This is a genomic window from Oceaniferula flava (genome assembly GCF_016811075.1).
Taxonomy (GTDB): domain Bacteria; phylum Verrucomicrobiota; class Verrucomicrobiia; order Verrucomicrobiales; family Akkermansiaceae; genus Oceaniferula; species Oceaniferula flava.
This window is the reverse complement of the sequence record NZ_JAFBGL010000014.1, coordinates 1-57,671: the sequence shown is the minus strand read 5'-3', so window position 1 is coordinate 57,671 and position 57,671 is coordinate 1. Positions and strand designations below refer to the sequence as shown.

The 57,671-nt window shown below is 54.7% G+C and carries 47 protein-coding genes, 2 tRNA genes and 1 pseudogene (1 of these 50 running past the window's edge); 29 read left to right on the top strand and 21 right to left on the bottom strand.

The annotated features are described in order from the left end of the window. The 3 genes from JO972_RS16125 to JO972_RS16115 all read right to left on the bottom strand — a co-directional run. On the bottom strand, window positions 1–754 hold the 5' portion of the coding sequence (locus JO972_RS16125; protein WP_309491118.1) for a GAF domain-containing SpoIIE family protein phosphatase. The gene continues 695 nt to the left of window position 1, outside the view; only the first 754 of its 1,449 coding nucleotides appear in the window; it begins with the start codon at window positions 752–754; the stop codon falls past the left edge of the window. A 72-nt stretch (window positions 755–826) separates the two neighbouring features. Continuing rightward, window positions 827–1,354: an STAS domain-containing protein gene (locus JO972_RS16120; protein WP_309491117.1), complete on the bottom strand. Its 528-nt coding sequence runs from the start codon at window positions 1,352–1,354 to the stop codon at window positions 827–829. 86 nt (window positions 1,355–1,440) lie between these two features. Next, entirely contained in the window at window positions 1,441–1,926 is a 486-nt protein-coding gene (locus JO972_RS16115; protein ID WP_309491116.1) for a hypothetical protein, read from the bottom strand. A gap of 88 nt (window positions 1,927–2,014) precedes the next feature. On the opposite strand from JO972_RS16115, the gene JO972_RS16110 reads away from it, so the two are divergent. From JO972_RS16110 to JO972_RS16055, 12 genes are all read left to right on the top strand, one after another. After that, window positions 2,015–2,512, top strand: coding sequence for a Fur family transcriptional regulator (locus JO972_RS16110; RefSeq protein ID WP_309491115.1), 498 nt, complete (start codon window positions 2,015–2,017; stop codon window positions 2,510–2,512). 13 nt (window positions 2,513–2,525) lie between these two features. Further along, complete coding sequence (trhA, locus tag JO972_RS16105; protein ID WP_309491114.1) at window positions 2,526–3,194, top strand: PAQR family membrane homeostasis protein TrhA; 669 nt, start codon at window positions 2,526–2,528, stop codon at window positions 3,192–3,194. A gap of 19 nt (window positions 3,195–3,213) precedes the next feature. After that, window positions 3,214–3,990, top strand: coding sequence for an alpha/beta fold hydrolase (locus JO972_RS16100; RefSeq protein WP_309491113.1), 777 nt, complete (start codon window positions 3,214–3,216; stop codon window positions 3,988–3,990). A gap of 39 nt (window positions 3,991–4,029) precedes the next feature. After that, on the top strand, window positions 4,030–4,764 hold the full coding sequence (locus tag JO972_RS16095) for an AraC family transcriptional regulator (protein ID WP_309491112.1): 735 nt from the start codon (window positions 4,030–4,032) through the stop codon (window positions 4,762–4,764). Between the two features lie 106 nt (window positions 4,765–4,870). Then, window positions 4,871–5,731: a phosphoenolpyruvate hydrolase family protein gene (locus JO972_RS16090; protein WP_309491111.1), complete on the top strand. Its 861-nt coding sequence runs from the start codon at window positions 4,871–4,873 to the stop codon at window positions 5,729–5,731. A gap of 28 nt (window positions 5,732–5,759) precedes the next feature. Further along, a complete protein-coding gene (locus tag JO972_RS16085; protein ID WP_309491110.1) occupies window positions 5,760–6,977 on the top strand; it encodes a Tm-1-like ATP-binding domain-containing protein in 1,218 nt (405 codons plus the stop codon). A gap of 63 nt (window positions 6,978–7,040) precedes the next feature. Then, entirely contained in the window at window positions 7,041–7,919 is an 879-nt protein-coding gene (gene lsrF, locus JO972_RS16080; RefSeq protein ID WP_309491109.1) for a 3-hydroxy-5-phosphonooxypentane-2,4-dione thiolase, read from the top strand. Between the two features lie 60 nt (window positions 7,920–7,979). Beyond that, window positions 7,980–8,669 carry a ribulose-phosphate 3-epimerase gene (locus JO972_RS16075; protein ID WP_309491108.1) on the top strand — a complete coding sequence of 230 codons (690 nt, stop codon included), beginning with the start codon at window positions 7,980–7,982 and terminating at the stop codon, window positions 8,667–8,669. Between the two features lie 21 nt (window positions 8,670–8,690). After that, a complete protein-coding gene (locus JO972_RS16070) occupies window positions 8,691–9,518 on the top strand; it encodes an SDR family oxidoreductase (protein WP_309491107.1) in 828 nt (275 codons plus the stop codon). Between the two features lie 56 nt (window positions 9,519–9,574). Beyond that, on the top strand, window positions 9,575–13,687 hold the full coding sequence (locus JO972_RS16065) for a PVC-type heme-binding CxxCH protein (protein ID WP_309491106.1): 4,113 nt from the start codon (window positions 9,575–9,577) through the stop codon (window positions 13,685–13,687). A 149-nt stretch (window positions 13,688–13,836) separates the two neighbouring features. Next, window positions 13,837–16,755 carry a PSD1 and planctomycete cytochrome C domain-containing protein gene (locus JO972_RS16060; RefSeq protein WP_309491105.1) on the top strand — a complete coding sequence of 973 codons (2,919 nt, stop codon included), beginning with the start codon at window positions 13,837–13,839 and terminating at the stop codon, window positions 16,753–16,755. Window positions 16,756–16,758: 3 nt separating this feature from the next. Beyond that, on the top strand, window positions 16,759–18,246 hold the full coding sequence (locus JO972_RS16055; protein WP_309491104.1) for a DUF1501 domain-containing protein: 1,488 nt from the start codon (window positions 16,759–16,761) through the stop codon (window positions 18,244–18,246). On the opposite strand, the gene JO972_RS16050 is transcribed toward JO972_RS16055, so the two are convergent. Both JO972_RS16050 and JO972_RS16045 read right to left on the bottom strand, forming a co-directional pair. Beyond that, window positions 18,247–18,900, bottom strand: a complete 654-nt coding sequence (locus JO972_RS16050) for a hypothetical protein (RefSeq protein ID WP_309491103.1) — start codon at window positions 18,898–18,900, stop codon at window positions 18,247–18,249. Continuing rightward, window positions 18,897–19,631, bottom strand: coding sequence for a DUF2071 domain-containing protein (locus tag JO972_RS16045; RefSeq protein ID WP_309491102.1), 735 nt, complete (start codon window positions 19,629–19,631; stop codon window positions 18,897–18,899). Before JO972_RS16045 ends, JO972_RS16050 begins: the two co-directional genes overlap by 4 nt. A gap of 77 nt (window positions 19,632–19,708) precedes the next feature. Here JO972_RS16045 and JO972_RS16040 point away from each other — a divergent pair, with 77 nt between their 5' ends. The 4 genes from JO972_RS16040 (at window position 19,709) to clpX (ending at window position 24,630) form a co-directional block, all read left to right on the top strand. Next, window positions 19,709–21,025 carry an alpha/beta fold hydrolase gene (locus JO972_RS16040; RefSeq protein ID WP_309491101.1) on the top strand — a complete coding sequence of 439 codons (1,317 nt, stop codon included), beginning with the start codon at window positions 19,709–19,711 and terminating at the stop codon, window positions 21,023–21,025. Between the two features lie 131 nt (window positions 21,026–21,156). Next, window positions 21,157–22,497 carry a trigger factor gene (gene tig / locus JO972_RS16035; protein WP_309491100.1) on the top strand — a complete coding sequence of 447 codons (1,341 nt, stop codon included), beginning with the start codon at window positions 21,157–21,159 and terminating at the stop codon, window positions 22,495–22,497. Window positions 22,498–22,564: 67 nt separating this feature from the next. Continuing rightward, the gene (locus tag JO972_RS16030; RefSeq protein WP_309491099.1) at window positions 22,565–23,221 is read left to right on the top strand and encodes an ATP-dependent Clp protease proteolytic subunit; all 657 of its coding nucleotides are present in this window, start codon (window positions 22,565–22,567) and stop codon (window positions 23,219–23,221) included. Between the two features lie 137 nt (window positions 23,222–23,358). After that, window positions 23,359–24,630 (top strand): ATP-dependent Clp protease ATP-binding subunit ClpX, encoded by a 1,272-nt coding sequence (gene clpX, locus JO972_RS16025; protein WP_309491098.1) that lies wholly within the window; start codon window positions 23,359–23,361, stop codon window positions 24,628–24,630. Between the two features lie 68 nt (window positions 24,631–24,698). On the opposite strand, the gene JO972_RS16020 is transcribed toward clpX, so the two are convergent. Beyond that, window positions 24,699–25,532: a motility associated factor glycosyltransferase family protein gene (locus JO972_RS16020; protein ID WP_309491097.1), complete on the bottom strand. Its 834-nt coding sequence runs from the start codon at window positions 25,530–25,532 to the stop codon at window positions 24,699–24,701. A 225-nt stretch (window positions 25,533–25,757) separates the two neighbouring features. On the opposite strand from JO972_RS16020, the gene JO972_RS16015 reads away from it, so the two are divergent. The 6 genes from JO972_RS16015 (at window position 25,758) to JO972_RS15990 (ending at window position 31,407) form a co-directional block, all read left to right on the top strand. Continuing rightward, the gene (locus tag JO972_RS16015) at window positions 25,758–26,240 is read left to right on the top strand and encodes a hypothetical protein (protein WP_309491096.1); all 483 of its coding nucleotides are present in this window, start codon (window positions 25,758–25,760) and stop codon (window positions 26,238–26,240) included. Window positions 26,241–26,392: 152 nt separating this feature from the next. After that, the gene (locus JO972_RS16010) at window positions 26,393–27,817 is read left to right on the top strand and encodes an efflux RND transporter periplasmic adaptor subunit (RefSeq protein ID WP_309491095.1); all 1,425 of its coding nucleotides are present in this window, start codon (window positions 26,393–26,395) and stop codon (window positions 27,815–27,817) included. Between the two features lies 1 nt (window position 27,818). Then, entirely contained in the window at window positions 27,819–28,505 is a 687-nt protein-coding gene (locus tag JO972_RS16005; RefSeq protein ID WP_309491094.1) for an ABC transporter ATP-binding protein, read from the top strand. Window position 28,506: 1 nt separating this feature from the next. Next, a complete protein-coding gene (locus JO972_RS16000) occupies window positions 28,507–29,643 on the top strand; it encodes an ABC transporter permease (protein ID WP_309491093.1) in 1,137 nt (378 codons plus the stop codon). 62 nt (window positions 29,644–29,705) lie between these two features. Beyond that, window positions 29,706–30,854, top strand: coding sequence for an ABC transporter permease (locus JO972_RS15995; protein WP_309491092.1), 1,149 nt, complete (start codon window positions 29,706–29,708; stop codon window positions 30,852–30,854). 13 nt (window positions 30,855–30,867) lie between these two features. Beyond that, window positions 30,868–31,407: a hypothetical protein gene (locus tag JO972_RS15990; RefSeq protein ID WP_309491091.1), complete on the top strand. Its 540-nt coding sequence runs from the start codon at window positions 30,868–30,870 to the stop codon at window positions 31,405–31,407. 165 nt (window positions 31,408–31,572) lie between these two features. Here JO972_RS15990 and JO972_RS15985 read toward each other — a convergent pair whose 3' ends face one another. The 9 genes from JO972_RS15985 to JO972_RS15945 form a co-directional block, all read right to left on the bottom strand. Next, window positions 31,573–32,709 carry a transposase gene (locus JO972_RS15985; RefSeq protein ID WP_309491090.1) on the bottom strand — a complete coding sequence of 379 codons (1,137 nt, stop codon included), beginning with the start codon at window positions 32,707–32,709 and terminating at the stop codon, window positions 31,573–31,575. Window positions 32,710–32,814: 105 nt separating this feature from the next. Continuing rightward, window positions 32,815–33,255, bottom strand: coding sequence for a hypothetical protein (locus JO972_RS15980; RefSeq protein WP_309491089.1), 441 nt, complete (start codon window positions 33,253–33,255; stop codon window positions 32,815–32,817). A gap of 229 nt (window positions 33,256–33,484) precedes the next feature. Beyond that, window positions 33,485–33,892: a hypothetical protein gene (locus JO972_RS15975; RefSeq protein ID WP_309491088.1), complete on the bottom strand. Its 408-nt coding sequence runs from the start codon at window positions 33,890–33,892 to the stop codon at window positions 33,485–33,487. Window positions 33,893–34,167: 275 nt separating this feature from the next. Further along, entirely contained in the window at window positions 34,168–34,602 is a 435-nt protein-coding gene (locus JO972_RS15970; RefSeq protein WP_309491087.1) for a hypothetical protein, read from the bottom strand. Beyond that, window positions 34,580–36,559, bottom strand: coding sequence for an RHS repeat domain-containing protein (locus tag JO972_RS15965; protein WP_309491086.1), 1,980 nt, complete (start codon window positions 36,557–36,559; stop codon window positions 34,580–34,582). The genes JO972_RS15970 and JO972_RS15965 overlap by 23 nt, the downstream gene beginning before the upstream one ends. A 158-nt stretch (window positions 36,560–36,717) precedes the next feature. Further along, entirely contained in the window at window positions 36,718–37,185 is a 468-nt protein-coding gene (locus JO972_RS15960; RefSeq protein ID WP_309491085.1) for a hypothetical protein, read from the bottom strand. Between the two features lie 332 nt (window positions 37,186–37,517). Beyond that, the gene (locus JO972_RS15955) at window positions 37,518–37,928 is read right to left on the bottom strand and encodes a hypothetical protein (RefSeq protein ID WP_309491084.1); all 411 of its coding nucleotides are present in this window, start codon (window positions 37,926–37,928) and stop codon (window positions 37,518–37,520) included. A gap of 89 nt (window positions 37,929–38,017) precedes the next feature. Beyond that, window positions 38,018–45,922: a S8 family serine peptidase gene (locus tag JO972_RS15950; RefSeq protein WP_309491083.1), complete on the bottom strand. Its 7,905-nt coding sequence runs from the start codon at window positions 45,920–45,922 to the stop codon at window positions 38,018–38,020. A gap of 112 nt (window positions 45,923–46,034) precedes the next feature. Then, window positions 46,035–46,688 carry a hypothetical protein gene (locus tag JO972_RS15945; protein WP_309491082.1) on the bottom strand — a complete coding sequence of 218 codons (654 nt, stop codon included), beginning with the start codon at window positions 46,686–46,688 and terminating at the stop codon, window positions 46,035–46,037. A 176-nt stretch (window positions 46,689–46,864) separates the two neighbouring features. Here JO972_RS15945 and JO972_RS15940 point away from each other — a divergent pair, with 176 nt between their 5' ends. After that, a complete protein-coding gene (locus tag JO972_RS15940) occupies window positions 46,865–47,566 on the top strand; it encodes a 3-keto-disaccharide hydrolase (RefSeq protein ID WP_309491081.1) in 702 nt (233 codons plus the stop codon). Between the two features lie 164 nt (window positions 47,567–47,730). Here JO972_RS15940 and JO972_RS15935 read toward each other — a convergent pair whose 3' ends face one another. After that, entirely contained in the window at window positions 47,731–48,492 is a 762-nt protein-coding gene (locus JO972_RS15935; protein ID WP_309491080.1) for an SDR family oxidoreductase, read from the bottom strand. Between the two features lie 178 nt (window positions 48,493–48,670). Here JO972_RS15935 and JO972_RS15930 point away from each other — a divergent pair, with 178 nt between their 5' ends. Then, window positions 48,671–49,927, top strand: a complete 1,257-nt coding sequence (locus JO972_RS15930) for a M48 family metallopeptidase (RefSeq protein WP_309491079.1) — start codon at window positions 48,671–48,673, stop codon at window positions 49,925–49,927. A gap of 19 nt (window positions 49,928–49,946) precedes the next feature. Here JO972_RS15930 and JO972_RS15925 read toward each other — a convergent pair whose 3' ends face one another. Beyond that, window positions 49,947–50,711 carry a hypothetical protein gene (locus JO972_RS15925; RefSeq protein WP_309491078.1) on the bottom strand — a complete coding sequence of 255 codons (765 nt, stop codon included), beginning with the start codon at window positions 50,709–50,711 and terminating at the stop codon, window positions 49,947–49,949. 251 nt (window positions 50,712–50,962) lie between these two features. Between JO972_RS15925 and JO972_RS15920 the strand changes: the two genes are divergently transcribed. Continuing rightward, window positions 50,963–51,946, top strand: coding sequence for an AAA family ATPase (locus JO972_RS15920; protein ID WP_309491077.1), 984 nt, complete (start codon window positions 50,963–50,965; stop codon window positions 51,944–51,946). A gap of 35 nt (window positions 51,947–51,981) precedes the next feature. Here JO972_RS15920 and JO972_RS15915 read toward each other — a convergent pair whose 3' ends face one another. The 4 genes and pseudogenes from JO972_RS15915 to JO972_RS15900 form a co-directional block, all read right to left on the bottom strand. Then, window positions 51,982–52,821, bottom strand: coding sequence for a PEP-CTERM sorting domain-containing protein (locus tag JO972_RS15915; RefSeq protein WP_309491076.1), 840 nt, complete (start codon window positions 52,819–52,821; stop codon window positions 51,982–51,984). A 210-nt stretch (window positions 52,822–53,031) separates the two neighbouring features. After that, window positions 53,032–53,886: a fumarylacetoacetate hydrolase family protein gene (locus JO972_RS15910; protein ID WP_309491075.1), complete on the bottom strand. Its 855-nt coding sequence runs from the start codon at window positions 53,884–53,886 to the stop codon at window positions 53,032–53,034. A gap of 44 nt (window positions 53,887–53,930) precedes the next feature. Further along, a pseudogene (locus JO972_RS15905) lies at window positions 53,931–54,107 on the bottom strand (Rdx family protein); the annotation flags it as partial. Window positions 54,108–54,273: 166 nt separating this feature from the next. Then, a tRNA-Pro gene (locus JO972_RS15900) sits at window positions 54,274–54,350 on the bottom strand. A 398-nt stretch (window positions 54,351–54,748) separates the two neighbouring features. Between JO972_RS15900 and JO972_RS15895 the strand changes: the two genes are divergently transcribed. The 4 genes from JO972_RS15895 (at window position 54,749) to JO972_RS15880 (ending at window position 57,551) form a co-directional block, all read left to right on the top strand. Further along, complete coding sequence (locus JO972_RS15895) at window positions 54,749–55,255, top strand: hypothetical protein (RefSeq protein WP_309491074.1); 507 nt, start codon at window positions 54,749–54,751, stop codon at window positions 55,253–55,255. A 181-nt stretch (window positions 55,256–55,436) separates the two neighbouring features. Continuing rightward, window positions 55,437–56,270, top strand: coding sequence for an SMC-Scp complex subunit ScpB (gene scpB / locus JO972_RS15890; protein ID WP_309491073.1), 834 nt, complete (start codon window positions 55,437–55,439; stop codon window positions 56,268–56,270). 37 nt (window positions 56,271–56,307) lie between these two features. Next, on the top strand, window positions 56,308–57,378 hold the full coding sequence (gene pheA, locus JO972_RS15885; RefSeq protein WP_309491072.1) for a prephenate dehydratase: 1,071 nt from the start codon (window positions 56,308–56,310) through the stop codon (window positions 57,376–57,378). Between the two features lie 96 nt (window positions 57,379–57,474). Next, window positions 57,475–57,551, top strand: a tRNA-Met gene (locus tag JO972_RS15880). Window positions 57,552–57,671: the final 120 nt, after the last annotated feature.

Below are 57,671 nucleotides of genomic sequence, written 5' to 3'. Positions count from 1 at the left end.
AAACGTTCTGCACCTCTCTTGCCGTGCGAATTTCATCGTCGAGCTTGCGTTTCTCCACCAACTCACGGTGGATCATGGCATTGCCGAGGGCGAATGCGGATTGCTCGGAGGCTGAACGAAACACTTCAAAATCATTACCGGTGAAGAGGCTTGCGCTCGAACTGTGTCTCCTAACGATCGCTACCACGCCAATATCTCTGCCACTATATTGCAGTGGCGCTAATAAAGCGGTGACGTTCTCATCGTAGCTGACAAATGAGTCTTTAAACGACTCGTGATCTTTGACGTTGGGGATCATTAAACACTCGCCACCAGTTAGAGTAGCTCCCAGCACACCTTCGGCGGCACCTACTTTGGATAGGCGCAGATGGCTGGCCAGTGCCCGCGAGTCCTTCTTGGCTCGCTGTCGGATCTCCACGGGAACACCAACCAGGGGCGGGCAATCTTTGGAAATGTATTTAGGGGTGAGGTATTTCTGGTCTTCGGTCAGAAAATACAGGGCTCCCCCATCGGCACCCAGCACCTTACTGAAGCCCTCGACAATTTCCTTATAAAGCTGCCGCGAGGAAATATCTTTGCCAATCACCTCACCGAGGTGATGCAAGAAATCAAACATGCGCAATTCCTCGCCGAGAATATCATCCTTCTCACGCTGAGTGGCGGCTAGTTGTCTGCCTTTTTGACGCAGAGCGATCAGGCAAATGGCAAATAAAACTGCAATGACAGCAGCGATCGCGTAGGCGGAACTAGTCATGGGCTACTGAAGTTCGGTAGAGCTGCGATCATTGAGGAGAATTGTGTGAGACCTGAAAATCGCCGACTCGCGCTACTTGTTCCCCGTTTTCTTCGCCTTCACTTCGGCTTCTAGAAAATCGAGCACGGTGGCGAATTTTTCGGCATTCGCATCATCGGCCTCGACCAGTTTTTTATGGGCATCGAGGACATGGCTACCTCGGTCGCGGGGAGAACCTTCATCGCCGCATGGAGTAAGATTGGCTCTGATCTCCGGAATGCGGTCTTCCCAGACGGCCTCCTTCGGGTTGATTTGCATCAGCACATCCAGTCCGAGATCTTCGAGCGACTGCTGGTTGCGGTCGCCAGGTTCCGCGATTTGCAAGTGAGCGTCCGGGATCTTCATCAGACGCATCGCGAGCCCTGCCAAGGTGCCCATGAACGTGGAGTCCATACCTGTGCAGGCAGCGAGATCCACGACCACGGTGGTAGCTCCGGAATTAATCTCATTTTCAGCCCACTGCTTGAGTGTGGGACTGTTTAAAAATGATCCTTTTCCTTCGCAGCGGATCCACGAGAATTCGCTTTCGCGACTAGCTGAAATTGGGTTTTCTGCACTCACTCTATTCAGAGAATTTTTTATTAGGGCGACAGTTCCAAACCTACGCTCTGGGCTAGCCGAGGTCAATCATTCAGAGAGGATATTTTTCAACGCCAGAGATACGATCGTTTAACTGCGACCACCTTGCCGCCGCGAATCAAGCGAGCTCTCCAGGCGAGCACTCGGCCACCCTGTTGATACGCCTCGCCGATGATTTTGAACTCAACAGACCCGCTGCTCTGACCATCGGGAATGGTGACACTGCGGGTAATTGTTTTCGAGGCACTTGTCGCCTGTTGGTAATCAAACACCACTTTGGCGTCGCGCACATCGGAGCCAAGGTCATTCCAATACACGGTGTAATAATGGCCAAGCCGGCTCATCCGCTCTTCGGTGGTGACAGCACCTTGCAGGCGGTAAAGCTGCTCGCCCCGGACCATCTCAGCGTTATCGTCAACGACCTTTTCACTATCGAGATGGAGTTGGCGAACAGCGAGTGGCGGTTTCTCACTGCTCCCGCAGGAGACCAATGAGACGGAACATGCGAGGCCCAATAGCGCTGACGTGAGGAAGGCAGGAAATGAATGGTGCACGAGAGCTATCCAAGCCCAGCTGGAGAAAAAATCCAATATCGAAATTTCCAATTCGCCACATGGGACAGCTTTGTCTAGGATATCCTTCATGGACGCCACGATCGAAAATCGCTTGCAAGAATTTATTCAAAGCAAGGGACTGCGAAACACCCCTCAGCGCAACGCGATTGTTGAAGCGATTTTCGCCAACGACGAGCACTTCACCGCGGACGAGTTATGGGACCGTGTGAAGAACACCCAATCGAGTTCTTCACGTGCCACCGTGTATCGCACGATCTCCCTTCTGGTGGAGGCTGGGCTGCTGCATGAGATCGATTTAGGCGACGATCAGAAAACGTATGACCCCAACTTCGTGGAAAGCCCCGCCCACAATCACTTGGTATGCATTGACTGTGGCAAGGTGGTGGAATTCGAAGACGCCCACATTCAGCTGATGAACGACTGCGCGGCTCGACGCCTAGGCTTCCGTCCGGAAAAACAATCATTGAAAATTGAAGCCTGTTGCGAGAAGTTACGTCTGAACGGCCGATGCGAGAACTTGATCTCAGCCCGAGTTCAAGGAAAGCGTCTGCCGAAGAAACGCTAGCTGACCCAGCATCATGACAGACCTAAGTTCGATCCCTGAAAAAATCCGTTCAGAGCTCTGTGAAAGTGGCCCTGAAGAGCTTGCCAGCACCATCACCCATGGTCTTGGTTTTTTATTAAGTGTCGCCGCCTTGGTGATCATGATCGTCGTATCCGGTGACGACCCCTGGAAGATCACCGGGGGTGCCATTTTTGGATCCACGCTGGTGCTGCTCTATCTGTCATCGACGCTCTACCACACGATGGTTTCACCGCGGAGCAAATCGTTTTTCCAGGTCGTGGATCACGCCGCGATCTACCTGCTCATCGCCGGTTCCTATACGCCAATCACCCTGGTGACGCTACGTGGTGCTTGGGGATGGAGCCTGTTTGGCATCGTCTGGTTCATGGCCATCGCCGGTGTTATGGTGAAAGCCTTCATGAAAAACAATCGGGAGCACTGGCTCTCGACGGCGCTTTATCTCATCATGGGCTGGCTCGCAGTCTTCGCCTTCGGCCCCCTGCTGAAAGCACTGCCCACACCTGGCATCGTTTTACTCGTCGCCGGTGGGTTATTTTACTCACTGGGAGTAATCTTCTTCGTCTGGAACAAGCTGCGATTCAACCACGCGATCTGGCACCTCTTTGTGCTCTCAGGGAGTATTTGTCATGCCTTGATGGTCATTCTTTACATCCTTCGCTAATCGATATTGTCTCAGCTTCATGCTTCTTTCCTACCAAACCACAGGTAATCAAAACGACACCCCGCTGATCTTTCTGCACGGCCTCGGCGCTGGCAGCGTGCAGACGACTTCAGCTTTCCCCCATCTCGAAAACAACTTCGTCATCGCCCCGGATATGCCCGGCCACGGCGACAGTCAGGATTTCGATCCCAGCGAGCTGAACTTCGATCGTTTCGCCGATCTGGTGGTCGAGCTGATGGATCATCTGGGGATTGAGTCATCGAACATCGGAGGTCTTTCCATGGGTTCCGGCATCACGCTCAACCTGGCATTACGATATCCTGAGCGAGTCAAAAAAATCATCCTGCTGCGTCCGTCGTGGCTGAACGAGAAGCAGCCGGAGCATCTGAAACTGGTCGCTTATGTCGGTCAGTGGATCGAAGAAGGTGGTGTCGAGTTCGCCCGTGAAAAACTCCTGGCCGACCCGGATTTCCAAGAGCTCGATGCGCAGAACAAACCGGTGGCCAACTCCATTGGCGCCCTGTTCCAGCACCCCCTCACCCCGGCATCCACCGCCGTGCTCTATAAAATGTGGCAGGACGCTCCATTTTCCGATCCGGAACAGCTCTCGCAAATTGGCAATCGTGCCCTGGTGCTGACCACCAGTCGCGACGAACTGCACCCGCAATCCACGGCCGATGTGATTAGCGCGCATCTCCCCGATGTGCAAACCGGCGAGCTGCCACCGCGCTATCACGATGGCCAAGGCTACGCTCTGGCGCTGAATGCCATGGTGGCGAAATTCCTGGCAGGATAAACGCTTTCCATCGGCGAGGTCCTCTGCTTTTTTCAAGGCGTGCAGAACGACCAATATTTTCAAGACAATCACATTAGTGATCACCTCTCGACGATTTTTGACGATCTTTCGGGCTTCACCTTTTTCGTCAAAGATCTCGAGCTCAGGTATGTCGCCTTCAACAAGCGTCTGCTCAATATCTTCGGTGTCGATGACGGCACCGAGATCCTTGGCAAGAAAGACGATGACTTTATGCCTGAGCACATCGTCAACTCTATCCGAGAGGACGATTTGAAGATTCTGGAGACCGAGCAATCGATTCTCAACCGGATCGAGCTCGTACCCACGGGCAACGGATTTGTCGACTGGTCGGCGACCAACAAAAAGCCGCTGCACAACACCAAGGGTGAAATGTGCGGGATCATCGGTGTCACCCGACCATTCAGTCAAAGCAACGCCGCTCTGCAGCAGCACGACGAGTTGGGCGATGCCCTCAAGCTGATGCATGAGTCGTTCAGAGAGAACATCGCCATCACTAAACTAGCCGGTGAAGCCAACCTCTCGCTGAGCTCGTTTCAGCGCAAATTCAGAGCCTGCTTTGGCATGTCCCCCAAGGAATACATCCGCCACCTCAAGGTGCAGGAAGCCTGCCACAAGATCGTGCAAACGACTCAAAGCTTCGCCGAAATCAGCTACGCCTGCGGCTTTTCTGATCAAAGCCACTTCTCGCGAGAGTTCACCCGAATCATGAAAGAACCACCGTCATCGTATCGGTCGCGCTTCAAAGCCCAATAGGCCACCTGACCATTTTATACATAATTTTGCACTGATTTTTCATGACAACCCAAGCCATCTGACCTAGAAATAGACGCAACACTAGGCATTAACCTATTTCATCATTATGATTACAAAACGCATTTCCACCGAACAAATCCTGGCGAACCTCAAGCGCAAAGTCGACGCTCGCGAGCCTATCATGATCTCCTCAGCGGGTAGCGGCCTGGTCGCCAAGCTTCAGGAAGCGGCTGGCACCGACTGCATCAACACCTTCTCCGGAGCCCGCCTGCGCGCCAACGGCATGGGCACCATGTCCATGATGTGGCCCATCCTCGACTCCAACAAGCAGACGCTCGACTACACCCGCGAAGACATCATGCCGGCACTCGACGGTAAAGCATTCGTCTGCGCCTGCCTCAACGCCAACGACCCACTGAAAGACATGCACATGGTGCTCCAGCAGTGCAAGGACATGGGTGTCAACTCGGTCTCCAACATCGGACCGTCCATCTCATACGTCGATAAGGACTCCGAAATCTTCAAAGTGATGAGCTCCGCGGGCATCACCCTCGACAATGAAATCGAAATGCTGAAATACGCCCGTGAGGAAATGGACATGGTTTCCGTCGGTCTCGGTTTCACTCTGGAAGACTCCGTTCGCATCTGCGGCGAAGCCAAGCCACACATCTTCTGCTTCCACGCCGGAACGACCCAGGGTGGCCTCAAAGGTTACTCCGGCGGCATGACTCTGGACGAAACAGCAGCCGTCACTGAGGAAGCCTACGCCAAGTGCCGCGAGGTGCACCCGGACGTCATTCTCGTCGCCCACGGTGCGGCTCTGGAAAAACCAGCCGACGCCCAGTATATCCTCGATAACACCACTGGACACGGCTTCTGGACCGGTTCGTCCACTGAGCGTCTGCCTGTGGAGCAGGCTGTTTCCAAAGCAGCCAAAGACTTCGCCGATCTGCGCTTTTCCAAATAATCACCCCCTCTCACCAGCCACCCACCTTATGAAAACAATCGCCATCCTCGCCACCCTCGACACCAAGGCCGATGAAGCTGACTTCATGCGTCAGGAAATCGAACGCCTCGGCGGCAAAGCCCTACTGATCGATATCGGTCTGGTTGGTGATTCTTCGATTCAGGCTGACATTTCCAAAGAGGAAATCGTCAGCACCGGTGGTGGCAATCTGGCCGAGCTGTTGGAAAACCCCAGCCGCGAAAAAGCCAGCCCATTCATCCTCGCCGGTGCCACCAAGGTCATCACCGGACTGCAGGAAGATGGTAAAATCGATGGCATTGTCACCCTCGGCGGCACCCAGGGCACATCCGCCTGCGCGCCCATCCTTCAGGCCCTGCCCTACGGCTTCCCGAAGGTGATGCTGTCCACCGCCGCCTCCGGCGACGTCGGCCCCTTTGTCGGCATCAAGGACATCACCATGATGTTCGCGGTATCCGACATCCTCGGACTGAACGTTTTCTCCCGCAAGATCCTTGCCAATGCCGCCGCAGCCGCTTGGGGCATGGCACAGGTGGAGCGCAGCATCACCAAGTCCGAAGCCAAAGGCGTGATCGGCATGTCCAATCTCGGCGTGCTCACCAAGGGCGCGATGCATGCCATCAAGCTGTTCGAAGACGCAGGCTACGAGGTGATCACCTTCCATGCCATTGGTGCCGGTGGCGAAGCCATGGAGCAGATGATGCGCGAAGGCATCATCACCGCCGTCTTCGATTACGCCATGGGTGAAATTGCCGACGGAGTATTCGGAGCCCTGCGCTCCAGCGGACCAGACCGCCTCACGGTCGCCGGTAAGCTGGGACTGCCGCAGGTCATCTGCCCCGGCGGGTCCGAGCACCTCGGGATCTTGGTCGACAAACCCAGCCAGGTTCCTGCCGGCTACGAAGACCACCAGATCACCTGGCACACCCCCTATGTCTTTGTTCCCCGCCTCAATGCCGAGGAACAAGCCAGAGTCGCCGCCTGCATCGGCGAGCGCCTGCAATACTCCCAAAAGAACACCGCCTTCCTCATGCCCCTCAAAGGTGTGTCGAGCTACTCGGCCGAAGGTGGTGAGCTTTACAACACCGACCTCGACGCCGCCTACTGGGACGCGCTCCAGAAGGAACTTCCATCACAAGTGGAAGTGGAAGCACTTGAGCTCACCGCGGAAGATCCGAAATTTGTCGAGACCGCAGTGGCCAAGCTGATCAGCATGATCGAGGCCTAACAACACCCTTTCTTTCCTAGAAAACACAACCCTAACCACCACAACTAACCCAATACCAATACTATGGCTGACTTAGACGACATCAGAGACGGAGACAACTTCGGTCTCAACACACCCGCAGACACCAGCAAGTTTTACCTCAAAGGCATGAACAGTGCTTCCTGGGGCGTAAAAAACCGCATGTCTCGCATCTTCAACCGCAAGTCCGGACGCACCGTGATGCTTGCTTTCGACCACGGTTTCCTCATGGGACCCACTTCCGGTCTTGAGCGCATCGACCTCAACATCGCTCCTCTCGCCGAGGAAGCTGACTGCTTGATGGGTTGCCGCGGCATGATCCGCACCTCCATCCCTGCGGAAAACACCAAGCCAATCTGTCTGCGCACAGATACCGGCACCACCATCCTCACCGAAATGAACCACAACGTGCTCATTTCCGAAGCGGAAGCCATCAGCATGAACGTATCCGCCATGGCCGCTATGCTCGCCATCGGTGATGCCGACACCGAGGCATCCACCATCGCCAACTTCAGCAAGCTGGTCGATATCGGAAACAAATACGGCATCCCCGTCATGGGTGTGACCGCCGTGGGTAAAGACATGGCTCGTGACTCACGTTACTTCGGCCTCGCTTCCCGCGTTTGCGCTGAGAACGGTGCTTCCATCGTGAAAACATACTACACCGAAGGCTTCGAGAACGTCGTGGCAGCCTGCCCCGTTCCTGTGGTCATCGCCGGTGGTAAGAAGCTTCCTGAGCTCGAAGCTCTCGAGCTCTGCCACAAAGCGATCCAGTGCGGCGCCGCAGGTGTCGACATGGGCCGCAACGTCTTCCAGTCCGAGGCTCCCCTCGCGATGATGAAAGCCGTGAAGGAAGTGGTGCACAACAACGCCACTCCAGCCGAGGCATTCGACGTCTTCAACACCGTGAAGAACGAAGCCTAACAAACAATCAGCAATCCGGCCGATCCCTGCGATCGGCCGGATTCACTTTTTTTCAAGATTATGCCACACAGCGACAAACTCGACCGCCTGAAGTCCGTCACCAGCGGAGCTCCCCAGCTTAGCATTGGCACCCTGACCGGTGACATGATGCACCAAGCCAACGATATTCAGATCCTTGAGAGCGAGGGCATTCAGCTACTCCATCTCGATGTCATGGACGGCACTGTGTGGCCCAAGATTTCCGTCGGATCCGGCTTCCTCGCCGGACTGAAAACCGACCTCCTGAAAGACGTCCACCTGCTGACCTCCCATCCTGAGAAGCACGTGGCCGATTTCGCCGCTGCCGGAGCAGACATCATCACCGTGCAGATTGAACAATGCGATGATGTCGCCGCCACCCTCACCAGCATCCGCGAAGCGGGCTGCCTGGCCAGTGCCGGCATTTACCCCACCACACCCATCGAGGAGCTGCTGCCTTACCTCGACCTCTGCGATGTGGTTTTCCTCCTTTCCATCGGACCTGACACTGGTAAACAAACATACTTCGATGTCGTGGCCGATCGCATCAGCCAACTGCGCGATGCCAAACCTGAACTTGTGCTTGCGATCGATGGTGCGGTGAAGAAGGACAACGTCGGCGAGCTCGCCGCAATGCAGTCCGACCTCATCGTCACCGGCTCCGCCATTTTCGACGGTGTCGATCCATCAGCCAACATCCAAGCGATGACCGCTTCCATCAACAACCAGTAACCCCCACCCTCATTTCAAATTATGTCTCAAGAACTTCTAGAAAAAGCCAAAGCTCGCAAAGCCAGCTTCTCCGCCGATCAGTCCGATCCCCTGAAACCTCACGCCGGTAAAGTGGCCATCGTGACCGGTGCCTGTGGCGGCATTGGCCGAGCCACGGCTGAGAAACTTCACGCAGACGGCGCCATCGTCGTCGGCATGGACATCAACCCCGCCATCACCGAAAACCTGCAAGGCGAAGGCCTCAGCGGCGTGGTCTGCGACATCACCGATGACGCTGCCTTGGAAGCCGCGGTCGACCAAGTGGTCGCCGATCACGGTGGACTCGATATCGTGGTCGCCAACGCCGGAATTTTCAAATCCGGTGAATACATCGATGTCCTCGGTGACAGCTGGGATCTGCACATGAAGATCAACCTCACCGCGACCCAGCGCTTTCTGCGTTTCTCCATCCCCTATCTCAAGGAAGGGATCGATGCCTCCATCATCATCATCGGCTCGCGGAACTTCAGCGCACCCGGGCCTGGCGCCGCCGCTTACTCGGTGACCAAAGCCGGTGTTACCCAGCTGGCTCGTGTGGCTGCTCTTGAGCTCGCTCCCTTCGGAGTGCGCGTCAACACCCTGCACCCGGATGCTGTCTTCGATACCGAAATCTGGACCGAAGAAGCTCTGAAAAAGTCCGCCGATCGCTACGGCATGACCGTGCAGGAATACAAAACCAAAAACCTGCTGCGCACCGAAATCAAATCCACTGATATCGCCCTGATGGTCAGCACGGTCGCCGGGCCTGCGTTCAAAGCCACCACCGGTGCTCAGATCCCAATCGACGGTGGTAACGATCGCGTCATCTAATCGCGTCACGATTGAAAGAATTAGAATCCCCAAAACGCATCTAAGTTTACCATATTATGAAACCAGTCATCACTTTATTCACCGCTGCGACGCTAACGGCATCGTCACTGTATGCGGCTCAACCTGCCGACCACCTCGTCTTCGAGGGCGGTGAAGGCCCCGGCAAAGGGAAACACATCGTGCTGATCGCAGGTGACGAGGAGTATCGCTCCGAGGAAGCCATGCCCATGCTCGGCCAGCTTCTCTCCAAGCATCACGGCTTCAAATGCAGTGTGCTTTTCTCCTTGGACGACAAGGGCAACGTAGACCCCAATAACCAGAAAAGCTTGTCGCACCCCGAGTCGCTCGACTCTGCGGACCTGATCGTGACCTCCATCCGCTTCCGTGGCTGGGGTGATGATGCCATGGAGAAGTTTGATGCGGCTTACAAACGTGGCGTGCCATTTGTCACCCTGCGCACCTCAAACCACGGGTTCAAGTTCGGCAAAAACAGCAAGTGGGCAAAGTATTCTTTCAATGCCAAGGAAGACACCGGCTGGAAAGGTGGCTTCGGACAGCAGCTGTTCGGCATGACCTGGATCGCTCACCACGGCAAACACAAGGTCGAGGGCACTCGCACCATCGTGGAAGAGGCCAACAAAGATCACGCCATCCTCAACGGCGTCGGCACGATTTTTGCCGAGTCGGACGTTTACACTGCACGTCCTCCAAAGGAAGTGAACGTGCTGCTGCGCGGTGTGGTGACCAAGACTCTTGAGCCAAACTCCGAAGCCGTCGAAGGCAAGAAAAACGATCCCATCCAGCCCGTCGCTTGGACCAAGCTTCACAAAAACGAAGAAGGGAAAACCAATCGCATTTTCAACACCACCATGGGCGCTGCCAGCGACTTGGATGATGCCAACCTTCGTCGCTTGGTTGTCAACGCGTGCTACTGGGGCCTCGAACTCGAAGTTCCCGCCAAGGCCGTGGTCGATGTCCCTGCCGGCTACCAGCCAACCTTCTACGGATTCAAGAAATTCAAAAAGGGCAAAAAGCCAGCCTTCTTCATCCCCGGTGATGCCGCCGCGGGAGTCAAGGGCGCTGCCGGTGTCACCGGTCAGGCAGGCACTCTGGAAGCCAAGCAAAATGGCAACATTGTGATCCTCGGCGCAGGAATGGCCTCACGCATGGTGAAACACAGCCATTTCGAAACTGAGCTGCAACTGCGTTTTCCCGGTAAAAAACTCACCATTCGCAACATCGCGGACGAGGGTAACACCCCCGGATTCCGCCCACAGCCAGGTCGCGACTACGACGGTCAATACGCCTTCCCCGGTGCCAAAGACCTCGTTCCCAAAGAGCTGCAGAACAAAACCGGCAGCAAAGGCCACTACGAAACTCCCGATCAATGGTTGAACCGCCTCAAGCCGGACACCATCATCGCATTCTTTGGCTACAACTCTTCCTTCGGTGGCGCCGCTGATGTGGATCGCTACAAGAAAGAGCTCGCCGCCTTCATCGATCACACGCTGAAGCAGCAATACGATGGCAAGAGCGCGCCGCAACTGGCGATCGTCTCCCCCACCGCCGTGCAAGATCTCTCTGCTACCCACCACACTCCCAAGGGTGACACCCAGAACGAGAACTTGGCTCTCTACACCAAGGCGATGAAAGAAGTTTGCGCAGACAAGGGTGTGCTCTTCGTCGATGCCTTCTCCCCATCCAAGGCGGTTTTCGATTCTGCCAAGGAGCCACTCACCATCGATGGTGCGCTGCTCAATGACAAAGGTTACAAGTGGCTTGCCGGCCGTCTTGCCGACGACCTCTACGGTAAGAAATCAGCCGACCGCACCCACGAAAAACTCGTGCACGCTGCCGTGGCTGAGAAGAACTGGGTCTGGCACAACCTTTACAAGATTCCTAACGGTGTCCACGTTTACGGTCGTCGTTACAAACCTTACGGTCCTCAGAACTACCCGGACGAACTGAAGAAACTTGCCGAAATGGCTGAGCTTCGCGATTGGGCCGTCTGGCGTGCACTGAAAGGTGAGAAATCAGACCTCACCAAGGCCGATGCCAAAACGCACAAACTTCCTGAAGTCCCCACCAACTACAAGCCGTCCAAGAAAAACGGTAACACTGAGTATCTCACTGGTAAGGAAACTCTCAAGAAGCTCAAGGTTCCCGAAGGTTACAAAATCGAGCTCTTCGCCGATGAGAAACAGTTCCCTGACCTGGCGAACCCAGTACAAATGTCATTCGATGGCAAAGGCCGCCTCTGGGTAGCTTGCATGCCTTCCTATCCACACTGGAAACCCGGTGACCCACGTCCCCAGGACAAGCTGCTCATCTTTGAAGACACCGACAACGACGGCAAAGCCGACAAGCAAACGGTTTTCTATGACAAGCTGCACCTCAGCATCGGATTCGAACTGGCACCTGAAGGCGTCTACGTTTCCCAGGCCGACTCCTTGATCCTGCTTCAGGACACCGACAAAGACGGCAAGGCGGATAAGAAGACTTACCTCGCCAGCGGCTTTGACGATCACGATACCCACCACGCGATCTCCGCATTCTGCGCCGATCCATCCGGTGCTATCTACATGGGCGAAGGGGTCTTCCTTCACTCCAATGTCGAAACCGTCTACGGCACCCACCGTGGAACCAACGGAGGATTCTTCCGTTACAATCCGAAGCGTCGCCACCTCGAGCGCACCGCTCAGCTGAATATTCCCAACCCATGGGGTATCACCTTCGATAAGTGGGGACAGAACTTCTTCCTGCACACATCAGGCACCCGCGTGAACTGGATGATGCCCGGCACCATCAAGTCCACCTACGGAAAAGGCATGAACGCCTCACGTGACCTGATTAGCTCAAACAGCGTGCGTCCTACCTCAGGCATCGAGATCGTTTCCAGCCGCCATTTCCCCGATGAAGTTCAGGGAGATCTGCTGATCAACAACAACATCGGATTCCTCGGCATCAAGCAGCACGAGCTGACTGACGACGGCACCGGTTACAAGACCAAGTTCCGCCATGACATGCTGAAATCGGAGGAAGGTAACTTCCGCCCTGTCGACCTCGAGTTCGCCCCTGATGGTTCACTCTATGTCATCGACTGGTCCAACGTCCTGATCGGTCACATGCAGCACAACGCCCGTGATCCGCATCGCGACCACGTGCACGGCCGCATTTACCGCATCACTTATCCATCACGTGATCTGGTGAAACCCGCTAAGATCGACGGAGCATCCATCGACGAACTTCTGGAAAACCTGAAGGTCTACGAAGATCGCACCCGCTACCGCACCCGCCGCGAACTTCGTGGTCGTGACACCAAGGAAGTCCTTGCTGCGATTAAGAAGTGGACCGCTGGTCTGGATAAGTCAGATGCCAACTACGAGCACCACCTGCTGGAAGCCCTCTGGGTCACCTGGGGCCACGATGCCATCGATCAGGATCTCCTGAACCAGTTGCTGCAATCGAAGAACTACAAAGTTCGCGCCGCTGCTGTCCGTGCCCTGCGCTACAACGGTCACTTGGTCAGCAATCAAGCTAAACTGCTGAAAACAGCCGCTGGTGATGAACATGGTCGCGTCCGTCTGGAAGCCATCGCCGCCGCCTCATGGCTCGATGATAGCTCTGCCAAAAATGAAATCCTCGCAGTCGCCGAACAAAGCGATGTGGATTCATGGATGAAGGACGCTCTCAAAGTGGCCAAAGGTCAAGACGGTGGTCCTCGTGAGCCAAAGGTGAAAATACCCAAGTATTTGAGCAAGGCAGACAAGGCTCTGTTCAAGGCTGGACACGAAATCTACCACCGTGAAGCACACTGTGCCACCTGTCACCAAAACGACGGCAAAGGGCTTCCCGCTGCCAATTTCCCACCAATCGCCAAAACCAAGTGGGCCACCCAGGATCCGGAGCGTCTGATTAAGCTCTCCCTGAAAGGCCTCACCGGACCGATCAAGGTGCTGGGTAAAGACTACAACGGCTCGATGACGCCATTCGAGGGTCTGCTCAACGATAAGGAAATGGCCGCCGTGCTCACCTTCGTGCGTAACAGCTTTGGCAACAAAGCGAGCTCGGTATCGCCCGAGCAAGTGAAGAAGGTGCGTGCCGAGCTCAAAGGTCAGCCCGACCTACTGAACCCAGCCGATCTGCTGAAACAGCATCCGCATCAATAAGCCTTCGCTGAAGCGATCATTCTCAAGCCCCCTCTGCCCGATCCGGCAGAGGGGGCTTTTTTTGTGGCTCGGAAACGAAAATGCACCCACCGATGCCTGAAAGATAGCTGGCGGTGGTCTACGTCTGTATTAGTCTGAATGAACCCACCATGCTGAGCCTCTTCACCACCTCCACAAAACATCACATTTCACTCGTCGCCGCTATCTTCGGGGCGCAGTGCATGGTGACCTTGGCCGACGAACGCCAAGTCAGCTTCAACGATGAAATCAGGCCGATTTTCAACCAGCACTGCACCGCCTGCCACGGTGGCGTGAAGATGGCGGGTGATCTTTCCCTGATCTATCGCCAGCTGGCACTCGGCAAAGGGAAGTCCGGGAAACCCACCATCGTGCCCGGCCACCCGGAACAATCTGAGCTCATGCGCAGGATCACCACCGAGGATCCGGACGAGCTGATGCCTCAGCCGAAACATGGCCCCCGTCTCAGCGAGGAGCAAGTGGACTTGATCCGGACATGGATCCGACAAGGCGCCGAGTGGCAGGTGCACTGGGGTTTCGAGCCCCCCCGGCAGCCGGAGCTGCCGCAGAACCAGCTCGACTGGGGTCGGAACCGGATTGATGCCTTCATACTGGCTCAGATGGAACAGCGCGGCTTGACACCATCGCCGCGTGCCGGCTCGGCCGAACTCTTGCGCCGCTTGTCCTTCGATCTCACCGGCCTGCCGCCCACGCTGGACGAGCTCGATGCCTTTGAAAAAGCCAATGCGGAAAACCCGGAGGCCGCATGGCACACCGAAGTCGAACGCCTGCTGGCATCGCCCGCCTACGGCGAACGCTGGACTTCCGTATGGATGGATCTTGCTCGCTACGCCGATAGCGAAGGCCTAGGCGCCGATCGCAAACGCGATGTCTGGCCTTACCGTGATTGGCTGATCCGCGCGTATAATTCCGATATGCCCTACGATGCATTCACCATCAAACAGCTGGCTGGAGACTTGTTGGAAGAACCAAGCTATGACGATCGAATTGCCACCGTGTTCAACCGCCTTACCCAATCGAACGCCGAGGGTGGCACCGACGACGAGGAGTTCCGGGTCGCAGCGGTGATGGATCGGGTCAATACCACCTGGGAAGTCTGGCAGGGACAAACCTTCGCTTGCGTGCAATGTCACAGCCACCCCTACGACACCTTCGAACACGACGAATACTACAAATTCCTCGCCTTTTTCAACAACGACCAGGATGCCGATCAGGCCCACCACGCACCGACTCTCCGTGTCCCCCGGGCCGTCGATGATTACCCGCGTGCCGAACAATTACAGGCTGCATTTGCCCGTTCCGAGGCAACGTATTATGACCACGGTCGGCAACAAATTTCCACCGCCACCTGGCAGCCAGTGCGGTCGGCCTCAGTGACGTCTTCACCGACCCGTAGCCAAGTCGTCCAAGGCGAGACCAGCAGCGAGGTGCGCACCGTAGGCAATGTCGCCAGGAACACCGAGTTCAACCTGCACTGGAAACCGCAGACGAAACGTCTGGACGCCATCAAACTCACCTTCCTCCCGAAGGACCCCGAGGTCGCGGTCTCGCAGCCGGAAAATGGCTCCGTCCTGAGCTATGCCGAGCTGCGTGTCACCAGCGCCAATGGCGAGCAGCGCAGCATTCCCTTCCGTCACATCATTCCGGACAGCACCGAGTCCTCGCTGTATCCGGAGCACTCCCTCAATGCCAAGAATAGCTCTGGCTGGGGTCCCTACACCAAGATGTTCCACTCTCGTTGGGCCGTCTTGGTGCCAGCTGAGCCGGTGATGTTAGAAGCCGGTAGCGAGGTGACGCTGCACACCCGCCACCGCGTTTTTTACAATTCCGCCTTTGTGCTGGTGCCTCATCGATTCCAAGTCAGCTACTCCGCCGAGCCTTCCTGGGACGCTTGGCGCGACCGCGGAGTCGAAGACAAGCAACAGTTCCTCACCTCCCGCTCCGGCTACCTCGGCATCAAAGGTCCCTCCATTCCCGTCATGGCCCGCCGTGATGCCCAGCTGGCTCGGAAGTCGCACCTCTTCGAACGGGGCAACTGGCTGGAGTTTGGTAAAGAAATCACCGCAGCGGATACCCCCGCGGCCCTCCCCTCCATGAAGGTGCGCGGAGATCAAGCGGATCGACTCGATATGGCGCGCTGGCTGGTGTCCAAGCAGAACCCACTCACCGCCAGGGTGGAGGTGAACCGCTATTGGCAGCAACTGTTTGGTCGCGGCATCGTGGAGACCTTGGAAGACTTCGGATCGTCCGGCATGGCCCCTACCCACCCTCAATTGTTAGATGACCTCGCAGTGCGTTTTCAGACCGAGTTCAAGTGGAGCCGCAAGGCGCTGCTTCGTGAAATTGTCATGTCCGCGACCTATCAGCAAACCGCCACCGCCGATGCCGCCAAACGAGCCAAGGATCCGGACAACGTCTGGCTTTCCTACGCCCCCCGCCGCCGCATCCGTGCCGAAGCGGTGCGCGACATGGGTCTGGCCGTCTCCGGCCTGCTGAGTGACAGCCTCTACGGTCATCCCACTTACCCACCGATTCCTCCGGGCGTTTGGCAACCTTTCCAAGGTGGTGACAAATGGAGCACACCGAAGGTGGGCGACCCCCAACGCTACCGCCGTGCGCTCTACACCTACTGGAAACGAAGCATCCCCTACCCGGCGCTGCTCTCGTTCGATACCCCGACGCGTGAAATTTGTTCGAAGCGCCGCCTCATCAGCAACACACCTGTGGCCGCCCTCACCACCCTCAACGACGCCGCATTTGCCGAGTTTGCCCAGGGGCTGGCACGGAGGATGAAATACGATACCCAAGGCACGCTGGAAGATAAAATTGCCCTGGGATACCGACTCGCTACCTCGCATCGGCCAGACACCAAAACACTCGAACTCCTCGTTCAAACCTACCAAGACCTTGAATCCAACTATCGTCAAACCCCGGCAGAAATGAAAGGCATGGCCGGCACACCCGATGGCGCCGCCTTCACCGTGCTAGCCTCCCTTTTGCTTAACCTGGACGCCGCGATCACCAAATAAACCATGGACATTTTTCAACAACTGCAAGCCGAGAAACTTCAGCTCGCCACACGCCGCCACTTCCTACGCGACTGCGCCACCGGTCTCGGTTCCATGTGGCTCGCCATGCAGGGACAAAAGGCAATGGCAGCCGGTGGTGGTCCGCTGAAGTTAAACCATAATCCGAATGCACCGCTGACACCCATCGCTCCGAGTTTTGCCCCGAAGGTGAAACGCGTGATCTACATTCACATGATCGGAGCGCCCAGCCAGCTGGAGCTGTTTCACTACAAACCGGAGCTGGAAAAATACGATGGCAAGGACTGCCCCCAGGAGTATCTCGAGGGCCAGCGTTTCGCCTTCATCCAGGGGACGCCAAAATTGTTAGGCCCCGTCTACCCGTTCAAACAATACGGAGATTCCGGTGCCTACGTATCCGATCGCATGCCGCACTTGGCCAAACACGTGGACGATCTCTGTTTCATCCACAGCATGAAGACGGACCAGTTCAACCACGGCCCGGCGCAGTTGATGATCCAAACCGGAAACCAAAACCTCGGTTACCCGTCGCTTGGCTCATGGGTCAGTTGGGGGCTCGGCTCGGCGAACAATAACCTGCCCGGCTTCATGGTGCTGCTGTCCGGTGGACGCTTGCCACGCGTGGGTAAATCACTATGGGGCTCCGGCTTTTTGCCATCCGTTTATCAAGGGGTGCAATGCCGCTCGACCGGCTCTCCCATCCTCAACACCCAGAACCCGGCGGGGGTGAGTCGCGAGGTTCGTCGGCGGACCTTGGACAGCCTGAATCAGATCAACCAGCAGCACTACGATCAGGTGGGCGATCCGGAAACCTTGACCCGCATCGCGCAATACGAAATGGCCTTCCGCATGCAAACATCAGTGCCGGAGGTGATGAATATCAAGGACGAGCCGAAACATATTCACGAGATGTATGGCACGGAGCCAGGGAAGGAATCGTTTGCTAACAACTGCCTGCTGGCACGCAAATTGATCGAGAACGACGTCCGCTTTGTCCAACTCTACGATTGGGGTTGGGACTCCCACGGCTCAAATAAAAACGAGGCGCTGAACTACGGTTTCCGCTCGAAGTGCCAGCAAACCGACAAACCGGTGTCCGCCTTGCTGACCGACCTGAAACAGCGTGGACTGTTAGAAGACACTTTGGTCGTCTGGGGCGGCGAGTTCGGCAGGACTCCCATGCAGGAAAACCGCGGTGGAGGTGAAGCCACCTTGGCCGGTCGGGATCACAACCCCAATGCCTTCTCCATTTGGATGGCAGGCGCCGGGGTGAAAAAAGGATTCTCTTACGGCGAGACCGATCAGTTAGGTTACAACGTGACCAAGGATCCGGTGCATGTGAGAGACTTCCACGCCACCTTGCTGCACATGATGGGCTACGATCACAATCGCCTCTCCGTTCCCTTCCAAGGTCTCAACCAGAAACTCACAGGGGTGAAAAAAGCCCATGTAATCAAAGGGTTCCTCGCCTGATTAGGTATTCACGTTGATGATGACCATCAACCTGCGGCTCGGCGAGAGAATGAAGAAATCGATGTTCCCGACATTGGCGTTCGGGCCGGATCCGTGCATATCGTAGAAGTAGCTGTAGTAGTTACCCTCCTCTTGCAGCAGCGACATGAACAACGCCCGGTTACTATCGCTCTGGCAGGCGTGTTCTGCAAACTGAACAAATGCCTGTTCCTCCACTCGCGGCGGCGTTGCTTTCCATCGCTCCACCTGCCAGTCGCTGCGGTAGCGGCCTCGTTGTGGGAATTCGCTCCTTAGGTGCTGCGCCGGGTCTTGCCATGCCACCGCGACATGTTCAGGCAGCACAAACATTTCCATCGAGGTGCCGTCACCAAGAAAACTGCGCTCCGTATGCACAGCCTTCCCTGTTGGGTTCAGGCGAAAAGCGTGACCGGTGAGCGACTTCATTTGGCTCCGCTCGTGAAGGATGCCCGACCCCGGCAAAACACGCAAAGGCCCACCCATGATGTAGAGCTGAGCGACCAGCAAGGCGAGCAGCAGACCGGCCCGCTTCAGATCTTTGCGCTGCCACGCGCGGTAAGCATAAAAGGCGAACAGAATCAGCCCGAGGTATAAACCTGTGACAAAGATAAGGCTATAGAATTTAAACAGCATCATGCTTCCACGGCTTCCATTTCAGGTTCCGAATGCCATGTGTGCGGAATGTCGCGCATCAATAAAGCGTGATCGAAGGCAATACTTCCCTCGGGGAAAATTGACCGATCGTCGAAGTAGGTCGAACTAACCGATTCCACCTCCAGAGGCGACACCTTCCAGCGCTCCGTTTTCAACAGCAAACCATCAAGTCGCTTCGTGCCCGGGCAGGACGAGTATCCTATGCAGCCTTGTTCGAAAAATGCGGACGAGGCGGCCAAATCATCGAAGACGGAATCGACTGGAAAGGTCTCTGTTTCCAGGGCACAAAAATCAACCAAGGGACTTGCGTAATCATCTGCCTGCACCGTCATCCGGATGCGGCCATCATGATCTTCCACTTCGAACTTCGACAGGTGGTGCACACCGGGAAAGACCCGGCCACCAGCCAGCGCATTGAGTTGGGAGTCGGTGTCGCGTCTCGGCACAAAGACGCCTCGCTGAGTCTCCCCGCCCCGCGACCACTCCACCCCGATCCGGTGCGCCGAGTTCTCGCTGGCGATACCCACCATTGCCGGCATGCCCTTTGGCCGGATTTGCTCCAGCCGAATCAGACAGATCCCCGCGATGGCGTAATCACCGACGCATTGAGCTCGGAAATTTCCGGGCAGCACAGCAGCGAGCACCGCGGGATCGACACGGTAGTTCAGCAAGATACGTCGGCGGATAACGCCTTGAATGGTCGGGATTTTCATCTGCCGTCAGCCTCCAATGGAATCTGGGCTTTGTCAGGCTTGAAAATCGGCGGATTCCTGTCAGAACGCCGTCGTTCATGATTCCTTTTATTTCACCTCACGAAACATCCGCTGCGCAAAAACTGAACGGTCTGGTCATGCACGACCACCGTTTTCAGCTGCCACTCGATTACCAGCAGCCGGAAGGTCCGATGATTGAGGTCTTTGCGCGCGAAGTCTGTCTGCGCGACAAGGATGCCGATAAAAATCTGCCCTGGATGATCTTTTTCCAAGGCGGGCCGGGCTTTGCTTCCCCCCGCCTTCATGGCAAATCCGGATGGATCGGTGAGGTGCTCAAGAGCCATCGCTTACTGCTGCTCGATCAACGAGGCACCGGCCTCAGCTCCCGCATCCTGCCCCAGACCTTGGCCACCCTGCCCGACGCACAGGCCCAGGCGGACTACCTCACCCATTTCCGCGCCGATAACATCGTGCGCGATGCCGAGGCGATTCGTCATACCTTGTTAGGTGCCGACAAGAAATGGAAGGGTGCCGGCCAGTCCTACGGTGGTTTCTGCCTGTTGAGCTACCTCTCGATGCACCCGGAAGGCTTGTCCGGCGTTATCATCACCGGTGGCGTGGCCTGCGTGAAACGCCATATCGAGGACAACTACCGCATTACCTACCAGCGTGTGCTGGAGAAAAATGAGGCCTTTTACCGTCGTTATCCCGCCGATGAGGAGCTGGCGCGCAAGATCGCCAAGCACTTGGACGAGCACGAGGTCATGCTGCCCAGCGGGGTTCGTCTGACTTCACGCCGCTTCCAGCAGCTCGGCATGGCCTTTGGCGCCAGCGGCGGTTTTGAGTCGATCCATTACCTGATGGAAGGTGCCTTTGTCGAGGGAGCCAGCGGTGAAGAGCTCAGCTACGATTTTCTCAGCCAAGTGGAACGCCACAGCGGCTATGAGACCAACCCCATTTTCTGCATCCTCCACGAGAGCATCTACGCGGAAGGTTATGCCACCCAGTGGGCGGCCGAGCGTGTGCGTGCCGAGTTTCCGGAAGTGGACGCCGCCGAGGGACGCTTTATCTTCACCGGGGAAATGATCGCGCCCTCGATGCTCGATGATTACATCGCCCTGCAGCCGCTGAAAGAATGCGCCGAAATCCTCGCGCAGAAATCCGATTGGGGCCCGCTCTACGACCTCGAGCAACTCGCTCGCAACGAGGTCCCAGTGGTGGCCATTTCCTACTACGATGACATGTATGTGCCCATCGAGTGGTCGGCTGAGACCGCCAAGCACATCCCCCATTTCCAGATCTGGGTCACCAATGAATGGGAACACAACGGCATTGGGGTCGATGGACCGCGTATTTTTGGTCGCTTGCTGGAAATGCTGGCCGACGCCAAATAGCCGCCAAGCCCTACAAATCAGAGGACAAATGCCCGTCATGGTTCTTGACTCGCCGCCCCCGCGCCCCTAGTTTTCCGCCCCCGCAAGGCAGAATCTGCCCTCAGACATCCTTTTTTCCAACTACGACCATCATGAACATCACTGTTGATAAACAACCAGAATGCACCGCAACTCTGCGTGCAGAAATTCCTGCCGATAAAGTTTCCACCGAGCGCAAAGACATCGTCAAAGCTTTTGGTGCTCAAGCAAAGATCCCCGGTTTCCGCCCAGGAAAGACTCCCGTTTCCGTCATCGAAAAACGTTTTGCCAACGACATCAAAGCCGAACTCGAACACCGCCTGATCAGCGAAGCTTGTGGCGAGGCCATGAAGCAGGACGAAGAGCTAAAAGTACTCGACTTCAAAAAACCGGAAACAGCCGACTTCGCCGATGACGGGTCGTTCAATCTCACCATGCCAATGATCCTGGCTCCTACCTTCGAGCTTCCTGAATACAAGGAACTGGAAGTGAAAATCCCAGCCGCAGGTGCTACCGACGAGGAAGTCCAGCGCGAGCTTGATGGTGTGCTCGAGCGTTATGCCGACTACACCGACATCGAAGACCGCTCGCTGGAAACTGGCGACATCGCGGTGATCGATTTCACCTCCACTCTCGACGGCAAACCTCTCGAAGAAGCCGTTGGCAAACCTGTGGGTGTGCTCGGTGGCAAGGAAGACTACTGGATTCAGATCAAGGAAGACTCCTTCCTCCCAGGCTTCGCCAAGCAACTTGAAGGCGCAGCCAAGGACGAGACCCGCGAGGTCACCAGCTCTGTGGGCGAAGACTTCCCTCTCAGCGACCTGCACGGCAAGGACATCGTGTTCTCCGTCACCGTCAAAGGCATCAAGGAGCAGAAACTTCCCGAGCTGAACGACGAGTTCGTTTCCGAGACCCTCCAGTTCGGCAAAGACAAAACCGTCGACGATCTGAAAGAGCTCATCTCCGAGCAGATCACCCAGCAAAAAGGCCAGCAGATCGAAGAGTCCAAGGTGAACCAAATCGTCGAGCAGCTCCTCGAGCGCGTCGATTTCGCCCTGCCTGAAGAAATGGTTTCCCAGGAAGCTCAAAGCAGCGCAGACGACATGGTAGCCCGCGGTGCTCAGTCCGGCATGAGCGACGAGCAAATCGCCGAGCAGCAGGAAGAAATCATCGCCACCGCCCAGGTGCAGGCACGCAACAACCTGAAGACCAACTTCATCCTCCAGGAAATTGCCCACGCTGAGAAAATCGCCGTCACGGACAACGAAGTGGTGCAACGCATCAGCGCCATGGCCGAGCAGCAGAAGAAAGCTCCTAAAGCTCTCATGCGCGAGCTGCAGAAGTCCAACCGCATTTCCAGCATCAGAAATTCCATTCTTATCGGCAAGGCCATTGACTTCTTAGTAGACAGCGCGAAAGTGGAGGAAATCAAGGCTGAGGAAGCTGAAGCCTAACATCCTGGCACTTCGGTGCCACGGGCTTCCCCTCACCTGATTCCAAATACTCAATTCCCATTCAACTATGGATTCAACGCCTCAAAATAACTACTACATCCCCACCGTCATCGAATCTGACGGCCGTGGAGAACGCGCCTTTGACATCTACTCCCGTCTGCTCAAGGACCGGATTATTTTCATCGGCACCGGCATTGACGACGGTGTGGCCAACTCGGTCATCGCCCAGATGCTTTTCCTCCAGATGCAGGACCCTAAAAAGGACATCCACATCTACATCAACTCCCCGGGAGGATCAGTCACCGCAGGTCTCGCGATCTATGACACCATGCAGTTCCTGACCTGTGATGTGAACACCTACTGCATCGGCATCGCCGCCTCCATGGGCGCTGTGCTGCTGACAGCCGGCACCGAGGGCAAGCGTTTCTGCCTGCCGAACTCACATGTCATGATCCACCAAGTTTCCGGTGGAGCCCAGGGCACCGCAGCGGATGTCGAGCGCACCATCGGCTTCATGTTCGGCCTGAAAAAGCGTCTGAACAAGATCCTCGCCCACCACACCGGCAAGTCCGAGGAACAGGTGGAAAAGGACGCCGATCGCGACAACTACATGTCCGCCGAGGAGTCAGCCGCCTATGGCCTGGTGGACAAAGTCCTCGAGAGCCGCAAGGAACTGCCTCTCACCGAGGATTCCAAAAATGACAGCGATGACGGGAAAAAATAGAGTTTCCCCTCTCATCTAGGCTATCTTCTGGGCGTCGGAGCGAATAATCACTCCGGCGCCCGTTTTTCTTTCTCTATCGACATCTCTTCCCGAATCCTGTTGGATTCAATTTACTCCACGAACTTTAAGAACTTTTTATGGCTCGAACATCCAATCTCACCATGTGCTCCTTCTGTGGCAAAAGCCACTCAGAGGTCAAAAAACTCATTGCCGGGCCTGCCGTCTATATCTGCAACGAGTGTATCGAAGTCTGCTCCTCCATCATGGAGAAGGAGCTCGGCCAGAGCACAGGGGCCGTTTCCGAAACTCAGATCACCCAGGACGAGGTCATGACTCCTGAGCAGATCACTAAAAAACTCAATGACTTTGTGATTGGTCAGGAGCGTGCCAAGAAGGTGCTCGCCGTGGCCGTCTATAATCACTACATGCGCCTGCGCCAGGATCATCTCAATCCATCGCCCGAATTCTCCGAGGTGGATATCGAGAAGTCCAACATTCTCATGCTCGGGCCAACCGGCTCAGGCAAGACTCTGCTGGCTCGAACCCTGGCCAAGGTGCTGGACGTTCCATTCACCATCGTCGATGCCACCACCCTCACCGAGGCTGGTTACGTCGGTGACGATGTGGAAAATATCATCCTACGCCTGCTGCAAGCCGCCGAATTCGACGTCGAGCGCGCCGAGCGGGGTATCATTTACGTCGATGAGATTGATAAGATCGGTCGCACCACACAGAACGTCTCCATCACCCGCGATGTGTCCGGTGAGGGAGTCCAGCAAGCCCTGCTGAAAATCCTCGAGGGCACCATCTGCAACGTCCCACCACAGGGAGGCCGCAAGCACCCGCAGCAAGAATACATCCAGGTCAACACCGAGAAGATTCTGTTCATCTGTGGCGGTGCCTTTGTCGGCGTCAACGATATCATCAGCCGTCGCCTCGGGAAGCATGTGCTCGGTTTCCACGAGGAAGACGAAGCTTCACAACACTCACTGGAATCAAGTGACCTGATGGAAAAAGCCGAGCCTGAGGATCTCCTCCACTTCGGCCTGATCCCCGAGTTCATTGGCCGACTTCCAATCATCTCCTCCCTGCGCGAACTCAGCATTGACGAGCTCATCGAGGTGCTCACCCAGCCACAGAACGCCTTGATCAAGCAGTATTCCAAACTGCTCGCCATGAGTGGTGTGAAGCTCAAGGTCACCAAGGAAGGCCTCGAGGCCCTGGCCGAGGAAGCACTCAAACGCGGCACCGGAGCACGGGCGCTGCGCTCGATCTTCGAGAAAATCATGCTCGAGGTGATGTATGATGTCCCTGGTCGCGACGATGTGGAGTCCGTCACCATCAACCGCGCCGTCGTGGAAGGCAAGAAACAGCCGATCATCCGCAAGAAACGCGCTGACGCCGCTTAGTCGCTCAAAGCGGAAACAACATTCTCAGATCCCACATGCTTCCCGGCGTGTGGGATTTTTTTTGCGCCTTAGTCGGTAAGGTCGCCAAGCTCTGCCGGCAGCGGACAGACCGGCGAGCGATTGGTCACCCGCACCCCGCTCCCCGTCAAGGCTACCTGCATCATCGCCAAGGCGGGTTTGATTTTATTTTCCAACTCCAGCGCGAGTGTGGTCGGCTGAGGGGCACCGCCTTCGTCGTAGGCTCGCCCCAAGCCACCAAGGTCCATTCCCACAATCTCAAGCTCCTTCGCACCGAGCCCAATGCAGATTTGCAGGGCGGCAAAGACCACATTACAGCCGGAAAACAAACCGTATTCGGGTCGGTGACTCCAACCGATCTGCGACTTGCCTGCCGAGTCGGCGGGAAATAGAAAGGGCCGACCCGACACACGGTTAAGCTCCAACAGTTGCCGCCAGGCTAACGAGGGCAAACCGTTCCACTGGTTCACCCGCTCGACCAATGCCAACGGCCGCGGCCCGATCACGGTAGGATGATGACGCAGCAGATAACTCATCGACATGGGGGGCGTGGCGAGAGGTATTTCCAGATTGTGCTCAAAGTGATAGCTGCAATGTCGGGTGAAATCAGGGTCGATCACCACCCAGAGGTCGGGCTGAATGCCGCGATCGGCCAAGAAACTGGGTGAGCCGTTGACGCCGACCACGGAGCAGCTTGACCGATCCAAGGCATCCCAGGCGAAGTCCTTTGCAGATGGCCCGGAGGCCACAATCACCACCTTTTCCTGAATCCGCTGCCGCCAACTGACGAGGCTTTGGGTTTCGAGCTTCTGGTCGCCGTGAACCAGGGAACAGGAGCCGTCGGGTCGATACTTGAATGTCGTTTGTGGCGAAATCTCACGCATATGGCGATAAGGAGACCTCCAGATTTTCCTCCTCAACCATGAGCTCCCGAACCCATCAGACCACCGCGCCAAGCCACACTTTCTCAGAACCTTAGGTCCAAAGCGCTGATTGAGCATGTTTTCCAGTTCCATTATCAAGGACGACCACTTCACGTCGTTCACCTGTCTCTAGCGCTTCCTTAGCATTTGACAACTCAGCTTATCTGACTTAATTGACAACTAAACATGCCTCGCAAAATTTCAGCCGTAGCCTTCATGCTGGTGATGACATTACTCATCACCCTGAAGCACCCTGTGCTGGGATATTGCCTTTGTTTGAATTCCTACTTCACCGGCGATTGCACCTGTGAAGTTGTCCAGACCAGCCAGACTGCTCCATCGGGCGCCAATTGCTCCAGCTGCTGCACGGACGATCACGGCATCGAAAGCATCGATATCGCCAAGATGACACCCTGTGACGACTGCACCCAGCGGCTCGATCTCAACGTCGGTGACTTTGTCTGGAATACCACCGTTCAGCTTCCTTCTGACGATCAGGACCAGTTCAATGATCTAACGCAGCCGAACACAGACCCGCTGCTCTTGGCTTCAATTTTTAGCCCGGGCCATGCACCCATCCGCGGTGATCCCCCGCCCTTGGCAGCCCTTGCTTCGGAGCCTTATCAAGGTTTCCCCATCTATCTCAGACACTCGGTGCTGAGACTTTGATTATATTTGTTAGAGCCACCGCTTGAACGGGTGGCACTGGGCGTGTGCTGATGCACAGGCTCTTTTTGATTTTTGCGGCCGCTTTGTTGCCGCTGACCCAGCTCGTCTTGCAGGACGTTTTTTAAACTGCACTCTAACACTTTTATCCATTCATGTCTCTCGCACAATTATCTCAATCTGCTGATTCCCACGACACTCCGTCCCGTGGCAAGCGTTCGTTTGCCTGGCTGTTACCGGTCGGTCTTCTCGTTGGTTTCCTCCTCATCATGGCCCTGCTGTTCGGCAGCCGCCTGATTCCTGCTACCGAAGTCACCACCGCTCCGGTCATCACCCTGCGCCAAGAAGCCAGTGTCGCCGCACAGCCCAGCACGCCCGACACCACCACCGAAACCGTGGTCACCAAGGGGCAAATGCTCTTCCAAGCATCCGGCTGGGTGGAGCCTGATCCCTACATCACCTACGTCCCTGCGCTGGTCAATGGCGTGGTCGATGAAGTCCACGTGCTCGAGGGTGAGCAGGTGAAAAAAGGTCAACTGCTCGCCACCCTGATCGACGACGATGCCAAGCTGAATGTCCAACAGGTGGAACAGAAAATCAAAAGCCACCAAGGCCGCATCGATGCCCACTGCCAGGCAGTGCACATCATCAACGCTGAAATTCGTGCCACCGAGAAAAAAATCACCGCACTCCGTGCCAGCGTCGCAGAAGCCCGCGACTTGACGCAGCGCTACGACAGGTTGCCCAAAGGCGCCGTGCCTCAACAACAGGTCGCCGCCGCCCGTTTCACCCTGCAACGCACCGAGGCCCTGGTCGCACAAGCCGAAGCCGAGCTACCGAAGCAGAAAGCCCAGATCGAACAGATCGAGTTTGAGCGTTTGTCGATGGAGTCGGTCCTCACCGAACTCAACACCGACCTCGCACGTGCCCAGTTAGCCCTCGACCGCACCCGCATCACCGCGCCCATGGACGGCATAGTGCTGCACCTGCACGTCGCCCCCGGCAAGAAACGGATGCTGACCATGGACGATCCCCATTCCGCCGTGGTGGTGGAGCTTTACGATCCGCAAAAACTCCAGGCACGTATCGACGTTCCTCTCACCGAGGCCGCAGGCATGCAGGTGGGACAGATTGTGGAAATCACATCTGATCTGCTGCCGGACATGACCTTCAATGGTCGGGTCACCCGCATCACCGGTCAGGCCGACCTCCAACGGAACACGCTGCAGGCGAAGGTCGCGATTGAAAAACCCGACATCCGTCTTCGCCCGGAAATGTTGGTGCGCGGCAAGTTTTTTGCCAAAGACGGCAGCCGGGCTGTGACTTCGTCATCGGGAACAAGTGCCAGCACTGGCCGACTCGCCATCTACGTGCCGGAAGAGGCCCTGGTCAATGACTCCTCCGTTTGGGTTGTCGATACCAACAACAAGGCCCGCCTCCGCAGTCTCGAACTCAGCAATGACAGTCGCGAGCAACACCGCCGCGTCCTCGATGGCATCCGCTCCGGCGAACACGTCATCCTCCCACCTCACGATCAACTCAAGGACGGCACTACCGTCAGTCCACAACCTATCAACTAACATGTCTTTTATTTCCATCCGCACATTATCCAAATCCTACTCCAAGGGCAAGTCCACCATCACCCCCTTGGATAAGCTCTCGCTCGAGGTGCCTCTCGGTGAGTTCCTCGCCCTCATGGGGCCGTCCGGCTCCGGTAAAACCACCCTGCTGAACCTCGTCGCAGGAATCGATACCCCAACCTCCGGAGAACTCTTTATCGATGGCCGCGATATCGCCAACCTGTCTCGCGCCGAGCTGACACGTTGGCGTTCGAAACACGTGGGCTACATCTTCCAGCTCTATCACCTGGTGCCCATCTTATCTGCTTACGAAAACGTCGAGCTACCACTTCTGTTAGGAAAGGCAAGCAAGTCCGAACGCCGGAAAAAAATAGAAGCCGCTCTGGATCTTGTCGGTCTGTCAGACCGAGCCCACCACCGACCTTCTGAACTCTCCGGAGGGCAGGAACAACGGGTCGCTATCGCCCGTGCCATCGTGCACGATCCAGGTCTGTTAGTGGCCGACGAACCCACCGGTGACCTCGACCGCGAGTCGGCCGATTCCATTTTGCGACTGCTGAACCAGCTCGCCAATGAACATGGCAAAACCATCGTCATGGTGACTCACGATCCCAAAGCCGCCGACGACGCCCACCGCACTCTGCACCTTGAAAAAGGGCAGCTCATCGAAAACCTGACTGCTTCCTAACATGAAATTACTCATCTTAGCTCTCAAGAATCTAACACGGCACCGGCTACGATCGCTGCTGACCATTCTTGGCGTCGCAGCAGGCATGTTCCTCTATGCCGCCGTGCAGACGATGCAGCACTCGCTGTCCGAAGCCACCGAGGCCAATGCCAATGATACCACGCTGGTGGTCTATCGCGAAAACCGCTTCTGCCCCACCACCTCCCGACTGCCGGAACATTACCTGCCCACGATCCAGCGTATCGAAGGAGTCCGCGAGGTCATCCCCATCCAGATCGCGGTGAACAACTGTGGAGCATCGCTCGATGTCATCACCTTCCGTGGTGTGCCACCCGAAACGTTGAAACAATATAACCCCGGTATCAATGTGCTGGAAGGTTCCTACGAAGACTTCACCAAACGCAGCGATGCTGCTCTGGTGGGGGTGAACTTTGCCCAAAGACGTGGACTGAAACCCGGCGATAAATTCGAAGCCGTCGGGGTGAATGTTTACGTTGCCGGCATCATCAGCTCTGATTCACCGCAGGACAACAATGTGGCCTACGTGCATCTGCCTTTCTTGCAACAAGCCTCACGCATTGGCTTGGGTATCGTTACCCAGTTCAATGTCCGTGTCGACTCTGCCGATCAGCTGGATTCGGTTGCGGCGAAAATTGACGAGACGTTCAGAGCCGATCAGCAACCGACCAATACCCGACCCGAGAAGGCCTTCTTTGCGGAAACCGCCAAACAGATGATCGAGCTCATCGGCTTCACCCGCTGGCTTGGTCTCGGTGCGGTGCTCGCGGTGTTAGGTCTGGTGGCCAATGCCGTGCTGCTGATTGTGCGAGGTCGTGTTAAAGAAACTGCGATCTTGCAGACTCTCGGATTTTCCAGAAAAGCCATCGCCGCCATGGTGATGATCGAGGGAATCTTGTTAGGCCTCATCGGAGGTGTTGTCGGCATTTTTGGATCTCTGATCTTCTTCCACTTCCGTGCCATCACAATCGGTAACGAAGGACTGACTCTCGCTCTCTCGCCAGATCCGCAAGTTGTCCTCAGCGGCATGACCGTTGCGCTCCTTCTCGGTTTGTTAGCTTCTGTCTATCCGGCATGGAAAGCAACCGCCCGCCCTCTGGTGAATTCACTCTCCTCATAACAGCCTCCCCGGAGGCGCAGACCATCGATTTCCTGATCCCCATTTCCTAATCACTATTTCCCATGCTACCATTCAGTTACGCCCTTAGAAACCTCTTCCGCGATCCATCACGGCTGGCGCAAACCGTCGGGGGCTCGGCCCTCGTTGTGCTGCTGTTAGTCGCCGCCGTCGCCCTGAACCAAGGAATGGACACCGTGCTATCCGCATCCGGGTCGCCTAAAAATGTTATCTTGTTAGGCAAAGGCTCCGAGGAGTCCATCGAGCGATCGGAAGTGCATCTCGATGCCGAGTCCAGCGCCGCCACCAGTGTCCGAGGTCTCGAAGAACATCTCGGTGTCAGCGCCGTCTCAGGTGAAATTGTCTATCAGGCACCGATCCGCACAGAATCGAATCAGAAAGAACAAGCACTGCTCCGTGGTGTCTTGGAAAAGGCACTGCTGGTGCACACCTCGGTGCAGCTGCTCGAAGGACACTTCCCTGGCCCAGGCGAAGTGATGGTCGGCCGACTCGCCCATCGCAAACTCGGTGTCGATGAATCCGAACTTGTGCCCGGTAAAACGCTCTATTTTGAAAACGAGAGCCTGAAAATTTCCGGCATCTTCGCCGCACCCGGAACGGTGTTAGAATCAGAGATCTGGTTTGACCGTAACGACCTCGCATCGCTGACTCAGCGCGATACCCTATCGTCGATCACCATCCGTCTGGGTGATGCCGAGTTCGATGACGTGCAGGTTTTCACCCTTCAGCGCAACGATCTGGAGCTCGCTGCCATTCAAGAAGACCTCTACTACAGTAAGCTCGGTGTCTTTTATAAACCGATCAAAATGATGACCTGGGTTACGGCTGCCCTTGTCTCGGCCGGTGCCATTTTCGGTGGGCTGAACACGCTCTACGCCGCCTTCGCCTCGCGCATCCGAGAGATGGCCACACTGCAGTCGATTGGCTACACCCGTGGTGCTCTATTAGTCTCACTGGTGCAGGAATCACTGCTCGCCACCTTGACCGGAACCTTGGTCGCCTTCCTCGCCGCCTACTTCCTACTCGATGGCACAACGGTCCCCTTTTCCATCGGAACCTTTACCCTCACGCTCAGCCCGCTGGTCATTGTGACCGGACTCATCACCGGAGTCTTGCTGGGCACCATCGGAACTCTCCCCCCGGCGATCCGCTGCCTTTCGCCGTCACTTCCCAAGGCACTCAGATCATCCTAACCAACAAGCAACTATGAAACTAAAATACATCCTACTAACAGCCCTCTCCGCTTTTGCCCTTAGCTCCTGCGGCGAGAAGAAAACCGCGGACAATACAGAGAACCCTCCAGCGGCCACCGACAGCTCTTTGCAGTCAATGGTGCTCACCTCAGCGCCTTCCGGTGCAAAACAAGTCTCTGAGATCCGCCAGTCAGCCAAAGAAGGCGACCAAGTTGTGGTTAGCGGCAAGATTATCGGTGGGGCCACCCCATTTGTCGCAGGTCGTGCCATGATGATCTTGGGCGACCCCACCAAGCTAACCTCCTGCGACCTCCACGAAGGTGATCAATGCACCACCCCTTGGGACGTCTGCTGTGATGATCCGGATGTGATCAAACAATCCATCGTCACCGTGCAAGTCCTTGATGAGGAAGGCAAGCCACTCAAGGAAGGCCTCAAGGGGCTCGGCGGCATGAAGGAACTCAGCAAGCTTGTGGTCACCGGCGTCGTCGCCGACGGCTCAACAGCCGACAACATGCTGATCAACGCCACCGGGTTTTATATCCAAGACTAGTCACTAGTCGATCATCTCAGCGTCCTGCCGCATCGTTCAGATGCGTCAGGACGTTTTTTTTGCTAGCCCCATGATGCCGTGCATTCGTGTTTCCTACGTATGATCATCTGACATCCAGCACTTTTCTCGACAACAGACCGCCTGTTGAGGGTCTTGATCGGCACCTCAATTATCCGAACCAAGCAGATCTTTCCGCAACTCCCGCATGGAATAAAGCCGGAGCTTCTTAGACTGCCAGCCGACGCCTCGCATCGCTCTGGCTCCACTTTGACGCTTTGCTCCGAAACGGTTTCTTACTTCTCGGAAAACATTTTCCACAAAGGTCTTGCTACCGAAAGCCATGCCGTCGCTGAAATAGCGAACACGACAACGTATCATCTCCCCCACGGTAAGCTTCCCACCACGGCCTAACACCTTCTCCACCTCTTTACGCTGAAACCCTTTTCTAACACGCCGAGACTTTCTCCTCTCTGGCATTTCCCCAGAGTGAATTTCCTCTGCAAAAGCCTCCTCACCATCTGCAAATAATAGAGTCCGATACCGCTCACCAAAGCCCTCATCCCAAGCTCCCTCATCTAATTGCTTCAATCTTTCAGTCCTGAGCTCGTCAGCCTGCTGATCAAACGCGTCTGCTCCGACTAAAACTCGGCAGATCCCCCCGCGCGCTTTTTGATTTCCCTTAGGCTGCATTGCCTCAGCGTAGGAGCACCATTTGTAGTCCTCCGGTTTCGCTACCATGCCCGCCCTAACAGGGTTAAGATCGATATAGGCACACATGATTCTGGCGGCATATCCGTCCTCCACCAGCACACTCTTGAAACGGCCTTCCCAGAGGGTTCCACAACGTGCCTTGGCTCCGTTATACCACTGAGTGAATTTCTGTTTCAGCCCTTTCATGAATTCGGAGAGGTCATGCATGCGGCAGGTGTATTTCGCCTTCAGCTCTTCGGCCGCATTGTCCGCGCCATCGGCCCTGAAGCGCTCCAGCATCTGTTCGATCCCGATGTAATATGCCTTGGAATACAGCGGCTTGATGCACCGCAGGAACTCCGTGTCATCCATCACAATAGCCTCACCTTTTTTCTTCGGTGGAACTTCCACAAGCAGGTGGAAATGGTTGCTCATAATGCAGTAGGAAAGCACCCGGACGCCGCAAAACGTCTCATATTGACGCATTATTTGCACAAACATATCCTTCTCGACCCGACCGAGAATAAACTGTCTGTCAACTACACGCGAAATGCAGTGGTAGAGGCTGGAATCAGTCTCCGCCATGGGGGAAATGAAACGTGGCTGACGCATGACAACAAAAAGTAATCATATGAACACTTAAAGTCAACCCCTTTTTCTTACAGAAGGCCTGTCCCTCTATACGTGTCGGTCCCTCTATACGTGTCCCTCTATACGCTATATTGCTCTCTGACCCCTCTCTGAGTAGTTCTTTTTTTTTCCAAGCCATTCAGCATTTGATGCTTCAGTCGCTTCAAAGAGAGAGTCTATGTATTCACGGGTAAGGTAATCCCTCAGAAAAAGTGCAATCTTTTCATGAGCAGAGGAATCTCCGATGACATATAACCCTTCAGGAGTAATCTCGGCTTGAAATTCTTCAGTTTCTGTAGGGGACACAAATCCGATTCCAGCCCCTTGTAACAGCTCATACACGGAGCTAGAATATCTATCAGTAAAACCCTTAATTAAACTTCTTTGCTCTTCATTAAGCGAATAAACTTTTTCAGGTTTTTCCTTGATATCACTCGAACCTAAACCATTGCTTTTTTTGCAGGAAACGCAACAAATACCAAAGGCAACCAAGAAAAATAATTTATTCAGTTGTAGTGTCTTTTTCATCCTTTTTACAATCATCATCTTTTTCGTCTAACGCGTTATCTTCAGCTGTACCGTCTCAATCTCTTTTCTCTACAGAAGGCCTGTCCCTCTATACGGACCTTTATGTGACAACAACGAGTAATCATGTGAACACCTAAAGTCAATACCTTTTTCTTACAGAAGGCCTGTCCCTTGATACGATACTTTGGTTGAGTTATTCATTACCCCCCTCCACACGGCCCCCTCTCCTTTAGTTTCCTTCTTTCTCGGCCTCTCCTAATTTATTGCCTTCTTTTTCTAGATCAACAATGGATAGTTTGCCGTAATTATTTGCATTTATATAACCTTCTTCGACCGGCCAAAAACTTACATTTACGCCAAATCCCCCTCTTTTCGTTAGGAAGTCGTTTGAGGTGCACACCACCTTAACTTTATTTCGTGCGTCTCTATATAACACTAGCAGATAACTAAATTTTTTAGCGAGGTTCTTAACTTCTACAGCAGGCCCTTTGATTTTCTGGACTGCAGTAATTTTTTTTAGGCTCGGATCAATTTCGATTAAATAGACAACCTGAAACCGACCAATAAAATCAGCTTCGGGTTGCCCCGCCTTACAAGGCATGGCAAGAAAAAAAACGATCAAAATTAAGTAATTCATAATGTTATTACTGCTGGATCAATTGTTCGTACAGAAGGCCTGTCCCTCTATACGCTAAGCGTAGGGAGCGGCTGGAGGCCGGAACGATGTGGCGGAGCGCAGCGAGCCGCTGAGTGCAGGACGCAAGCCAGCGACCGGGGTTGAACGGCTCTCGCGGGAGCGGAGGCGCGATCCATGCCACAAGCATGGAGCGTGCCGCAGCGGTTTTCTCCCTTGCTCCAGGCTGGGGTTTTTGCTGCGCCAGCGTGGGAAGGTTGCATTGCCCAACAATTACCCTATTCTCCATCTTCTCTCATCCCTTTGTAGCATTCTTTAATCTCAATCCTTAGATCATTAATTTTAGCTCTAACAAGATGAGGTTTCCAATCACTGCGGTATTCTTCAAGACCGAGAAGAATGGAATATGCCTCTCGTAGCGAACCTAGAGCCTCGCTCCTAGTTGAAGCGTTCACAACCTTGATTTCTTTGGCGTGATTTGCATGTTCCCAGGAGGCATAAAACGCAGAGGGAGAATCGCTTTCTATCTGCACCGCTGGTATTGAATTCACATATTCATCTGGAGTAAGATTTTCGACTTTGTGCGGATAAAGCCCCCCCTTAAATGGATCACTTCCGATGCGTTTTTTTACATATATTGAAATTGAAAGCACTCCGAATAACAGCAGCACAGAACAAACAATAACGGCCTTAAACTGGATTTCCTGTTTCATCAAAACAACGGCAATTTACATCTTTTGGTCCATATGTTGGCTGGCAAGCGCCCCCTTCTTTCAGCGGACATTTTTTTGCAAAGCAGCCTTCAGAGGCATCAATAAGAAGCTCAATGTTAGCTCGCTTCAAGGCTTCTTGCTTAGTTGGCTCCGTTGCTTCTCCAAGAGCGTTATATGCACCACAAGCACCCTCTTGCAGCTCTTCCCCCTCCTTCTTGCACTTGCATTCACAGTTGGTATTAACGGTGCAAATGCAACTGATTTCCTTCTCTGCATCTGCATTTTTATCCCGTCCAAGGTAATCCCAATTATTTAAGCCATCGTTTCCAATAAAGCTATAAAGGTTCAGACCGCCCTTCTCCTCAATGGGGTCTCTGGATGGCCATCTTCCCGTGACGGGATCATAGTATCTGTAACCGTAGTAGTAGAGGCCGGTTTCGGCATCATGCGGCTTGGTGCTGAAGCGGTGGGCGAAGTCATTCACCTTGGTTCCCGTGCCGACCACCGTGTTTCCAAAGGCGTCATACTCGTAGTGGGCTTGCACCGTGCCTGTTGAGTCCAGATACTCGCTGACGTTGCCGTTGCCATCATAGGTGGGGTAGTAGCTGGACGCGCCGTGGCTGACTGACAGAAGTCCGCCGACCCCTCCCGCTCCTTGCATCGACCCCGATAAATCCATACCCCAAGTATACGTCTTTGCCAGCGTGGTGCCAGAATATTCGGTGATGATGTTCCAGCCATCGTATAGGAAGTAGGAAATTGGGATTGGGGATTGGGGTGTGCCGTTCTGGGGAACAGATTTTGAGATGCGGCGGCCGAGGTAATCGTAGCTATATTCGGCGATGGTGGTGGTTTCATCGAGGCTGGTGATTTTGACCAGGCGATTCTCGGCATCCCAGTGGTAGCGCACGTTGGTGTTCTGGTCCACGGGCAGCGGGGCGACGGTGAGGTTACCATCGTCATCATAGGCGTCCACCGGGAGGCTGACTCCGTTGGCCTTGGTGTATTGGTTCACCGCGTCCGCGATGTAGTTGGGATCATTCGGCAGATCGGCCAGCAGGCCGTCGGCTGTTTTCTCGCGATTGCCGATGGCATCGAACTGGTAGGCGCGGTCGTTATTCGCGGCGGAGGTGTCATCCGCCTCGACAAGTTCCCCAGCGGCGTTGTAGCTCCAGCTGTAGACGGGGGCGGTGGTGAAGGCGCTGCCGCTGGTGGTGAGACTGGTGCGCTGGCCGAGATTGTTCGTGGTGTAAGCGAACTTGGAGATCACGGGTGTGGGGTCTGCGGGGGTGCCGGTGTGGTTGGTCTTGCTGAGCAGGACGTTGCGGCTGGCCTCGTAGGCATTGGTGACGGTGTGGCCGCCGGTGCGGGTGACGTGCTCAACCACGCCGTAGCTATCGGGCAGATAGCTGTAAGTGAAGGTGTCTGTGCCATTGGCTACGGTGGAGAGGCGGGATGCCGTATCATAGGTGTAGCTGACACTGTGCTCTGCGGCCTGGGAAGGAGCTGCGACTGAGAATCCGGTGGGGCGGAGCAATCCGTCCTGGCTGCGGTCCAGAATGCGAGTGAAGCCGTTGTAGTCGATGGTTTCCTTATCGAGAACCAAGGTCGCGGCGTCATAAGCATAGGTGTGGGTATTGCTTCCCTGGGTAACGGTGACCGGACGGCCATAGCCATCATAGCTGTAGCTGACCGTGGGAGTGGAGGCGGGGTCATTGCTATAAACGACGGAACTGAGTAAGCCGTGGCTGTAGCTGTAAGTTGTCAGGATGCCGCTGGTGGTATTGGTGCCGGTGCGAGCCCATGTGCGGGTCTTGAGGCGTCCTGCGGGGGTGTAGGTGTAGTCCGCGCCTTTGCTGGCAGCGTCACGCTTGCTGGTGAGCCAGCCGCGCTGGCTATCGTAGTTCCAAGTAGTGACGTTACCTCCAGCATGGGTGGGCTCGCCATTTCCGTCCAAGGTGGGTTTGGTGCGGAGAGTTTTCGTACAGAAGGCCCGTACAGAAGGCCTGTCCCTCTATACGTCCTGGGGCATCGCTTAATCGTAATTATGCGGTTTCCCGACGCTATGGAAAGGCCTAAAGGCCTATAGAGGCCTGTCCATTCATACGCTTCCTCTCATTTTTCGATCTTGTCACGCGATTGCGCGTTGGGCTTGGGTTGCGTGTTTTGAACCTTCCAGTGGAATTTGGTATTCAACTTCGTATGCCAAATGGTGAATCGATGCGCCTGATCCGAGGACAGAGCCTCGTTGTATGGCGGTAAACCCAATAAGCACACAATGGCCCCTGGCGACACTAGGATGTAGTCATCTTTTGTCTCGCGATATCCTCCAATATCGTTGGGTATTATTTTCCCATTTTGGTCGATCACTTTTAAATACACATTAGAGTTTAGTAGCCAATGCTTGCTGATTTTAAAATCCTCCTTCGTGTTATTTCGAATCTCGTAAATAAGCGATTTTTGTCGTCCCATAAACGGAATATTCCAAACCGAAGCATCAACCAAAACTCGTCCTCCGGCATCTTGCGCGAGTAGTAAGCTTGGGAAGAGGAGAATAAGAAAAATGGAGGTGAATCGCTTCATGATTTTATGCTGTATTTTATCAACCGCCGGCATGGTTTCGCGTTTTTCATGAGACTCTACAGAAAGACTCTACAGAAGGCCTGTCCCTTAATACGTTACTTAATACGTTAATACGCTTACAAAGGCAATCTGGCTTCCACCGTTTCCACTCCGTCTACAGAGGACAAGCACGCGCTCGTCGAGATCAGGACTGTCCCTTAATATTTCATTCAGCGATCTATTCTACAAACTCTTGAAGCCCTTCTCTGGGCTTACCTCCCGTAGGTTTAGTAAAATAAGTTATGCGTTTCTCCCCTGCAGATAAAATCATACGCCCTAAGTATTTTTTCTGATTAAAGTAAAAGGATACCATATCCCCTCGAGCCATCCCAATTTTCTTTCTTTTCCCAACATTCAGCACATAACCAGTTTTTTTTTCTACCCTCGAAAAATAAATTCACACTCTCTATTTCGCCTACAAAAATACAGCGTGCTTCCTCTTCGGGAATAGTCAGCTCAAATTTTTTTGATTTTATTTGAACTTCTTTGAGAGCACGCCCCCATTGGGGATGCCTTACATCACCCACCAGATTTTCACCGGCCTTACTCTGGAAAATAAATCTAATCTCAATATTTTCATCTTCAAGAGAAGAAAACCTATAATGGAACGAATCCACTGACCAAGCATCGGGGCCAGATGCTCTCGCAGACTCAAGTGTAACACAAAGTAGTAAAGCAACGTATAAGGTGTATATTCTAATCATGATTGTATCAAATTAATTGCATCCCTCAAACACCAGTATGTAGGTATAACAGGTATGTTCCTTAATACGCTTAAAACGCGTGCTTATTTTCAGGGTGTCTGGTTGTATTGCAGGCGAATGAAGCCTTTGCTGTTTCCGGTCGAGGGCAATCTGGCTTCCACCGTTTCCACGCCGTCTACAGAGGACAGCACGCGCTCTTCGAAATCAGGACTGTCCCAGGATGTCAGGTTGCGTGAACCCTGGCACTCCAGAGAATAGCCGTCGGTGGCTCCCGCGTTGCGTTGGAAAATCATATAGAGATACCCGCCTGCAACTTTTGTGCTATCGACGCCCGTAGACTGCTGGTCGCGCGGATCGGCGAGGTGAAGATACTCCTGCCAATTTTTCAACCCGTCACCATCAGGATCAGCCTCGTCCCCGGAGATCAAGGGATCCGCCAGTTCCGCTGCGGTGAAATGTTCTGATTTCCAATTTGCCAGCGACAGGGTGAACTCGGCAGTGACCACCTTGGGTTCGTCCATGAGGATGTTGGCGCTTGTGTTGCTGCCCGTGGCAGCCCCGCTCCAACCGGAGAACTCCCAACCGGGAGCCGCTGTGGCCGTTAGCGTGGCGGTATCGTTCAGAGCGTAGCTCCCGAGATCGGCCAAACCATCCACCGCTCCGGCACCTCGCAGGTAGAGCTGGAGGCTGGCACGTGAGGAGAAGTTCGCCTGCACGGATTTGTCACCGTCCATGAGAATGGTGATCTGACTCTCGGCCCCGACAGCGTCCCCTGCCCACCCGGCAAATGCAGCCCCTTTACCGGCATTGGCGGTGAGGGAAACCTGAGCACCATGTGGATAACGGAGCGCTGAGAAATCCTGATTGATCTGCCCGTTACCATCAATATCAAGGTTCAACACCCATTCTGGAATCACCAGCGTAGCCTCAGAGGTAGAAAAGTGATTATTGGCTGGATTCCGGTCTCGTAGTTCCGAGCTTGTTAGCGCGGAAACAAAAACCATGTAATTTCCTGCGGCAATGGTCTCGGGTATTACTATTTCAAATGATACCGAGTCATTACTCTGAGCCAACAGAGGAGAATTCACGCGTAGCCCCGTCGCCATTGGCACATCATCGCCGTTACCGTAAACCGCGTCTTTCGAGGCTGTGAAACTGAAGCTCAGGGCATCGCTGGCGACCGCGGTCGATCCGTGGTTCACCATGTCCACGGTGGCCGTAAACGTATCACCAATGCCAGCGGTCACTGGCGTCATTGTTAGATCTGATATTTCCAAGTCATCGTCTGTTTCGACCTCAATTGTGGTCGATAGGATATAGAGCGTCTGCCCATCCAGATGAAGCGTCCCAGACTGGCCGGAGAGTGTAGTGTATTCTGCGACGCTAAGATCGTCATTGATCTCGTAATAACCATTGCTCGTGGAAATCAGGAAGCCACGACCGCTGCGGTAAACCACACTGGAAATATACGTGTTATAAATAGGTAGCGACACCGTGTGCCACTCAGAAAAATCAGTGGTGAGATAGATTCTCGAGCCATCACTCACCAGATAATAGCCACCGCCGTAGGCGAATTTAGTGGAGGATGTGAGGTAGGGGGTGGCCGTAATTCCAGTCCATACTTGACCGTCAGCTGACCGAGCCAAACGCGGGGTCGAATAATATCCGTCAGTGACAAAAAATTCCTCATTCTCAAAACTGACATGCTTATAGGAATCATTCGGTAAAGTGTGAGTGGTCCATGTGGAGCCGTCCATGGACACATAGACGGAAGCATGTGATTTTCTGAGAACCACAAACTTGCCGTTGCCGTAGGAGACCGCGGCCAGGGGGACGTCGGCTGCGACAGTTTGGTAGGTCCAGTTGACCCCGTCAGCAGAAAGCCCCAGCTCTCCGGAGCTCGTGACACAAGCGTAGCTGCCATTCACGATTGTTAGCTGATTAACGTCGCCGGAGGGTTGGTTTCCTACGTCTTCCCAGGTGAGCAGATCATCCGACCATTGAATCGCCCCATTGCTCGTGGTGACCGCCCGTCCATTGTGAATGGCAAACAAGTCCAAACCCTCGCTTTGTAACGACGCCCCCTTCTCATACGTCCAATTCACCCCGTCTGGGGATACCGCGTGCAATTGATCTGACCACGTATAACCGACCGCAACAAAGCCAGTATCCTCCTGATAGGCAATCTGCCAGCTGCGGGCATTGAATGGTGTTTGTTCAAACGGGGTGTCGGGAGCGGGGCTCTGCAGAGACTCATCTCCGAGGAATAGTTCCCACGTGATCCCATCAGAACTGCGGTACGCCGCGTAAGGACCGAAACACACCCACTGGCCATGACCATAGCTCATCTCATAGAATTTCAAATCAACATCCAGTGGCGCCCATGTTGATCCATCCACCGAAAAATACTTGAGGACGTAGCCACTTAAAATGTGATTCTGACAAAGGAAGATCCGCCCCCCCGATTCGATGAAAAAACCTGACAAATTACCCGGAGAATCCTCAGTCGTCCAGGTCAAGCCGTCGGTGCTCCTGCGGATTTGGCCATTGGCCAGAGTCATGACCTCCTCATTACTAAGCACTAACCGGTTACCTGCGATACCGCTGGTAATCCATGTAAGGCCGCCGTTTTCAGAAACGGCAATTTGATTACCACCGCAGACCCATATGAGGTTATTGAAATACAAGACCTGACCACCTGTGGCCGGCATGTAAGCGCAATCAACGGTCGTCCAGTTAAAACCATCATCCGAGTAGCTCAACTTACCACTTGAGGTAATAAAAAACTTCCCTCCGTGGTAACTCGCCTCTCCTGACAAGTCAGGAATCAAGGTCCAGTTAATACCATCACTGGACGCAAACACTTCATCCCCAGCCACCAAATAGACTCCTCCGGAATAGGCCACGGAGGTCAATGAATCCGATGTGGGCAGGACCAGATCACGAGCCACCTCCCCTTCACCATAAATGGCCACTCCTCCGGTTTCAGTGAGAAGAAACAGACTATCGCCCTGGGTAGTCACGGCTGAGGCGTTACTGAGTCTGGCATGGTTTCCGATCGTTGTTGAACCACTCACATTGACCACAATTCGGGCCTCATTGCGAACTCCCGAGACATCGGTTGCCTCAACTCTAAGAACATATTCACCTACTGATGTGGGATACCACAAGAACTCGGGATTATTCACCGTTGACTCACTGATTTTCACACCATTTACCCAGAAACTCACCAGAATCGCGCCCGCCTCCGGATCAAAGGCGGTGGTCTGCACTGCAATCCGGCTATTCACTGAATAGCGCCCGTTATGCGTCAAATTATCAAACCCCACCACAGGGGCATTGCTAAGCGGTGATCCTCCTTGCAAGATCGCCATCGATCCGTAACCACCCGCCGCCACCACCGAACCGGCAAAACTCGATGCCGCACTGAAGGAAGCCGCTGGGAGTGAAAATTCTACCCAGGACTGTAAATCCGTGGAGTAAACCCCTTTGTTCCCCATGAATACAGCCACCCCATGGTCATCGGCGGCTATCGTGGTCTCACCATTTCCCGAGCCATTGCGATAGCTACTTAAATCCTGGACACTCCAGGTGACTCCATCTTGAGATGACCAAAGCTTACCCTCTGTGCCCGCGGCTAAATAATAGTCCAGCCCGTAAGCTAGTACTTCCGGATCGTTCAAGCTGTTCTCACCGGTGTCAAAAACTGACCATGTCGTTCCGTCAGGGCTAGTGTAAATCTTCCCATTCGAACTCAGCCCCACGAAGCGATCGCCAATGTATTCTAATTTCTTGATTTTATATCCGCCAGAAAATGACGGTCCGACGGAGGTCCAATGAATGCCATCGGACGAAGTATAAAAACTCCCGGATGGGAATGTGGAAAAAGCAACAAAGGTGCCATCGTGGTATGCCAGCTTGGTGATGTAGCTCAGATTACTTTCACTCACCTCAGTCATGTTTGTTGGATAAAGACCACGATAGATTTTTTGATCACTACCATTCACTGCAATTTGGTTCGCACTCCAATATGAATCGTTAGCGTAGATTAAGGAATCGACGTCTACTAAGGTCTCCTCCTCACGCCAAACAAGACCGTCTGCTGAAGAAAAATAGCCCGCTGAGCCATAAACCCATGCCCTATTATTGACCACCTTCAAGCCGGAGAAATAGGTGTCCGAATAAAGCCCCGAAAGGTCTTCACCATAGAGATTGTAAGGTTTCGTGGCGCTCGCCGTGACTCCGCCCCCCCCTGATATGGCGATCAGCCCGTTCCCCACGGTCACTGCATTGACGTCGAACCCGGGCGAATAGGACGCCCAGTGAATACCGTCCTCGGAAACATAGAGGTCATTTCCATTGGCCCAATAAACCTTGCCATCGTGAAGCTGGATTCGATGGTTTGAGGTATTACTGTTAGAACGACCTATCCAATTAGTCTCAGAATTATAGTCCGTATAGGTCCAAGTCACACCGTCGGAAGACTGCCACAGTTTTTTCCCCCCTTCATTACTCCAGACCCTAAATTCGCCATCGATAAACACGCCTTCCCCTCCTTTGAGCGCTGCACCGGAGACCGTCGGCGCGGTGCCTTCAGCCCATGTGACCATGTCTGTAGTGGCAGTGATCGCGTTCGCGTAACTCTCGATAAGCACCAATCGGTCGGCTGAAAAGATGGGGCTATTGAACACTCTACCAGGAAAGGATTTCGTTAGTGTCCAGGACATACCATCCACTGAGCTGTAAATGAATGAATCTCCAGTATCACGGGTTATGTAGTGGAACTTGCCGTTCCAATAAAACAACTCAGTCACCCCGCTGCTGACTCCGATCGTTTCATTGCTATAAGCATGCCACGTTTCTCCATCATCAGACGAGACAAAGTTCCCTGACCAATCAGCGGCGAGCCATTTGCCACCGCCATAGGCGATTCTACGCAACCTGAAACCATTGTCGCCAACGGAGTGTAAGCGCCACGATTCACAATCCACGGATGTCGTGATGGCACCGCCACTGCCGATGGCAACAAACATCCCCTCCGCGTAGATCATGTCATGAATATCATTACTTTGTGGTGTGGGGTAACGTTGATTCCAGACCGACCAAGGAACATCGCTGACCCGAATATCGATCAGGGCCGTTTCCGCGGTTCCCAGCTCATTACTAACCTCGAGATGGTAGTGGCCGTTATTTGCCACCTGAGCATTGGTGATCGCCAGACTAACGCCAGTTTCACCAGTCAATGCGACATCGTCTTTATACCACTGGTAAGTCAATGGCGCACTGCCGGTCACTTGTGGACTCAACCACAGGTTTTCACCAGTCGCTACCGATCGTGATTTAGGGTTCACTACGATCTGAGGAGCTACACGTAGCTCGGTTAGAGCCACCTGATTACTTTGTATCGTGTTTGTCCCGTCCGATAGAATCGCATAGTAAGTGGTGAAATCGGAGGCAATGACATTTTCGATCCTCAGACTATTACTACGAGCTCCTGAGATAGCCGTTCCGTTTTTATACCACTGATATTGAATCGTGTTAGAGCCGGCACCATGAACGGAAAAATCAACTGTATCCCCCAACTTAACAGACCTAGAGCTGGGCTGGTATACAATCACCAGCGAACCAGCTTCGAAACCATTCAACAAGATCCCACCTGAGGCGTCACCGCGGTAGCCATCCACCGCGATATAATAGGTAGTGCCGCTTTCAGCAGCGAAGGTGACCTGGCTGGTCCAGTCGAGCGCATTGCGATCGTCGTTCGATGCCACCTCGTTGAAATTCACCCCGGGGGTGCCGGTGTAAACGGCGAGCACGGTATCGAACTCACTGCCCTGTGTGGTGATGACAAATTCGCCATCGAAGTCGGCAGTCCAGCGCCACCAGACCGAGTTACCCTGTCCGCCCCCCGCATGCGGGGAATAGTCCTCGAAGGGTTGGGAGGTGGCGTCGCGGTTGCTTCCACTGGTGCTGAAACGGCTGCCGCTGAGGTAGATGGCGTCACCGAAGGCATCGTTCGCTGGTTTCAGTGCCAGCGAAACCACCAGGCTCTGACCTTGGGCATGACTGCTATCGATCAGGAAACGGTATTCCTGATCTTCCTCACAATAAAAGCGGATGGTCTCGGTGGTGTCTGGGGTTTCATTGCCATCGGCAACGACCACCAGGTTATCCCGCTCGTCGCCGCTGAAAGCGATGACGCGGAAGGGTGTGACGTCTGCTCGCACTTCAAATTCCACCAGGCCTGAGAATGGCGCTTTCCACGCATACCACAGACTGCGTGAGCCGGTGACAATCGGGTTAAAATCATCTTCGTCGGCCTCACGGGTGGCTGTATTGTTAGATCCACTCCAGAAGCCGTAATCGCCTTCGAAACGAAGCGCGTCATCAAAATCATCATTGCTCACCACGGATGCCGAGGCGCCTAACAACTTGTGCAAATTCAAGCGACCACCGGTGCTCACCTTACCAGCCAGTGCCGAGATGTGATCGACCGATGAGTAAAGGCGCGCAATCAACTCAACGGCATCGTCACCGGGAAATTGAGCTCGGGCCAAGGCCATGGCACCACTGACATGAGGGGTCGCCATCGAGGTGCCGTTGAGGTTTTTGTAGGAACTGTTGGACCCGATGTAGGCCGACCAGATGCTGCTCCCCGGGGCACCAATATCCACTGAGTAGCGGCCGTAGCAGGAGAAGGTCGACAATTGGTCCGAGCTGGTCGTGGAGGCCACCGCAACCAATGTCGGCAGGTCATAACTTGAGGGATAGTGAGGTGTGGAATCGTTGTTCAAGGCATCATTCCCAGCAGCCGCGATGAATGGGATACCGGCATTACCAGCCGCCTGGATCGCGTTGTAGAGACTTTGGCTGTATCCGCCACCGCCCCAGCTGGCACTGATGATATCCGCCCCGTTCTCGCGGGCGTAGTTAATCACCTTGATGCCATCCGAAGTGCTGCCGCCCTGAGGCCCGAGGAAGCGCAAGCCCATGAGCTGCACATCCCAGGCCACGCCTGTTAGGCCAATGTTATTGTTCCCCTGCGCACCGATGGTGCCGGCGCAGTGCGTGCCGTGACCGCCGGTGTCCATGGGGTCAAGATCATCGTCATAGGCATCGTATCCGTGATTGCCACTGCCATCGCTCCACATGTTGTTGACCAAATCCTCGTGATTATACTGGATGCCGGTATCGGTCACCGCGACGACCACGTTGGCGGCATCGTGGCGGATGTCCCAGCCTTCCGGGGCATCAATATCGGCGTCGGCAACGGTTCCGGCGCTGTTGCCAGGGTTATGCAGGCCCCACATTTTCTGACTCCCATACGCAGGGTCATTGGGGGTGACCGTGGGATACACTAAATAATCCGGCTCGGCAAAATCGATGAACTCATTGAGTCCTTGGATCTCGGCGATGGATTTCTGTTGGGATTCGGCCTGTTGAAAATCATCCAGTTCCGTGAGAATAAAGGAGCCCGGCTCCACGGCACGGACACGGTAACCATTTTGCTCCAACAAATTCCGGGCGACCATTTCATCGGCTCCTTGCTTGAGCCCCACCATGAGGTGATCGGCGACCGATGCGCGGAGGCGTTTGACGGTCTGCTCCCCGGTATCAGGGTCCGTCCAGACCTCCTCCTCCAAACGCAGATGCGGATACTTGAAATCGGCCTCCACCACACGCACGCGACGTCGTCCCGCTTTATCCTCCGAGGCATCGATCCAAGTTTCACTGATCACCTTTTTGACGAAGTCGTCAGCTGCATGAACTGGCTCTGACTGAGCTTGAACCGGTGCCTCCGAGTCCTGCACCACGGCATTCGTGCGTTTGGACGAGCGTAGCGCGCTCTCGTTGTTGGAGGGGCTGTGGGCGAGTTCTTTCTGGGAAGACTTGGACGAAGGTGCTGGTGCTGTTGTTTCATGCTGCGTTCGAGTTCCCAAATAGAGAACCACGGCTGCGAGAATTAGACAAAGAGGGAGAAGGAGGCGTTTCATAAACAAGGGATCTGACTGGTTAGACGGCTAACTTTGCAGGAAACTTAATGCTCAGCCTAATCAGGTCGAGTCAAAACCCTAACGATTCTATCTCACGCCATAGCGATCATTTTTAGGAATAAAAATCATACCACGGATCGTGAGCCCATTGCCGGTCTTCAGGCCAAGCACCCCACTGCCACTCCCTCGGATCGTTGCGAGAGCCCTTGATGATTTCGGCAGGGAGATTGATGAAGTCGACCTCCTTCGTGGTATCGGCTCTAAGCAGAAACCGCACCTGACGACGTTCGGTTTTCTGCGTGCTGGTCACCGAGATATCGGCGATCACGGTGATATCGCCATCGCTGCGCGGATAGACTTTCAATTTCCCTGGGGTCTGGAAATTGGCAAAGCTCTTGCCGGGCTCTTTTTTATAGCTGCTGAATGCTTGGGCAGTTCCGAGATGCTGGCGCGGATACCACTCGCTGCGTTTGGTTTTGCTGGTGATCACCTTCACCCGATGCACGGTGAGCGACTTGTGGATGCCCTCCTTGCCCTCGGCTTCGATCCGCCAGCGGAAAGGACCGTCGAGGGTGGCCGCCCCCGCCATATACACCATGGCCGACATGCTGAAGCCTCCTTTTCCTCCCTCCGGTTTCACCGCGCTCCCCACCTTCGCGCCGTTGATCGTGACGGTGGAGCTTTTCGCATACGAGTGGCTCTTGGTGTAGAGATGGCCACAGGAAGTGACGATCAATGGCAGGAGGATTGAGAAATAGAGTTTCATGTTGTGATGGCTGGTCGCATGATAGGAGATGGCGCTTGGACGGTAAATGGTCACTCTTTCCCCTGTCACGACGACCTCTTGCCGAAGCCCAAGCAGCCACGCTAAGCTAATCATACCACAGATCTTGTAATTTCACCCGCGGAGCCAGCGTAATGCTCCGATCCATCCACCACACTATGAACATCACCACTCTCAGCAAACCTCTCCTCCTCACCCTCGCTCTATCCACCCTTCCCTGCCACGCCAAAGATCCTGAGGCAGCGAAGCAAGCGGCGGAAAGCCCTCAAGCCGGCGCCGTCTCCCTATTCGATGGCAGGACCCTCGATGGATGGAAGCTGGTGAACCCGAAACACGGACCTTACTGGTCGGTGCAGAACGGGGCGATCACCGCCTCGAATGGCGACCAGAAAATGCCGACCAATACCTTCCTCGCAACCACCAAGGAATACGGGGATTTTGAATTCACCTGTGATTTTCGCCTCAGTGGCGACCACGCCACCGGCCTCATCAACAGCGGGATCCAGTATCGCTCGTTGCTGAAAAACCATAAGAAACGGGGCATGGGGATCTCCGGATACCAGGCGGACATTGGCAAGGACTGGTGGGGCGGAATTTACGACGAACACCGTCGCGGCAAGCTGGTCAAAGGCAATGAAGCCGCATTGCGCGCCAGTGAAGGGTTCAAGGACGACAACTGGCACCGCTACAAAATCGTCTGCAAGGGCAATCAACACAAACTCTACATCAACGGCATCCTCACGGCGGAATACACCGAGAAAAACCCAAAGATCCCAGCCAAAGGCGTGATCGCGCTGCAGCTGCACCGCGGTGGCGTGGCGAAAATTGAATACAAAAACATCTTCATCAAGGAGCTGTAAGCGGGGCCGAGGAATGGGCCTTGGGGTTCGAGGCCGAGCGGAGTGCGGAATGAGGTCGTGAAGGATTAGCATCCTTCGTGGTCTAGCGCTTTGATGAACCACGCACCGACAAGAGTGCACACTCTTCGCTACGGATAGATTTATCCGCTACGTAGGTGGGGCGGTTACCAGGGAAGGATGGAGCCGTCGTAATACCAGAATTTTCCGGAGTCCTTCTTGGTGAGATTTTCGATCAGGGGGATCATTTTGCCGATGCTCTCTTGGGGAGTTAATTTCGCACGCTGGGTGCCCATGTCGGTTTTGTTGTGGCCGGGGGCCAGGGAGATGACGACGAAGCCTTTTTTGGTGAGCTCGCCGTGGAGGTTCCAAGTGACCATATTAACGCCGGTTTTACTCACGCTATACCCCCAGGCTTTACCGGGGCGCACGCTGAGCTGGCTGGATCGGGTGGATATGTTGATGATCTTCGGGGACTTCGATCGTTTGAGGTTCGGCAGTAAAGCCTGGGTGATGAAAATGGGGCCCATGGTGTTCACTTTGAAGCAATTCAGCATTTCCTCTCTGGTGAGGTTGTGGATGTTTGCCTTCCCCTTGCCCACCGACAAAGTGGGTCCAAAGTAGCCGGCGTTGTTCAGCAGGATATCGAGACGCCTGCCCTGCAACGATTCGGCCAGGTCGGCGATGTCTTGTTCGCTGGTGACGTCCAGCTTCACCACCTCGGAGCCGGTGGCTTTCAGTTCGGTCGCTTTCTCCGGTGAGCGGGCCGTGCCGATGACGTGGTAGCCTTTTGCCGCAAACTGCTTGGCAAACTCGAGACCCAGCCCCCGGTTGGCACCGGTGATGAGGACGGTCGGTTTGGCATCTTGTGCCAGAAGGCTGCCGATCAGAGAAAGCGTGCAAAGAAAGTGAAGAGCGAAGGTTTTCATTGTGGTTATGTTAGGGGTTAGACTTACGGAAGGAGCGGGGGCCATATTGCATGTATTCCACTAATCACACTACGACGATGGGAGTCATTTTCGAGCGCTCTGCAGGCAGCCTCGGCCACACCAGCTTTCGCCATGCATTGACATTGACTATTGCGGGGCACTTACCAAGGATGCGCGCATGGATAACTCGACCGCGATGTTTATTGTCATCGCCTTACTCGCTCTCTGGAATATTGATCTGATCGCTTCTTTACTGAACCTCAAGGCTCTCGACCCGACTCTGCCCGAAGAGTTCAAGGGGGTTTACGACGACGAAAAATACGCCAAATCCCAGGACTACACCCGCGTTTCCGAACGCTACGGCATCATCACCGCCACCTACAGCCTAACCGTGCTGCTGGTGTTCTGGGCGCTCGGAGGCTTTGGCTATCTCGACAGTTGGCTGCGCGGCTTCGGCTGGAGCGAAACGGTCACCGGCATCGTCTTCATCGGCGTCCTTTTCCTCGGCAACACTCTGCTCAACTTGCCCTTCCAGATTTACGATACCTTTGTCATCGAAGAACGATTCGGTTTCAACAAAACCACCCCCAAGACCTTCGCCATCGATCAAATCAAGGGGTCGGTGCTTGCCGCCCTGCTCGGCTTGCCACTGCTGGCTCTGGTAATCTGGATTTTTGGCGCGGTCGCCCATGCCTGGCTCTGGGCATGGCTGGCCTTCACCGCCTTCCAGCTGCTGATGATGTATCTGGCCCCGACCTTCATTCTCCCGCTGTTCAACAAATTCTCTCCGATGGAAGATGGCGAGCTGAAGACACGCATTCAGGAGATGTCGAAAAAATGTGATTTCCCACTGACCGAGATTCACGTCATGGACGGCTCCAAGCGCTCCACCAAATCCAATGCCTTCTTCACCGGCTTCGGCAAGCGCAAGAAAATCGCCCTGTTCGACACCCTGATCGAGAACCACGGCACTGACGAACTGTTAGGTGTGCTGGCTCACGAAATTGGTCACTTCAAAAAGAAACACATCATCCAGCGCATGATCTTTTCCATCGTTCAAACGGCGGTGGTCTTCTTCCTCTTGGGACTGGTCACCGATAAGTCGAGCGGCTTCGCGCGCGAGCTGTTTGATGCCTTTGGAGTGGAAGAAATTTCCATCTACGCAGGCCTAGTCTTTTTCATGCTGCTATTTGCCCCAGTGAGCAAGATCCTGGGAATTCTCGGCAATATCAACAGTCGGAAACACGAGTTCGAAGCCGATGCCTACGCGGCGGAAATTCAAGGCACTCCGGAGCATCTCATCACGGCGCTCAAGAAGCTCTCAGCCGACAACCTGTCCAACCTCACCCCCCACCCTTTTCCGGTGTTCATGGACTACTCACACCCGCCGATGATAGTGCGCCTGAAGGCACTGCGCCAGCTCGAGAAAAAGTAGCGCGGAGCGGCCTGCCGCATTACTTCACCTCGATAACAAAAGGCTTCATCGAGGTGTCGCCCATTTCCTTTTCCCAGATCACCTTGAAGCCGCGCCAGAGCATGTTTTTCGTGCCGTGCTTGGAATTCTGGAACTCCAGTTTGCCCTTTTTGTCTTCGGTCGAAAACAGCAGCTTCTTGCCCTCCATCGCGTCCATTTCAACGGAGAGTTCCAGCACACCTTCCTTGGCGTGTTCATCGGTGGCGAGATCCACCTCCTCGTAGGTTTTAAGCGAGACGCGTTTCTTATCGCTGGCGCGCACAAAGCGAACCTGGTCTTTTTTCATCCGCAATTTGGACTTTTCATCTTCGCCGCTGTACGACGACGGGCTGTACATCGCTGGCACGCTGACTTTGAAGCTCAGGTAAATTTTACCTGAGTCATCGAGCGTCCCCTTGTCCAGAATCCGACCATTCAAAATCGCGCCCTTGCGACTGTATTCAACGGTGACTTCGATTTTCGCATCGTCGGTGGTGTGAGCCGTGTATGTCACCTCCTTGTGATCCAGTCCGGCTTTCTGCTGAGTCGCAAAACCTTCATCATCTTTGAGCCACTTGCTGCGTCGCTTGCCGCTGGGATCTTCCACGATGATTTCCGTGTAGATCTTGATCGCGCGCGACGATCCGATCCGTTCCTTGTCGTTCCCCATCAGATAGAGCCACATCCGCCCCTCGTCATCGACCCCAAACTCAAAATCCCGCTGTTGGTGACCGGAGAAAAAACCTAACCAAGGCGAGTCATTCATGCCGGGGAGACGCTGGGAAAATCCCTCCCCTGAGCTCAGCAGCCAAAGACCAAGGACCGAGACAGCCGTCCATTTTTGTAAACCACGGCGACAACGTTGGAGCATTTTTACCACACACATAGCTGCTAGATTAGGATAATTCCATCGACCTGTCTATCGGGGAAATGCACCGATTGTGCCATCACCGACTTTTTATTGACGATTCACCGTTGCACCATCGCTGAATCTTTGAAGAATACCCATGCCAATTCATGAATAATCAAGAGCTCTCAGACAACATCGCCGCATCATGCCAGTGGATCCCAAAGGTGAAGGAGGAAATGGGAAAAGTGCTGGTCGGTCAGGCCGAATTGGTCGATCGCTTGATCGTCGGCCTCTTGTGCAAGGGTCACATCCTGCTGGAAGGTGTGCCTGGGCTGGCAAAGACACTGGCAATCAAGGCCCTCTCCGGCTGCCTGAACACCAATTTTTCCAGAATCCAGTTCACCCCCGATCTACTCCCATCGGACCTCGTGGGAACCATGATCTACAACCCGCGTGAGGCGACATTCTCCGCTAAGTTAGGCCCTATTTTCAGCAATATCATCCTCGCCGATGAAATCAACCGGGCGCCCGCCAAGGTGCAGTCGGCGCTGCTGGAAGCGATGCAGGAACGCCAGGTCACCATTGGCGACAGCACCTATAAATTGCCCGATCCCTTCCTCGTGCTCGCCACCCAGAACCCCATCGATCAGGAAGGCACCTACCAGCTTCCCGAAGCGCAGTTAGATCGCTTCCTGCTGAAAGTCACCGTTTCCTACCCCAGCCGTGAAGACGAGCTGACGATCCTCGATCGCATGGCCACCTCGGAACCCATTTACGAAACCAAACCGGTGGTCTCGGTGGAGGAAATCACCCAGAGTATCCAATTGGTGAACTCGGTGTATATCGATCCGGCGGTGCGCAAATACATCGTCGAGCTAGTGCACACCACACGTTTCCCAGCGAAAGTGGATACCGGTTTGAAAAACCTCATCCGTGCCGGTGCCTCACCGCGGGCAACCATTAACCTGGCCCTTGCCGCACGTGCCAAGGCATTCATGGCGGGTCGCTCCTTTGTAACACCACAAGACATCAAGGACCTCGGCCACGATGTCTTACGTCACCGGATTCTCCCCAGCTACGAGGCGGAGGCGGAGGACATCACCACCGATGCTCTGGTGGACCGTATCCTCTCGCGCGTTCCAGTCCCTTGATCCTCCCGGTCCGGGACACCGGAGTTCTCGATATTCTAACGACGTCGGTAAACGAGGGCCAGCATACCACCGAGTGCTAGAAGCAAAGTGGAACTTGGCTCAGGAACTGCCGATGCGCGATACTGACTGAATGCTTCAGACTCTGGCGAGTCGATGCTTGTGGCAAAGAGGATATCTTGGTTCCCAGGATCACCAACGTTTTCGATCGCCCACACATCCCAAGTGGTTGAAGTATAGCTGGTGGTTACGTCGACCAGTTCATCCAGCCAGGATTGCGCCAGAGCAACGCCTGCAGTCAAAGACTGGGAGCTTTGCTCACCCAAGTAAATCGAACCAGACGTGTTCAGAAGGCTCAGATCTACATCGTGAGTGACTTCCCAGAGTGCTAGCTGAAAAGCTTGGGAGGAAGGGCTATTTGCGGAAAATGTCCATTCCGAAAGGTCTGTGGACTGGTAATGGTTGTCGAAAAGTGCACGCACACGTGCAGCAGCAAGATCACCGATCCCGCCTGCAGGGATGGCACTTGATGCAGTGCCAATTTCTCCCGCACGCCCTGAGGCTACTCCCTCCACATCGTCAAGGTCGTAGGTGTAGCTTGAGGTGCTAACTGGCTCCGCCAGCTCGGTGCAGAAACTGGCGAAGGGCGTATCAAATGTAGTGGGAGTGCCAGCGATGCCTGTTACTTCGATTTGAAAGCCAATGGCGTAGCTCGATTGACTACCGGCCCCCGCGGCGTGCATGTTTTCATAGCTTGCGCCCGGGTTACTGGATTGTTCGAGAGTGAGGCTGAAATCGACAGTTTGAGCCGCCAATGGGCTGGAAATGGCTCCCAGGACACAAAATGCTGCCATGGGAAAAATTGATTTGTTATACATTTTTAAATACAAAGGGTGCGTTGCGCACTCCTTTTACTAAAAAAATAGATAAAGTCAACTTTTTCGTAATTTTAACACACAAAAATATATTACATATCAGTTACATATAATCCATTTTAAGCGAAGAGCCCTCGTTTACCTACTCACACACCATGGGTTTCAGGACTGGCCAACGCATGAGGCGCGGACACTGAGGGAAGAAAAACAGGTTTACACCGATGGAATGACGCGTTGACGGATGTGACCAATCCCCTCGATTCCCAGTTCCACATAATCGCCTGCGGACAAATAACGCGGAGGAACCATGCCCATCCCCACCCCTGCAGGAGTTCCGGTGGCAATGACATCCCCCGGCAAGAGCGTCATGAATTTTGAAATATAGCTGACTAGAAAAGCGACCGGGAACATCATGTCACCACTCCAGCCGTTCTGCCTCTTCTCACCATTGACCTTGGTCCACAGGCAGAGGCTTTGCGGATTTTTCAGCTCGTCGGTGGTCACCAGACAAGGCCCCATGGGAGCAAAGGTATCGGCGCTCTTGCCCTTCATCCATTGGCCACAGTGTTCTTTCTGCCACTTGCGCTCGCTGTAGTCGCACATCACCGTGTAGCCTGCCAGGTAGTCGAGAGCGTCCGCTTCATGGACATTGCTGGCCGTGCGTCCCACCACCAGCGCAAGCTCCACTTCGTAGTCGAGTTTAGTGCTTCCGTGCGGCAAGACCACATCGTCAAACGGACCGCAGCAGGAAGTGGTCGCCTTCATGAACAGCACCGGCTCATCAGGCACTTCCCCACCGAACTCCTTGGCATGGTCCGCGTAGTTTTTCCCCACACAAACCAGCTTGGAAGGTCGCACCACAGGAGCTCCCAAGCGGGTCTCAGGGTCGAGCCGGATTCCTCCGATACAGCCTCCGTCGACCCAAGACTTCAACGAGTCGAGTCCGCCGCAGGCAAAAAACGCCTCATCGTAATCAAGAAATTCGCCAGAAGCATCGATCAAGCTTCCGTCATCCAGCATAACTCCCGGATCTTCATGACCCTCTCCCCCGTGACGTATCAGTTTCATAATCTTATTGAGTGCACGGCGATCTGTTTAGCTGCGAGACGCATTCATGATTGGGAAAATAAGGCAGCCCCTTCTCCATCAGCTGGAAATGCGCCACCCCGTTCTTTTTTCCAGAGTAAATTGCCATCGGCACGGATTTCGAAAATCCCACCACTGCCCCCGATCAGAGTCACCTCTTGACCGGTCGCTTTTTCAATCTCAGCCGACACACGGTCGGCTTCAGGACGGTAGTTTCACTGTTCGCAATATTCGATTTCAATCGCCATGGCTGGAGTATGCACAAGACCACCCTGCTTTGTCACGAAGAAGCTACAGGAAATGGCGACTCGTCGGGACCAAACACCCGGACACAAAAAACCCCTTGATCGCTCAAGGGGGATTAAGAAATGGTCGGGGAGACAGGATTCGAACCTGCGACATCCGGCTCCCAAAGCCGGCGCTCTACCAAGCTGAGCTACTCCCCGTAGCCAATTAATTTGCTGTCCGTTCGGACGGCGGGCAGAAACTCCATGAATCGGGCCAAAGGATCAAGATTAAAGTGACACAAAAGGTGATTTTTTTTCATTCCCGTTCTATGAAATCAAGGATTCAGCACGTTCCCCTCGCCCTAGAACATTGACGAGCAAGCACTTTCCTTCATGATCTGGAAAAATCGTGTCTCAGGTAAAAATCTGCACCTAAACCCGTTTTTGTAGCCCTCAACTGCCGCTTTGGTCGCAAAATCTGCATTTTTGCGATCATGGCATAGTTTTTCACCATCAAATGTGACAAGATTGGCCGTTTGTGCTATCCAGAGGAGTGTGTGCGCCAATAGGTGTCACGCCATCAAAAAACATACAAACAACAACCCTATACTAATACCATGAAACTCAAATACATCCTCACCCTGCTCAGCGCCGCTGTGGTTTTCACTTCCTGCGACAAAGCCAAGGAAGCCTCACAAGACGCTGCGGATAAAGCCAAAGCTGCTGCCGAAGCCGCTGGTGAAAAGGCCGGCGAAGCCGCTGAAAAAGCTGGCGACGCTGCTAAAGAAGCAGGTGAAGCCGCCAAAGAGGCTGGTGCAGCCGCAGCTGATGCTGCAGGAGAAGCCGCCGATGGTGCTGCCGACAAGGCCAAGGAAGCTGCCGATAAAGCTAAGGACGCCGCTGGCGAAGCCGCCGATAAGGCTGGTGAAGCTGCAGAAGGTGCCAAAGACGCCGCAGGCGAGGCCGTCGAAGCCACTAAACAAAAAGCAAGTGATGCCGTGGAAGCTGCTAAAGAAGCAACCGGCAACACCGTGGAAGCAACCAAAGAGAAAGCAGCTAGCGCTCTCGAAGCAGCCAAGCAAAAGGCCGCTGAGGCAGCCGGTGCAACTGGCGCTGGTGAGTAATGGTTCCTCGGTGGATCGGTCCAAGGATTCATCCACCGAAACCATCGCATAACTGAACACTCGATCTATTCAAGCATCCGCTCCTGTTTATCAAGCAGGGGCGGATTTTTTTATACGCATTCGCCTCTAGCCAGTCGCTTTTTCCACCGAGCTCTCTGACGCGTAATTCATTTTCACAGGCTTGCAATCTGCCTACCTTTTCTTCATCTTCGCCGCACCTATGGAACTCACCGCCATCATTGAAGCGCTGCTCATCGCATCCGAGGATCCGCTGCCGATCTCTGAAATCGCTCGCTTGGTGCGCGCCCGCGTCGCCGAAGCCGAGGACGCACTGGCAGCAGACGCAGAAGATTATGATGCTGGGAGCAAACCGGAGCTTCCCGAGCACCTCAGTGTGCTTGGCAATCTCAACGAAGATGCGGTCACTCTGGCCATCGCCGAGCTCAACCACAACTACGAGATCACCGGCCGCGCATTTCTCTGTGCCGAGCGCGCCAAAGGCTGGAAAATCTACACCCGCCCGGATTATGCCGAGTTTGTCCGTCAGCTATTCCCCGGCCGTAAACCCAGCCGACTCAGTGGGCCGGCGATGGAGACACTCGCCATCATCGCCTACCGCCAGCCTGTCACCAAAGCCTCGCTCGAAGCCGTCCGCGGCGTCTCCTGCGATGGCATGCTGCAGAAACTTCTCGATCGCGAGCTGGTCAAGGTCGGCGGTCGGGCCGAACTGCCCGGCCGTCCCCTGCTCTACGAAACCACCGATCTCTTTTTCGAACACTTCGGCGTCAAGTCCGTGGACGAACTGCCCAACGCCGACGAACTGCGCTCGGTGAAATTGCCCGAGCCGAAGGACGTCGTGGAGGAAGACTCGGACGACTCCGCAAACAGCGATGACAAGGCCGAAGACGCCGACAATTTCACCGCCGAGGAGATTGAAAAACAACTCGCCCTCACCGCCGCAGGAGTCCCCAAGGCGGAGGCCGTGCCGGAGTCCGACTCCAAGGCCGCCGAATAAGACCGCATTTACCCATCTATAACACCACATCCATCCAGTGCCTCTCGACAACATTCGCAAACGGATCGACGAAATCGATCAACAGCTGTTAGACCTCCTCAACGCCCGCGCCGATATGGTGCACGAGGTAGGTGAAATCAAAAAAAAGGAAGGTCTCCAAATCTACGCACCCGAGCGTGAAACCGCCCTGCTCCAGCGCCTGGCCGCAATGAATCACGGTCGGCTGCCGGAGAAATCCATCCGCGCGATCTATCGCGAGATCATGTCCGCCGCCTTGGCGCTGGAAGACAACCTGACCGTCGCCTACCTCGGGCCGGAAGGCACTTGGACCCACCAGGCCGCGATCAAAAAGTTTGGCCACTCGATCCAATACACCGCACAACCAAATTTCGCCGATGTCTTCAACCAAGTCGCCCGCCGCAAGGCGCACTACGGCGTGGTTCCGATAGAGAACTCCACCGAAGGCGCCGTGTCCCACACGCTCGACCTCTTTGTCGATTCCCCCCTGCAGATTTGCGCGCAGGTGCTGCTACGGATCGAAAACGGTCTGATGGCCAGCATCCCACGCGAAGAGATCAAAACGCTCTACTCCCACCCCCAGGTATTCGGCCAATGCCGAAACTGGATCCTGCGTCACTTCCCAGAAGCCGATCTGGTGGAGGTCTCATCGACCACCAAAGCCGCCCAACTCGCAGCCGACAAAGCTGCCGACGGAGCTGCCGCACTGGGAGGCAATCTCGCCGCCGAACTCCACGGCCTCACCATGCTGGAGGAATCGATCCAGGATCGCGCCACCAACACCACCCGCTTCTTGGTCATCGGAGAGAAGACCTGTCCGGCCACCGGCAACGACCGCACATCCATCCTGTTCTCCGTCCACGATCGCCCCGGCTCCTTGGTTAAGGCCCTGCAGGCATTCGATAAGCTCAATGTCAACATGAGCAAAATCGAGTCGCGTCCATCGAAGCAGCGCGACTGGGAATACATTTTCTACGTCGACCTCGCTGGCCACTGCACCGATCAAGACGTCGCCGAGGCCCTCGACGAGCTGGAAAAACACTGTTCTCTGGTCAAAATGTTCGGTAGTTACCCCGACACCGAGGAGTGATCCAAAAAAACTGACGATTTAGTCAAATTAGATCTTGCAAAGATCCACGACCCACCCTAGCTTCCGCCCGCAGCCCGAAAGGGTAACCATTTCAATCGCGGGGTGGAGCAGCCAGGTAGCTCGTCAGGCTCATAACCTGAAGGTCGTAGGTTCAAATCCTACCCCCGTAACCAATTTAAAAAAGCCGTTCTCTTAAGAGGACGGCTTTTTTGTTATCTGTAATCATCGATTATCAAGTTTACATCATCGAAAACCCATCGGGCAAAATTTACATCGGCATTTCCGAAGATGTA

Bases quoted from the DNA above. Each gene is read 5' to 3' on its own strand.
- JO972_RS16110 (WP_309491115.1), top strand. From the start codon at position 2,015: ATGGACGCCACGATCGAAAATCGCTTGCAAGAATTTATTCAAAGCAAG.
- trhA (WP_309491114.1), top strand. From the start codon at position 2,526: ATGACAGACCTAAGTTCGATCCCTGAAAAAATCCGTTCAGAGCTCTGT.
- JO972_RS16100 (WP_309491113.1), top strand. From the start codon at position 3,214: ATGCTTCTTTCCTACCAAACCACAGGTAATCAAAACGACACCCCGCTG.
- JO972_RS16090 (WP_309491111.1), top strand. From the start codon at position 4,871: ATGATTACAAAACGCATTTCCACCGAACAAATCCTGGCGAACCTCAAG.
- JO972_RS16085 (WP_309491110.1), top strand. From the start codon at position 5,760: ATGAAAACAATCGCCATCCTCGCCACCCTCGACACCAAGGCCGATGAA.
- lsrF (WP_309491109.1), top strand. From the start codon at position 7,041: ATGGCTGACTTAGACGACATCAGAGACGGAGACAACTTCGGTCTCAAC.
- JO972_RS16075 (WP_309491108.1), top strand. From the start codon at position 7,980: ATGCCACACAGCGACAAACTCGACCGCCTGAAGTCCGTCACCAGCGGA.
- JO972_RS16070 (WP_309491107.1), top strand. From the start codon at position 8,691: ATGTCTCAAGAACTTCTAGAAAAAGCCAAAGCTCGCAAAGCCAGCTTC.
- JO972_RS16065 (WP_309491106.1), top strand. From the start codon at position 9,575: ATGAAACCAGTCATCACTTTATTCACCGCTGCGACGCTAACGGCATCG.
- JO972_RS16060 (WP_309491105.1), top strand. From the start codon at position 13,837: ATGCTGAGCCTCTTCACCACCTCCACAAAACATCACATTTCACTCGTC.
- JO972_RS16055 (WP_309491104.1), top strand. From the start codon at position 16,759: ATGGACATTTTTCAACAACTGCAAGCCGAGAAACTTCAGCTCGCCACA.
- JO972_RS16050 (WP_309491103.1), bottom strand. From the start codon at position 18,900: ATGATGCTGTTTAAATTCTATAGCCTTATCTTTGTCACAGGTTTATAC.
- JO972_RS16045 (WP_309491102.1), bottom strand. From the start codon at position 19,631: ATGAAAATCCCGACCATTCAAGGCGTTATCCGCCGACGTATCTTGCTG.
- JO972_RS16040 (WP_309491101.1), top strand. From the start codon at position 19,709: ATGATTCCTTTTATTTCACCTCACGAAACATCCGCTGCGCAAAAACTG.
- tig (WP_309491100.1), top strand. From the start codon at position 21,157: ATGAACATCACTGTTGATAAACAACCAGAATGCACCGCAACTCTGCGT.
- JO972_RS16030 (WP_309491099.1), top strand. From the start codon at position 22,565: ATGGATTCAACGCCTCAAAATAACTACTACATCCCCACCGTCATCGAA.
- clpX (WP_309491098.1), top strand. From the start codon at position 23,359: ATGGCTCGAACATCCAATCTCACCATGTGCTCCTTCTGTGGCAAAAGC.
- JO972_RS16020 (WP_309491097.1), bottom strand. From the start codon at position 25,532: ATGCGTGAGATTTCGCCACAAACGACATTCAAGTATCGACCCGACGGC.
- JO972_RS16015 (WP_309491096.1), top strand. From the start codon at position 25,758: ATGCCTCGCAAAATTTCAGCCGTAGCCTTCATGCTGGTGATGACATTA.
- JO972_RS16010 (WP_309491095.1), top strand. From the start codon at position 26,393: ATGTCTCTCGCACAATTATCTCAATCTGCTGATTCCCACGACACTCCG.
- JO972_RS16005 (WP_309491094.1), top strand. From the start codon at position 27,819: ATGTCTTTTATTTCCATCCGCACATTATCCAAATCCTACTCCAAGGGC.
- JO972_RS16000 (WP_309491093.1), top strand. From the start codon at position 28,507: ATGAAATTACTCATCTTAGCTCTCAAGAATCTAACACGGCACCGGCTA.
- JO972_RS15995 (WP_309491092.1), top strand. From the start codon at position 29,706: ATGCTACCATTCAGTTACGCCCTTAGAAACCTCTTCCGCGATCCATCA.
- JO972_RS15990 (WP_309491091.1), top strand. From the start codon at position 30,868: ATGAAACTAAAATACATCCTACTAACAGCCCTCTCCGCTTTTGCCCTT.
- JO972_RS15985 (WP_309491090.1), bottom strand. From the start codon at position 32,709: ATGCGTCAGCCACGTTTCATTTCCCCCATGGCGGAGACTGATTCCAGC.
- JO972_RS15980 (WP_309491089.1), bottom strand. From the start codon at position 33,255: ATGAAAAAGACACTACAACTGAATAAATTATTTTTCTTGGTTGCCTTT.
- JO972_RS15975 (WP_309491088.1), bottom strand. From the start codon at position 33,892: ATGAATTACTTAATTTTGATCGTTTTTTTTCTTGCCATGCCTTGTAAG.
- JO972_RS15970 (WP_309491087.1), bottom strand. From the start codon at position 34,602: ATGAAACAGGAAATCCAGTTTAAGGCCGTTATTGTTTGTTCTGTGCTG.
- JO972_RS15960 (WP_309491085.1), bottom strand. From the start codon at position 37,185: ATGAAGCGATTCACCTCCATTTTTCTTATTCTCCTCTTCCCAAGCTTA.
- JO972_RS15955 (WP_309491084.1), bottom strand. From the start codon at position 37,928: ATGATTAGAATATACACCTTATACGTTGCTTTACTACTTTGTGTTACA.
- JO972_RS15950 (WP_309491083.1), bottom strand. From the start codon at position 45,922: ATGAAACGCCTCCTTCTCCCTCTTTGTCTAATTCTCGCAGCCGTGGTT.
- JO972_RS15945 (WP_309491082.1), bottom strand. From the start codon at position 46,688: ATGAAACTCTATTTCTCAATCCTCCTGCCATTGATCGTCACTTCCTGT.
- JO972_RS15940 (WP_309491081.1), top strand. From the start codon at position 46,865: ATGAACATCACCACTCTCAGCAAACCTCTCCTCCTCACCCTCGCTCTA.
- JO972_RS15935 (WP_309491080.1), bottom strand. From the start codon at position 48,492: ATGAAAACCTTCGCTCTTCACTTTCTTTGCACGCTTTCTCTGATCGGC.
- JO972_RS15930 (WP_309491079.1), top strand. From the start codon at position 48,671: ATGGATAACTCGACCGCGATGTTTATTGTCATCGCCTTACTCGCTCTC.
- JO972_RS15925 (WP_309491078.1), bottom strand. From the start codon at position 50,711: ATGAATGACTCGCCTTGGTTAGGTTTTTTCTCCGGTCACCAACAGCGG.
- JO972_RS15920 (WP_309491077.1), top strand. From the start codon at position 50,963: ATGAATAATCAAGAGCTCTCAGACAACATCGCCGCATCATGCCAGTGG.
- JO972_RS15915 (WP_309491076.1), bottom strand. From the start codon at position 52,821: ATGTATAACAAATCAATTTTTCCCATGGCAGCATTTTGTGTCCTGGGA.
- JO972_RS15910 (WP_309491075.1), bottom strand. From the start codon at position 53,886: ATGAAACTGATACGTCACGGGGGAGAGGGTCATGAAGATCCGGGAGTT.
- JO972_RS15895 (WP_309491074.1), top strand. From the start codon at position 54,749: ATGAAACTCAAATACATCCTCACCCTGCTCAGCGCCGCTGTGGTTTTC.